At 39.2% G+C, this 57671-nt stretch carries 63 protein-coding genes and 2 pseudogenes (2 of these 65 running past the window's edge); 45 read left to right on the forward strand and 20 right to left on the reverse strand.

The genetic code is table 11. From position 1 onward, the window contains the following. The 12 genes in view from BTW01_RS03920 to BTW01_RS03975 are tightly spaced (at most 54 nt apart) and all read left to right on the forward strand, a layout consistent with a single transcriptional unit that may run on beyond the window. Positions 1–2684, forward strand: partial view of a phage tail tape measure protein gene (locus BTW01_RS03920; protein WP_162101732.1) — the 3' portion only. 1804 nt of this gene lie to the left of the window's left edge; the window shows 2684 of its 4488 coding nt (coding positions 1805–4488); its start codon lies off the left edge, out of view; its stop codon occupies positions 2682–2684. Beyond that, positions 2678–3517, forward strand: coding sequence for a phage tail family protein (locus BTW01_RS03925; RefSeq protein ID WP_072693023.1), 840 nt, complete (start codon positions 2678–2680; stop codon positions 3515–3517). Before BTW01_RS03920 ends, BTW01_RS03925 begins: the two co-directional genes overlap by 7 nt. Before the next feature lie 14 nt (positions 3518–3531). Next, positions 3532–5235: a phage tail spike protein gene (locus tag BTW01_RS03930; protein ID WP_162101733.1), complete on the forward strand. Its 1704-nt coding sequence runs from the start codon at positions 3532–3534 to the stop codon at positions 5233–5235. Positions 5236–5286: 51 nt separating this feature from the next. Further along, positions 5287–7185, forward strand: coding sequence for a teichoic acid biosynthesis protein (locus tag BTW01_RS03935; RefSeq protein ID WP_162101734.1), 1899 nt, complete (start codon positions 5287–5289; stop codon positions 7183–7185). 15 nt (positions 7186–7200) lie between these two features. After that, positions 7201–7509, forward strand: coding sequence for a hypothetical protein (locus tag BTW01_RS03940; RefSeq protein ID WP_162101735.1), 309 nt, complete (start codon positions 7201–7203; stop codon positions 7507–7509). Further along, positions 7506–7679 carry an XkdX family protein gene (locus BTW01_RS03945; RefSeq protein ID WP_116777210.1) on the forward strand — a complete coding sequence of 58 codons (174 nt, stop codon included), beginning with the start codon at positions 7506–7508 and terminating at the stop codon, positions 7677–7679. Before BTW01_RS03940 ends, BTW01_RS03945 begins: the two co-directional genes overlap by 4 nt. Positions 7680–7691: 12 nt before the next feature. After that, on the forward strand, positions 7692–9275 hold the full coding sequence (locus tag BTW01_RS03950; protein WP_162101736.1) for a BppU family phage baseplate upper protein: 1584 nt from the start codon (positions 7692–7694) through the stop codon (positions 9273–9275). Between the two features lie 13 nt (positions 9276–9288). Then, complete coding sequence (locus tag BTW01_RS03955) at positions 9289–9657, forward strand: hypothetical protein (RefSeq protein WP_162101737.1); 369 nt, start codon at positions 9289–9291, stop codon at positions 9655–9657. Further along, entirely contained in the window at positions 9657–9830 is a 174-nt protein-coding gene (locus tag BTW01_RS03960) for an XkdX family protein (RefSeq protein ID WP_072693029.1), read from the forward strand. The genes BTW01_RS03955 and BTW01_RS03960 overlap by 1 nt, the downstream gene beginning before the upstream one ends. A gap of 51 nt (positions 9831–9881) precedes the next feature. Then, positions 9882–10094 carry a BhlA/UviB family holin-like peptide gene (locus tag BTW01_RS03965; protein WP_031600555.1) on the forward strand — a complete coding sequence of 71 codons (213 nt, stop codon included), beginning with the start codon at positions 9882–9884 and terminating at the stop codon, positions 10092–10094. 14 nt (positions 10095–10108) lie between these two features. After that, positions 10109–10372 (forward strand): phage holin, encoded by a 264-nt coding sequence (locus BTW01_RS03970; RefSeq protein ID WP_162101738.1) that lies wholly within the window; start codon positions 10109–10111, stop codon positions 10370–10372. A gap of 54 nt (positions 10373–10426) precedes the next feature. Next, positions 10427–11401 (forward strand): N-acetylmuramoyl-L-alanine amidase, encoded by a 975-nt coding sequence (locus tag BTW01_RS03975; protein WP_162101739.1) that lies wholly within the window; start codon positions 10427–10429, stop codon positions 11399–11401. A gap of 40 nt (positions 11402–11441) precedes the next feature. On the opposite strand, the gene BTW01_RS03980 is transcribed toward BTW01_RS03975, so the two are convergent. From BTW01_RS03980 to BTW01_RS03995, 4 genes are all read right to left on the reverse strand, one after another. Then, a complete protein-coding gene (locus BTW01_RS03980) occupies positions 11442–11741 on the reverse strand; it encodes a contact-dependent growth inhibition system immunity protein (RefSeq protein ID WP_125121219.1) in 300 nt (99 codons plus the stop codon). Positions 11742–11747: 6 nt separating this feature from the next. Then, the gene (locus BTW01_RS03985) at positions 11748–13595 is read right to left on the reverse strand and encodes a ribonuclease YeeF family protein (protein WP_162101740.1); all 1848 of its coding nucleotides are present in this window, start codon (positions 13593–13595) and stop codon (positions 11748–11750) included. Positions 13596–13870: 275 nt separating this feature from the next. Continuing rightward, positions 13871–14854, reverse strand: a complete 984-nt coding sequence (locus BTW01_RS03990; RefSeq protein ID WP_238391390.1) for a hypothetical protein — start codon at positions 14852–14854, stop codon at positions 13871–13873. 26 nt (positions 14855–14880) lie between these two features. Next, positions 14881–15441 (reverse strand): hypothetical protein, encoded by a 561-nt coding sequence (locus tag BTW01_RS03995; RefSeq protein WP_162101741.1) that lies wholly within the window; start codon positions 15439–15441, stop codon positions 14881–14883. A 273-nt stretch (positions 15442–15714) separates the two neighbouring features. Here BTW01_RS03995 and BTW01_RS04000 point away from each other — a divergent pair, with 273 nt between their 5' ends. The 5 genes and pseudogenes from BTW01_RS04000 (at position 15715) to xynB (ending at position 22487) form a co-directional block, all read left to right on the forward strand. Further along, on the forward strand, positions 15715–16827 hold the full coding sequence (locus BTW01_RS04000) for a Rap family tetratricopeptide repeat protein (protein ID WP_162101742.1): 1113 nt from the start codon (positions 15715–15717) through the stop codon (positions 16825–16827). Continuing rightward, the gene (locus BTW01_RS04005; protein ID WP_162101743.1) at positions 16827–16964 is read left to right on the forward strand and encodes a hypothetical protein; all 138 of its coding nucleotides are present in this window, start codon (positions 16827–16829) and stop codon (positions 16962–16964) included. Before BTW01_RS04000 ends, BTW01_RS04005 begins: the two co-directional genes overlap by 1 nt. A 1370-nt stretch (positions 16965–18334) precedes the next feature. Next, positions 18335–18499, forward strand: a pseudogene (locus BTW01_RS18660) (hypothetical protein); the annotation flags it as partial. Between the two features lie 955 nt (positions 18500–19454). After that, positions 19455–20849 carry an MFS transporter gene (locus BTW01_RS04010; protein WP_162101744.1) on the forward strand — a complete coding sequence of 465 codons (1395 nt, stop codon included), beginning with the start codon at positions 19455–19457 and terminating at the stop codon, positions 20847–20849. A 36-nt stretch (positions 20850–20885) separates the two neighbouring features. Continuing rightward, entirely contained in the window at positions 20886–22487 is a 1602-nt protein-coding gene (gene xynB / locus BTW01_RS04015; RefSeq protein WP_162101745.1) for a xylan 1,4-beta-xylosidase, read from the forward strand. An 87-nt stretch (positions 22488–22574) separates the two neighbouring features. Here xynB and BTW01_RS04020 read toward each other — a convergent pair whose 3' ends face one another. Continuing rightward, positions 22575–23726 carry a xylose repressor gene (locus BTW01_RS04020; protein WP_162101746.1) on the reverse strand — a complete coding sequence of 384 codons (1152 nt, stop codon included), beginning with the start codon at positions 23724–23726 and terminating at the stop codon, positions 22575–22577. 252 nt (positions 23727–23978) lie between these two features. Here BTW01_RS04020 and xylA point away from each other — a divergent pair, with 252 nt between their 5' ends. The 4 genes from xylA to dutA all read left to right on the forward strand — a co-directional run bounded on the left by xylA (position 23979) and on the right by dutA (position 28772). Then, complete coding sequence (gene xylA, locus BTW01_RS04025; RefSeq protein ID WP_162101747.1) at positions 23979–25313, forward strand: xylose isomerase; 1335 nt, start codon at positions 23979–23981, stop codon at positions 25311–25313. A 149-nt stretch (positions 25314–25462) separates the two neighbouring features. After that, complete coding sequence (gene xylB, locus BTW01_RS04030) at positions 25463–26962, forward strand: xylulokinase (protein ID WP_162101748.1); 1500 nt, start codon at positions 25463–25465, stop codon at positions 26960–26962. A gap of 190 nt (positions 26963–27152) precedes the next feature. Beyond that, positions 27153–27851: a glycoside hydrolase family 11 protein gene (locus BTW01_RS04035; protein WP_162101749.1), complete on the forward strand. Its 699-nt coding sequence runs from the start codon at positions 27153–27155 to the stop codon at positions 27849–27851. A gap of 486 nt (positions 27852–28337) precedes the next feature. Continuing rightward, a complete protein-coding gene (dutA, locus tag BTW01_RS04040) occupies positions 28338–28772 on the forward strand; it encodes a dUTP diphosphatase DutA (protein WP_162101750.1) in 435 nt (144 codons plus the stop codon). Between the two features lie 90 nt (positions 28773–28862). On the opposite strand, the gene BTW01_RS04045 is transcribed toward dutA, so the two are convergent. Continuing rightward, positions 28863–29480 (reverse strand): VanZ family protein, encoded by a 618-nt coding sequence (locus BTW01_RS04045; RefSeq protein WP_162101751.1) that lies wholly within the window; start codon positions 29478–29480, stop codon positions 28863–28865. Positions 29481–29811: 331 nt separating this feature from the next. Between BTW01_RS04045 and BTW01_RS04050 the strand changes: the two genes are divergently transcribed. After that, entirely contained in the window at positions 29812–30651 is an 840-nt protein-coding gene (locus BTW01_RS04050; protein ID WP_162101752.1) for a thymidylate synthase, read from the forward strand. A gap of 591 nt (positions 30652–31242) precedes the next feature. On the opposite strand, the gene BTW01_RS04055 is transcribed toward BTW01_RS04050, so the two are convergent. The 3 genes from BTW01_RS04055 to BTW01_RS04065 form a co-directional block, all read right to left on the reverse strand. After that, a complete protein-coding gene (locus BTW01_RS04055) occupies positions 31243–31455 on the reverse strand; it encodes a hypothetical protein (RefSeq protein ID WP_162101753.1) in 213 nt (70 codons plus the stop codon). 433 nt (positions 31456–31888) lie between these two features. Next, a complete protein-coding gene (gene cotC, locus BTW01_RS04060) occupies positions 31889–32098 on the reverse strand; it encodes a spore coat protein CotC (protein ID WP_162101754.1) in 210 nt (69 codons plus the stop codon). Positions 32099–32378: 280 nt separating this feature from the next. Then, on the reverse strand, positions 32379–32813 hold the full coding sequence (locus BTW01_RS04065) for an SRPBCC family protein (protein ID WP_162101755.1): 435 nt from the start codon (positions 32811–32813) through the stop codon (positions 32379–32381). 231 nt (positions 32814–33044) lie between these two features. Between BTW01_RS04065 and BTW01_RS04070 the strand changes: the two genes are divergently transcribed. Together BTW01_RS04070 and BTW01_RS04075 are read left to right on the forward strand one after the other, a co-directional pair. Beyond that, complete coding sequence (locus tag BTW01_RS04070) at positions 33045–33233, forward strand: hypothetical protein (RefSeq protein WP_162101756.1); 189 nt, start codon at positions 33045–33047, stop codon at positions 33231–33233. 525 nt (positions 33234–33758) lie between these two features. Beyond that, positions 33759–34517, forward strand: coding sequence for a poly-gamma-glutamate hydrolase family protein (locus BTW01_RS04075; protein ID WP_162101757.1), 759 nt, complete (start codon positions 33759–33761; stop codon positions 34515–34517). Positions 34518–34539: 22 nt separating this feature from the next. On the opposite strand, the gene BTW01_RS04080 is transcribed toward BTW01_RS04075, so the two are convergent. After that, the gene (locus BTW01_RS04080; protein ID WP_162101758.1) at positions 34540–34992 is read right to left on the reverse strand and encodes a YndM family protein; all 453 of its coding nucleotides are present in this window, start codon (positions 34990–34992) and stop codon (positions 34540–34542) included. A 252-nt stretch (positions 34993–35244) separates the two neighbouring features. Between BTW01_RS04080 and BTW01_RS18365 the strand changes: the two are divergent. Next, a pseudogene (locus tag BTW01_RS18365) lies at positions 35245–35373 on the forward strand (metallothiol transferase FosB); the annotation flags it as partial. A gap of 759 nt (positions 35374–36132) precedes the next feature. Here the strand turns inward: BTW01_RS18365 and lexA are convergent. Continuing rightward, complete coding sequence (lexA, locus tag BTW01_RS04085; protein WP_162101759.1) at positions 36133–36750, reverse strand: transcriptional repressor LexA; 618 nt, start codon at positions 36748–36750, stop codon at positions 36133–36135. A gap of 147 nt (positions 36751–36897) precedes the next feature. On the opposite strand from lexA, the gene yneA reads away from it, so the two are divergent. From yneA to BTW01_RS04115, 6 genes are all read left to right on the forward strand, one after another. Further along, complete coding sequence (gene yneA / locus BTW01_RS04090; protein WP_162101796.1) at positions 36898–37215, forward strand: cell division suppressor protein YneA; 318 nt, start codon at positions 36898–36900, stop codon at positions 37213–37215. An 18-nt stretch (positions 37216–37233) separates the two neighbouring features. Then, a complete protein-coding gene (locus BTW01_RS04095; protein WP_162101760.1) occupies positions 37234–37887 on the forward strand; it encodes a YneB family resolvase-like protein in 654 nt (217 codons plus the stop codon). A 63-nt stretch (positions 37888–37950) separates the two neighbouring features. Further along, positions 37951–38184, forward strand: coding sequence for a DUF896 domain-containing protein (locus BTW01_RS04100; protein WP_162101761.1), 234 nt, complete (start codon positions 37951–37953; stop codon positions 38182–38184). 168 nt (positions 38185–38352) lie between these two features. Beyond that, positions 38353–40356: a transketolase gene (gene tkt / locus BTW01_RS04105; RefSeq protein WP_162101762.1), complete on the forward strand. Its 2004-nt coding sequence runs from the start codon at positions 38353–38355 to the stop codon at positions 40354–40356. A 154-nt stretch (positions 40357–40510) separates the two neighbouring features. Continuing rightward, the gene (gene sirA / locus BTW01_RS04110; protein WP_162101763.1) at positions 40511–40957 is read left to right on the forward strand and encodes a sporulation inhibitor of replication protein SirA; all 447 of its coding nucleotides are present in this window, start codon (positions 40511–40513) and stop codon (positions 40955–40957) included. An 85-nt stretch (positions 40958–41042) separates the two neighbouring features. Then, positions 41043–41261 carry a YneF family protein gene (locus tag BTW01_RS04115; protein WP_162101764.1) on the forward strand — a complete coding sequence of 73 codons (219 nt, stop codon included), beginning with the start codon at positions 41043–41045 and terminating at the stop codon, positions 41259–41261. Between the two features lie 73 nt (positions 41262–41334). Here BTW01_RS04115 and ynzD read toward each other — a convergent pair whose 3' ends face one another. Further along, positions 41335–41508 carry an aspartyl-phosphate phosphatase YnzD gene (ynzD, locus tag BTW01_RS04120; protein WP_162101765.1) on the reverse strand — a complete coding sequence of 58 codons (174 nt, stop codon included), beginning with the start codon at positions 41506–41508 and terminating at the stop codon, positions 41335–41337. 218 nt (positions 41509–41726) lie between these two features. Here ynzD and BTW01_RS04125 point away from each other — a divergent pair, with 218 nt between their 5' ends. From BTW01_RS04125 to BTW01_RS04135, 3 genes are all read left to right on the forward strand, one after another. Then, positions 41727–42434, forward strand: coding sequence for a cytochrome c biogenesis protein CcdA (locus BTW01_RS04125; RefSeq protein WP_162101766.1), 708 nt, complete (start codon positions 41727–41729; stop codon positions 42432–42434). Between the two features lie 90 nt (positions 42435–42524). Then, positions 42525–42902: a response regulator gene (locus tag BTW01_RS04130; protein ID WP_162101767.1), complete on the forward strand. Its 378-nt coding sequence runs from the start codon at positions 42525–42527 to the stop codon at positions 42900–42902. Between the two features lie 63 nt (positions 42903–42965). Then, positions 42966–43457: a CcdC family protein gene (locus BTW01_RS04135; RefSeq protein WP_162101768.1), complete on the forward strand. Its 492-nt coding sequence runs from the start codon at positions 42966–42968 to the stop codon at positions 43455–43457. 30 nt (positions 43458–43487) lie between these two features. Here the strand turns inward: BTW01_RS04135 and BTW01_RS04140 are convergent, their stop codons facing one another. The 4 genes from BTW01_RS04140 to sspO all read right to left on the reverse strand — a co-directional run bounded on the left by BTW01_RS04140 (position 43488) and on the right by sspO (position 44950). Next, entirely contained in the window at positions 43488–43916 is a 429-nt protein-coding gene (locus tag BTW01_RS04140) for a DUF2621 domain-containing protein (RefSeq protein WP_162101769.1), read from the reverse strand. Between the two features lie 230 nt (positions 43917–44146). Further along, complete coding sequence (gene cotM, locus BTW01_RS04145; RefSeq protein WP_162101770.1) at positions 44147–44545, reverse strand: outer spore coat protein CotM; 399 nt, start codon at positions 44543–44545, stop codon at positions 44147–44149. Between the two features lie 80 nt (positions 44546–44625). Beyond that, the gene (locus tag BTW01_RS04150; protein ID WP_003221237.1) at positions 44626–44772 is read right to left on the reverse strand and encodes a small acid-soluble spore protein P; all 147 of its coding nucleotides are present in this window, start codon (positions 44770–44772) and stop codon (positions 44626–44628) included. Between the two features lie 31 nt (positions 44773–44803). Then, complete coding sequence (gene sspO, locus BTW01_RS04155) at positions 44804–44950, reverse strand: acid-soluble spore protein SspO (RefSeq protein ID WP_003244839.1); 147 nt, start codon at positions 44948–44950, stop codon at positions 44804–44806. A gap of 226 nt (positions 44951–45176) precedes the next feature. On the opposite strand from sspO, the gene acnA reads away from it, so the two are divergent. The 7 genes from acnA to BTW01_RS04190 all read left to right on the forward strand — a co-directional run bounded on the left by acnA (position 45177) and on the right by BTW01_RS04190 (position 50009). Continuing rightward, a complete protein-coding gene (gene acnA / locus BTW01_RS04160) occupies positions 45177–47906 on the forward strand; it encodes an aconitate hydratase AcnA (RefSeq protein WP_162101771.1) in 2730 nt (909 codons plus the stop codon). A gap of 73 nt (positions 47907–47979) precedes the next feature. Then, a complete protein-coding gene (locus BTW01_RS04165; protein ID WP_162101772.1) occupies positions 47980–48492 on the forward strand; it encodes a redoxin domain-containing protein in 513 nt (170 codons plus the stop codon). A 78-nt stretch (positions 48493–48570) separates the two neighbouring features. Next, positions 48571–48696 carry an FbpB family small basic protein gene (locus tag BTW01_RS04170; protein ID WP_003328742.1) on the forward strand — a complete coding sequence of 42 codons (126 nt, stop codon included), beginning with the start codon at positions 48571–48573 and terminating at the stop codon, positions 48694–48696. Between the two features lie 64 nt (positions 48697–48760). After that, positions 48761–48907 (forward strand): acid-soluble spore protein SspN, encoded by a 147-nt coding sequence (gene sspN, locus BTW01_RS04175; protein WP_003231569.1) that lies wholly within the window; start codon positions 48761–48763, stop codon positions 48905–48907. A gap of 36 nt (positions 48908–48943) precedes the next feature. Further along, positions 48944–49195, forward strand: coding sequence for a small acid-soluble spore protein Tlp (gene tlp / locus BTW01_RS04180; protein WP_162101773.1), 252 nt, complete (start codon positions 48944–48946; stop codon positions 49193–49195). A gap of 82 nt (positions 49196–49277) precedes the next feature. Beyond that, a complete protein-coding gene (locus BTW01_RS04185; protein WP_162101774.1) occupies positions 49278–49694 on the forward strand; it encodes a YbgC/FadM family acyl-CoA thioesterase in 417 nt (138 codons plus the stop codon). Between the two features lie 15 nt (positions 49695–49709). After that, on the forward strand, positions 49710–50009 hold the full coding sequence (locus BTW01_RS04190) for a hypothetical protein (protein ID WP_162101775.1): 300 nt from the start codon (positions 49710–49712) through the stop codon (positions 50007–50009). 30 nt (positions 50010–50039) lie between these two features. Here the strand turns inward: BTW01_RS04190 and BTW01_RS04195 are convergent, their stop codons facing one another. After that, a complete protein-coding gene (locus tag BTW01_RS04195; protein ID WP_162101776.1) occupies positions 50040–50327 on the reverse strand; it encodes a HesB/YadR/YfhF family protein in 288 nt (95 codons plus the stop codon). 92 nt (positions 50328–50419) lie between these two features. Then, a complete protein-coding gene (gene plsY / locus BTW01_RS04200) occupies positions 50420–51001 on the reverse strand; it encodes a glycerol-3-phosphate 1-O-acyltransferase PlsY (RefSeq protein WP_162101777.1) in 582 nt (193 codons plus the stop codon). Positions 51002–51169: 168 nt separating this feature from the next. On the opposite strand from plsY, the gene BTW01_RS04205 reads away from it, so the two are divergent. The 3 genes from BTW01_RS04205 (at position 51170) to parC (ending at position 56361) form a co-directional block, all read left to right on the forward strand. Continuing rightward, positions 51170–51577 (forward strand): CoA-binding protein, encoded by a 408-nt coding sequence (locus tag BTW01_RS04205; protein ID WP_162101778.1) that lies wholly within the window; start codon positions 51170–51172, stop codon positions 51575–51577. Between the two features lie 393 nt (positions 51578–51970). Beyond that, on the forward strand, positions 51971–53938 hold the full coding sequence (parE, locus tag BTW01_RS04210) for a DNA topoisomerase IV subunit B (protein ID WP_162101779.1): 1968 nt from the start codon (positions 51971–51973) through the stop codon (positions 53936–53938). Positions 53939–53940: 2 nt separating this feature from the next. Then, positions 53941–56361 (forward strand): DNA topoisomerase IV subunit A, encoded by a 2421-nt coding sequence (gene parC, locus BTW01_RS04215; RefSeq protein WP_162101780.1) that lies wholly within the window; start codon positions 53941–53943, stop codon positions 56359–56361. A gap of 51 nt (positions 56362–56412) precedes the next feature. Here the strand turns inward: parC and BTW01_RS18615 are convergent, their stop codons facing one another. Together BTW01_RS18615 and BTW01_RS04220 are read right to left on the reverse strand one after the other, a co-directional pair. Further along, positions 56413–56538 (reverse strand): hypothetical protein, encoded by a 126-nt coding sequence (locus BTW01_RS18615; protein ID WP_010330653.1) that lies wholly within the window; start codon positions 56536–56538, stop codon positions 56413–56415. Between the two features lie 25 nt (positions 56539–56563). Continuing rightward, positions 56564–56917, reverse strand: a complete 354-nt coding sequence (locus tag BTW01_RS04220; RefSeq protein WP_162101781.1) for a hypothetical protein — start codon at positions 56915–56917, stop codon at positions 56564–56566. A gap of 467 nt (positions 56918–57384) precedes the next feature. Here BTW01_RS04220 and BTW01_RS04225 point away from each other — a divergent pair, with 467 nt between their 5' ends. Continuing rightward, positions 57385–57671: the 5' portion of an alanine/glycine:cation symporter family protein gene (locus tag BTW01_RS04225; protein ID WP_162101782.1), read on the forward strand. It continues 1111 nt past the right edge of the window; only the first 287 of its 1398 coding nucleotides appear in the window; the start codon lies at positions 57385–57387; the stop codon falls past the right edge of the window.

Here is a 57671-nt window from a genome sequence, read left to right on the forward strand (position 1 = left end):
GGCTTGAACAAACGACAACCAGAAGCGCAAGAGCGATGAGTGGCCTTAGTGGCGCTTCCCGTGTAGCAGGTCTTGGCTTGAGCTTGTTTGGCGGACCAGTTGGAACGATCGCCGGATTAATCCTTTCTTTTGCTCCTGAACTGCTCAAGTTCGGTTCAGGGATCATCAAAGCTGGAGTAAATGCAGTAAAAGGCGCTGGCGGGTTTATGCAGCTTGCGAAAAGTGGATTTGGTCTTTTTAACATTCTAAAAAAAGGTGCCGGGATTGTTGGTCTTTTGCGTGGTGGACTTAGTTTACTTGGGGGACCGATCGGAATAGCTGTTACTGGTGTCACCCTTCTAGCTGATGCGGGATTTAAGTATTATGACAACTTGAAAAAAAGAGTGCTGCCGGCAACAATCGACTTTGGCGATAAGGTGTCTGAATCTACTTCAAAAGCGATTAATGCTTATGAAGATATGAACACCAAAGTCAGTGCCAAGCTGAATTATTACTATTTAACCAACAAAAAGATCACGAAAAAAATTGCTGATAACATGTCCAGTGAGTATGAAAAGATGGGCCAAACCATTCTTGATGGCTATCAAAAGAGCACTGATAAATCTTTGAAAGTGTTAAGTGATTTTTATGTATCTAATAAAGAAATGTCAGAGAAAGAGAAGACAGAAACATTACAGAATATCAAAGACAACAATAAGGACAAGCATAAAGAAATATCCGGGTATACCAAGCGCATCAAAAAGATTTGGGAAAATGCTGCTAAAGATCACCGAGATATTACAGATGGCGAACGTAAGGAAATAGAACAGATTATAAAGAAAATGAATAGCCATGTTGAATCTGCTCTTACTAAAAGTAAAGAAGAGCAGACAATTATCGCTGGAAAACTGAAAGATAACAAAACTCAACTTTCTGCAAAAGAAGCAGCTGCCACAGTTGAAAACAGCAAAAAAGCTAAAGACAATGTGGTCAAGAATGCTGAAAAGCAATATAAAGAAGTGGTGAAAAACGCTGATCTTGAGTATTACGTCAAGGGTTCAATCACTAAAAAACAGCATGATGATACAGTTAGCTCTGCGAAGAGCCAAAAAGATCAGGTTGTGAAACAGGCTGAAAAAACTCATAAAGGCGTGGTAAGTGAAGCGAAACTGCAGGCTGCTGGGCATTTAGAAGAAGTAGATTGGGAGACAGGGGAAGTGCTCGGGAAATGGGATACTTTCCTCGTTGATCTAGCAGGTGTTGTCAATAAAATTACCGGCGGGATCAATACTGTTCTTGAGTTCATGCACATTCCTACCATTCCTGAATGGAAGCCTAAAGGATACAGCGGAAACTCTGAAATGCAAGTAGCGCCAGGCAGGGCATATGCAAAAGGGACAGACTTTCACCCAGGCGGAAGGGCGTTAGTCGGTGAAGAAGGATTTGAGCTTGCTCATACACCAGGCATCGGAACGTATGTGGTTGGAATGGGCGGTCCGCAGGTTTGGGATTTACCGCGTGGTACATCGGTTCTCCCACATAGTCAGTCAAAAGAAGTCATGGCAACCGGTCTTCCTGGTTATGCAGGCGGTGTCGGGAGCTTCTTCAAAGACGCCCTTAATGGCTCCAAGAAGCTTGTGAAAGGAGCCATTTCAGCAGGGAAGGGTGTTGTCAATAAAGCGAAAGATGTTGCATCGGGTGCTATGGAAATGATCTTGAATGGCCCTGAGAAAATGATTAAGAACTTGTTTAAGGGTTTTATTCCTTTTAAGTCAGGAAAAGGTGTGGACTCATTAGGAACTGGAATCCTCCAAACATTAAAAAATGGAGCTGGTCAGTTTTTAAAAAGCATTCTTCCGGATGCCGGGCTTTTCACAGCTGATGCTTATAAGGGAGCGACAGGTTCTGCCCAGGTTCAAAAATGGGTAGCGGAAGCTGTTGGCATTGCTGGTGTACCATTCTCATGGGTTCCTGGCCTGATCACCATTGCAATGAAAGAGTCTGGAGGGAATCCCAATGCAATAAACCTTACTGACTCAAATGCAAGAGCCGGTCATCCTTCTCGTGGGCTGATGCAGACTATCCCGAGTACATTTTCATCTAATGCGTTTCCTGGGCACAATAACATTTTGAATCCGGTTGATAATATACTGGCTGCAATCAATTACATCAAAGGTCGCTATGGGGATATATCTAATCACCCTGGATTGAAGTCAATGGCTCGCGGCGGCCCGTATGTGGGATATGCAAAAGGAGGGACTTCTCCGGGGCGCGGTGGCTCTAAATGGGCAATTCTAAACGAACGGGGCTTTGATGAAACTACAATCACAACAGACCCGACGTATCGAGAACGCAACATCGGTTTATGGGCACGTGTAGGACGTGAGCTCGGTGTTCTTCCGTCACTTCAACAAGGGATGATTTCAAAGGCCCTTGTACTGCTTCAAAAAGCTTCAATGGCTAAAGTCGAGGCAGAGCCGCAAACCAATGTGAATGTTGACATGAGCCGCGTGGTTGAGAATCAAGAGAAGCAAATCAGCATGATGAGCCAGCAAATAGATGCTCTCCAGCAAAACATTCAGCTTTTGCAACAGCTTGTTTTGAAAGACAATCACACGTATATAGACGGGACAAGACTGGATCAAACCAGTGCGGACCGATATAACAAAAAACGTTACAGAAACGGGGGTAAGCCTGCATGGTAAAACTGTTTATTGATTTCAATAACGGATTAGGGGAGCAAAGCCTTGACAGCTTACTCCCTCAATTTGAAGTATTAAGCTTTTTGCCGGAAGCTCCGAATATTAATCGGGAAACAATTACGATCCCTCGGCGGCACGGTTTGATTTTACCGCAGCATCCACGCGATGTGACTTACGGGGAAAGAAAAATAAATGTTGAGTTTTATTTGAATGCGCTCAAGCATGAGAATTTTTATATGTACCGGCATCAGCTATATGCCCTATTGGTTAAGCCGTTTCCTTATTACATTTCTTCTGATCTTTGGCCGAATCGTCGTTTCCTTGTCACTTGTGACGGGAATTTCAGCATCCAAAAAGAGAAGGAGAAAACCTATAACGATTTCTCTGTTGAGTTCACTAATATTACAGGGATGGCGGAATCAACTTTTACAACAAAAGATAAGCAGTATTTCACTAGAGCAAAGCGGACTTTTGGTATGAACATCCCGCCTAATGATCAATTGAACTATTCTTTTAAGAATCAGAAACGTTTTTCTGTGTTTAATCCCGGCGATGTGCAGATAAATCCACTGGATCATGATTACAATGTCTTGTTAAATGCTGCAGGTAAAAATGTAACATTGATCAATCATACTAATGATGAAAAGCTTACGATTGAACAGGAACTAAAGAAAAGTCAGCAGGTTTCTTTTCTCAAACAATATACAATCATTAATAACACGCCGATTAAAACATCTGGCCGGCTGCCGAGTCTTGAAATAGGATGGAATGAGTTTGAAGTTCAGAACACAAGTGACTTCACCATCCAATTCGATACTCGGCTTTATTATTTGTAAGAGGTGGTGGTTTTTTGGCTAAAGAAGATTTCATTAAACAAATAGCCGCCGACGCTCAAAGAGTTTATAAAAACCATCAAATTCTTGCTTCGTTAATCATTGCCCAGGGCTGTCTTGAGAGTGCATGGGGAACAAGTGAACTTGCAACAAGAGGACACAACCTATTCGGCATGAAAGGCGAGTATAAGGGACAATATGTCACAATGATGACATGGGAAGTCATTAACGGTGAAAATGTTCAGGTTCCGGCAAAGTTTCGAAAATATCCCTCTTGGAAAGAGTCGATTGACGACTTAGCTAACCTGTATCTCAATGGTGTAAGCTGGGATAAAAATCATTACAGGGCGGTTGTCGGAGAGACAGATTATCAAAAAGCTACAGCTGCGCTCGTAAAAGCTGGATATGCAACTGATCCAAATTATGCAACAAAGCTCAATAGCATTATTTTCACGTATAAATTAACCAAATACGATACAACTGAGGGGCTGCCCGACAATCCGGATGAACCAAGTAATCCTGATCCGATCGTAGACCTGCCGAGCAAAGAGTATGACGGAAAAGATATTACGCTAAATCAGAGTCTCCCTAAAGATGTATATTTACCAAAGCTGCATGTGGCGAGTCAGGACGATTCACAAGCTATTGAAGTCATCGGCGCTGACCCGGATTTATTAGACGATACGACAGGGAAAAAGGACATTGAATTTACGATCACACGGACAGCTGATAATGGCACAGAATACGACTTGCTTGTGAATGACAATATTCTTTATCTTGATGAGAAAAAATTCAATCATCAAAAGTATTTCATCACAGATATTGCAATTAACCAGGAAGGAACACTTTCTAAAAAAGTAACAGCAAGCCACGTCTATGTTGTGACACTAAACAATCACTATGTAGAAGATACGATCAGTGGGACGTTTAACGTCAGGAAGATGCTTGATTTTGTTTTTAAAGGCACAAAATTAAGGTACATCTTTATGGACAAAGAAAGTGAGTTCTCTAGCGTTGAACAAGAGAATTTCGGTGACAGATTCGGAAATGATCTGATGGATGAAATTGTGGAAGACTATGGCTTAGAATTAGATGTCGATAATTATAAAGTCTACGTGTATAAGAAAATGGGCAAACGAATAAATCATACACTTGATACTCGATATAATATGCCTGGTATCACAATCAAAACCTCTACTCAAGGGTGTTCCACAAGAGCGAGGGGTTTTGGTGCAATTAAAGAAAACAGCAGCACAGACAGCAAAAAAACGGAGTATGTTTTTGAACCGGTATTGTACAAGCATCCTGACGAAGATAAATTTTTGATTGATGGTATGCCAAGATGGGCGGAACCATTGCGGGATGAAAAATATAAAAAAGAGTCCAGTATGTTAGCCGCGTTGAAAAAGTACGTCAATCCATATCCACAGACGGAAATAGAAGTAGATTATGAATACATCTACGAGCCGAAGCTTTTAAAGATACAAGAGGATTTCTGGAAGGGTGACACACTGCATATTTTGGCTGACACATCATATGGCGTGACGTACGAAGATGATGTCCGTCTTTTGGCCATTCAATATAAACCATTGAATCCTTATGCAAAGCCGACACTGACATTTGCTAATTTCCGAAAAGATATTCAAGACATTCGGATGGAGCAAGAGAAGAGATTGAAAGATCAAAAGCGATATATGCAAAAACTAAGAATGATGATATGAGCACTCTTACCAGGGTGCTTTTTGTTTTGTTCTTGAAAGGAGAGTGATCTCATGGTGATCAGATTAATAAAAGATTATGATTCTACAAAAGACTCACTGTATCTTGCGCAGCAGCGGGATGACTTGGAAAGCATTGAAAATGAATTAAATGGACTATCCAATTCCATTGCTAATCATAAATCGGCTGTGACTGCTCATACGTCTTCCCAGGTGGCTCATGGCAGTGGACTGACAGTTTACGAGGAAATTGAAATAGCGAAAGCGCGGCTCCGCAACATTGTGTTAGAAGCGGATGGGACCAATATAAAAGAAACCATAGATGCTCGTGTAGATAAAAGAGGGAAAGTCTATCCTTCTTTACGTGATCACCTTGTCGCAAACGAAACTGATCTCGAAAACTTGGATTCAATGATTCAGAAGGAATTGTCTTTTGACTTTACAACCGTTCCGCCGGTTTATCATACAAACTTGAATTTAGCAGATAAAACGGTGCTGCAGTGTTTTGTCATTGATGAATTGACTGGCGATATCTACGCCACACAAGTTGCCAGCGGCAACCAAGATAAAAGTGAAAGTTTCACCATTACCCGGATGAATCAAAACGGGGTGATGCTGGACAGCATGACACTCATTCACGGCGGTCACGGTACCACAATTGGATTGGAACGGGAAAACGGGAAAGTGTATATCTGGTCCAACTATAATGTTGTCGATTCAAACGGAAACACTGTTGGCAACGATCTTGTGCGATTTCCTTATACAGCAGGGGCCACACTGAATGGCGGCAGCGGAGGCATTAAACGCTATAACAAATTCAACGATTATTATACGATCCCTGTCATTGATAGAGAAAATGGCTTTATTGCGTTCCGAATCAGATTAAAAGACGATAATAGTTTGGTAGAACTTCGAAAATTAAGTGATGTAAAAAACGGCGTAAATAAAGTGCTGGGAAAGGTAATCATTCCGAGTGACTTGTTTTATCTCCAAGGTTTCACAATAGATGGCTATGATTTGTACTGGTACACCGGAGATACAAACAACAAAACATATCCATGTGAAATCACACAATTTAGTTTTAAGGATGGAAGCTTGAAAAAGCGTATCTCCTGTAATTTTGGTTATGGGCCAGACGGCAAATACGAAGATGGTTTCCGAGAGCCTGAGTCAATCTTTTTATACAAGGACCCGAAGACAGGAAAGAAATCGCTATTCGCAGGTGTGGCGACGGGAGCCGTCGGAAAAAGACTTGCCAAGGTTTACGCCTACCATTCGAAAGAGAATGCAGCCAAATTTGGTATTGATTTAGCCAAAGGATATCAAGGGTATAAACTTACTCAAAATAATGGATATTCAAAGCGGCTCCCGGACGGCTTAAAGTCTTTAAAAGAATTCAGGCAGCCCGGTTTTTACTATATGCTGACGACAGAAACAAAGACCCTTTCGGATCATCCGGACAGCGGTAACGCCGGATGGTGGTTAAACATTGCGCCGGCCGATCGTGCTGGATCAGTCATTCAAACGTTAACCAGAAACGCAACAGCGCGGCCAATTAAGATTTTGACAAGAGTTGTAACAAATGACGGGAAAGTTGGCGATTGGTCAGAGGTTTCAGCCAGTGGAAAGCTGCCCTGGGCAGACCTGCCTTTAAAGAATGGCGCAAAGAACCCTGACAGCAACTATCGTCTACAATTTGCAGTACAGGGAGGTTTTCTTTTTGTAAGGGGCCGAGTTACCATTCCGCAAAAAGACGGCGTTGATTTTGCGACATTGCCTGTCAGTGCCCGCCCTAAAAAGAATACTTATAAAAGCTGCCCTGTAGCCGGAACAACAGGAGATAGAAAGATTGTTTTTCGATCAAATGGAAATATCTCTGCTCTCGGGCTATTTGCAAAAAGCGCGTCGAATGCAACATACACCTATATTGATGAAATCATCAAGCTGGATTAAAAAGGGGTGTCTCATATGGAATATGAACAAATGTGGGCTTATCAATATGATGAAAACTATATTTATGATTGCCCGGTTGAAATTCAATACATCGAAGATGATGACGGAAACGTAAAGCGTGTTGTTCCGGAAAATGCAACTGAGATCAGTCCAGGCGACTTGGTGCTGGCTAAATGGACGGGAACAGAATGGGTAGAAAGCGCATCGGCTGAATACATTGAGTCGCTTGTGACAGCTGATTCAGCTGAAGAAAGCGATGGGACAAAGGCGCTGAAAGCTGTTGCCGATATACTTGAAACGATGGTAAGGGGTGATGCGGGATGAGCAGCCCTTTTTATAATGCCATCAAGACGTGTTATCTATCAGGGTATTGGGACAGCAAGGAGGAGCTTCTTTCTATGGCTGTGGATCAAGGCAAGATAACAGAAGAGGAAATGAATGAGATCAAAGGGCTCCGACAGGCTGACAAAGGATCTCCTTCTATAGAAGAGTAAAGGAGAGACACTATGCCATACAAAGATGAATCACTTACTTTTACGATCAATGGCCGGCGCAAAAGCCCGGTACAAACAAACATCCAATATACAACTCAAGACAAAGGAACAGCAAAACTGTCATTCCAGCTTATGAAAGACGGGGTTCCCCTTCCGTTATCCGCGGCAGTGGTGAAGCTCGTCCTTTTAATGTCTGACGGCAGCCGATTTGTTCGAAATATTGAAATCACTGATAAATTGAACGGCAGGCTGTCGTATGTTCTATCTGATGAAGAAATCAGACACGTTGGGACCGTTCAAGCTGAGCTTGATGTCTCCTACACAAATCAGCAGGCCATGTCGATCCATGAGTTTTCATTTGAGATTAAGAAAGCACTTATTGACACTGATATTCTGCCGAGCGTGGAGTACTATATAGATGATTTTGAGTCCTTAAAAAATAAGATCAACGAGCTTTATAACGAGACCATCCAGACGGTTGAAGAGCTGCGAAAAAAATTTGAGGATTTAGAGAACATTGAAACGAAAGACGGTGCACAGAAAAAGGCTGATGCTGTTCAGGCTAATTTAGATACCCATAAAAATGACAAGTCCAATCCTCATGGGGTGACAAAAACTCAGGTAGGGTTGGGGAACGTAGACAACGTGCAGCAAGCAACAAAAGCAGAATTCAATACGCACAATACGGATTCTACGCGTCATATCACGTCCACAGAGCGTTCAAACTGGAATGCGAAAGAAACGACAACGGGAGCACAAAACAAGGCAGATACTGCCGAAAAAAACGCAAAAACGTATACTGATCAACACATTAATAATAAGAGCAATCCCCACGGGGTGACAAAAGGTCAAGTCGGGCTTGGGAATGTTACCAATGACAAACAGGCAACCAAAACAGAATTTGATACGCATGTAAAAGATGGGACTGTCCATATATCTGCAGCAGAACGCACAAAGTGGAACGGTGCTCAGCTTTTCAAAATCACAAATGATGTTGGAGGGGTCTTGATTTCAATCGCTGATACAGACGATTTTCTGGACAGAATTGTGAAAGCAGGCAAGACGTTCGGAACGTTTTATTCCACTGGGAAGCCTTTAAATGCTCCCTCCACTTTATCAACAAGGGGTTTTTTTCACTTCACATCACTTGATAGTAATGGTAACGGTACTTTTGGCTATGTCGTGGCTATAGATTATAAGAATAATATGTATTCAAACTATGTTGACGGTAATTTAGGCTGGTCAGGTTGGCAGCGACTTCTCACTGAAAATGATACTGACAGTGTTCCCTGGTTAAATGCGACCTACAAAAACGGAGCAAAGACAGGAGAAAGGCAACTTCAATATAAAAAACAGGCTGGTGCCCTTCATCTTACTGGTCACATCGTAACAGATCGTGAAGTGGTTTGCGCATCTATTCCAAGTAGTTTTGCACCGTCAAAGGGTGCAGTGAAAATGGTGGGAGTTAGCGGGACAACAGGAATGGCCAAACTGATTGTTTTCTCATCAGGAGACATTAAGCTCACAGGACTTATATCAAATGAAACAAACAGCGTGACTGGATACTACATTGATGAAGTTATCCCATTAAACTAAAGGAGGGAGTATATTGATTCAAATATACCCATACGACTCAGAAGGTTTTTTCCTTGGTCAGCCGGAGACTCTGTATCCTGATCCTGGAACGGGACAGTATAAAATCCCCGAAAACTCAACAAGCATCCCTCCTGTGAAAGATGGACAAGGTATGTGGCGCCCTTGGTTTGACAGTGAAAAACAGGAGTGGATTGAAAAAGCAGATCAAAAATATAAAGATAGTTTGAAGGGGCCGGATGATCCTCCATCTGCTGTTGATCAATTAAAGGCGCAAAGTGCAGCAACAATGGTGCAGCTGGCCGAAGCTCAAAATTTAATAGAGTCTCAAGCTAAAATGATTGCGGACTTGTTTTTGATGCTGGCTAAAGGAGGGGAAACGTAATGGATTGGTTTACAAATATCAAGACCATTTATGGATGGGGGAGGCAGTATTACACAAACGCTGACGTTGCTCGTTTTGTTGTCTTGAAGAGAATCACAGAAGAACAATATAAAGAAATCACCGGCCTGACCTATCCAGCTACAGAGCCGGTTGTCATAGATTTAGGAAGTTAACAAACACCCATTGAGGTGTTTTTATTTTGCCATGAGGGAGGTGAGGGCTTTATGGAAATGGATATTACACAGTATTTAATCACTCAGGGGCCCTTTGCTGTGTTGTTTTGCTGGCTCCTATTCTATGTCATGAAAACGAGTAAAGAAAGGGAAGCAAAACTCTATAATCAAATTGATTCCCAAAATGAAGTCTTGGGGAAGTTCAGTGAAAAGTATGATGTTGTAATTGAAAAGCTCGACAAAATTGAAAGCAAAGTACAATAGGAGGAATAAACATTATGAAAAAATATGACAAAGGCACGGTCATTCGGACGGTGCTTCTTTTGATTGCACTTATTAACCAAACAATGCTGATGTTCGGTAAATCACCTTTGGAGATTACGGAAGACCAAGTTAATCAGCTTGCGGATGCTCTTTACACTGCTGGTTCTCTAATCTTTACTATCGGGACTACAGCTGCAGCATGGTTCAAAAATAACTATGTGACTACAAGAGGTCACCAGCAAAAAGCAGTTCTCAAACAAAATAATCTAACAAAATGAAGCTGCTGGTAACCCGGTGGCTTTTTCATATTAAAAATAAAGGAGAGAACACTCATGACAATCTCAGTGAAAAAGAATCTTGTATCAGAAGCAAAATACGCTTTGAAATGCCCAAACGCTATGACAGCGGAATACATTACTATCCACAATACAGCAAACGACGCGTCAGCTGCTAACGAGATCAGCTATATGATCGGGAATACAAGCTCGACAAGCTTTCACTTTGCAGTCGATGACAAAGAGGTGCGGCAGGGCATCCCTACAAATCGTAACGCATGGCACACAGGAGACGGCACCAACGGCACCGGGAACCGTAAGTCGATTGGTGTCGAAATTTGTTATAGCAAATCGGGAGGCTCTAAATACTACGCCGCTGAAAAAATGGCTATTAAATTTGTGGCGCAGCTGCTCAAAGAGCGCGGCTGGGGTATTGATCGTGTGCGCAAGCATCAAGATTGGAACGGCAAGTATTGCCCGCACCGTATTTTAGCAGAGGGACGCTGGAATGAAGTCAAAGCGGCGATTGATGCTGAATTACAGTCATTAGACGGCGGGAAGTCTCCTTCATCAAAAACAAAATCATCCGGCAGAGAACCAATTTATACAGTAAAAAAAGGAGATACTCTTTCCCGAATTGCAAAGGCTGAAGGGGTAAGCGTGGCAAAACTTCAGAGTTGGAACGGTATTAAGGACCCGAATAAAATCAAAGTTGGACAAAAGTTGAAACTTAAAGGCTCAAGTTCTTCCAGCCCTAAACCAAGCAGTAATAAGTCATCTTTAAAACTGCCTTCAGGCATTTTTAAAGTGAAAAGCCCATTGATGCACAGCGATGCTGTTGAGCAGATTCAAACAGCCCTGGCGGCACTGCATTTTTATCCGGATAAGAAAGCCAAAAACTTTGGAATCGATAGCTATTATGGTCCGAAAACAGCAAACGCGGTCAAACGGTTCCAATCAGTAAATGGTCTGACTGCTGACGGCATTTATGGGCCTGAGACTAAAGCGAAACTTGAAGAGGTCTTGAAATAATAAAAGAAGCCCTTCTTAACAGAGGGGCTCCTTTTCTAAACTATATTGTTTTAAGGTGTTCTTTAATTTGTTCAGTGACTTGCTTAAGCCATTCTAATGGAGTTAAATCATCTTCAGGAAAGTATATACCATCAGCTGCTTCTTCTATAAATTCATTCTTATCTGTTTCAGAATAATTACTATTTACAAACTCAGTTAGTGCTATTAAATCTCTTTCTTTTAGCTTTTGTGATGCTTCATTTAGATATTCATTAAGAGCATCTTCAGGAGATTCTATATCTTGGTGGAAATGTCCGCCGAGAAATCTAAATACAGGATCAGAAACTTTAATTTCAATCATTATATATCACCTCGTTGGGTAGCCTGTTAATATAAAGCTACCATCTTCATTTTTCTTTAATACTATTCTAGCATTAGTCATATCTTTAACTTCGTTTGAACCTTTACGAACTCCTCTACCTATAACTTCAGTTCCTCTATAAGGTAACGGTAATGGATCGCCTATATCACTATTTAACCACTCTTCAATTTCCTTTTTATGTTTAGTCAATGTTTCATTAGCGACTCTTTCTGCAGTTGGCCTATCTGTGAAGCTAGAAGAGGCACGTATTTTCTTGTTTATCTGCAGCCTCTTTAATAACTCTTCATCAGTCTTCCCAACGTGTCTTTCAATAAGGTGCCCGCCTTTTGCTTCATGAGCAGCTAACCCTCCACCAGGTGCGAGAGGGGTACTATCACCTTGTTTGACATTACCTATACCTATGTTGTTAGAAGTTTCAGATCTTCTGAGAACACTCTCTTTTTTATCTTCCGCAATACTTTTTAGCAACGGAGTATTTTTCACGTTAATGGTATTCTCAGCATCTTGAAGGATCCCTTCTAATGCAGGAGTATACCGATTTACAGGAGATTTGACAAACTGTTTTACAGATTTTCCGCCTTTTTTAATTGTGCCGCTAGTTGCTTTCCCAACTTTAGCAAGATCCTTCGATCCTGTTGAGACAGAGGACTTTCCACCTTTCAATAACAGAAGACTTCCGCCCAAATAAGTAACATAGTGCAGCCGTGTGTATGCATCCCCGTGAATCATTTTTGTATCCCAATTATCCTTCAATGTGTCAACCATACTTTGAAAGGCAGCTTGATAGTCGTATTCCAAAACGGTATCCAGCACTTTTTGAGGATCTTTGTTAATATTATCAATTGTCCAACCGATATTCCATCCGAATTGAATGGCTCCTTCACCGGTATCTTTGGCAAGATCGTATATACCAACAATCGCACCCTTGGCGCCATCACCTATGATTTGCAACACTTCTTTTCCGTTATCCATGAAAGCTTTACGTTGTTCAAGAAATGAAACAAATTCAAGCTGTTCAGGGGTAAGGTTCTCATATCCGACCTTCTTGGCAATGTCTAAGTATTCATCCGGATCCGTCACTCCGTCAGCTAGCTTCTTCTTTAAATCTTTGATTTCTCGTTCTTTCGCTTCATCTTTCTTGATCTTCAAATAAGCTTCAGTCTGTTTCTCAATATCGCCTTTTTTCTTATGTATGTCACTTTCGCGATACGCCTTGGCGTTGTAGTGAATGGGCGTAGCGTTTTTGCCTTTGCCTGTTGCTTCTTGGAGCTTTTGGAAATCTGACTTGATGAATTGTTCATTTGGTTCTGACATAGCATATTCTGTCAGTAAATCTTCGTCAAGGTCACCTAGTTTTTCAATTGTTTTTTTGCGTTTATCATTGGCATCTGCAAGCTCATCCTTGAAGGTTTCTGTTGAAAACAAGTCGAGCGGGAGGATGTCGTCAATATCGCTTAGGATATCTTTCATGGCTTTTTTCTGTTCAGACATGATGGACTTTGATTTTTTATGGGCGTTAGCCAGTTCATGTTCTAAAAAGGATTCTTCCACGTATGCGTCAGAGAGTCCTTTGTCCTCGACAGCTCCGGCAATGCTGTTGAAGAATGCGATTTTCATGTCAATGTAGTCGATCCATTGATCAGTGACACCAACATGATCGTGATAGAATGCTTTAATGTTATTAGCGCCTTTGCCTGAGAATTCGCTGTCGTCCAGTTCAGCGACGCTTTGTAAAGCTTTTCTCAAGTTGACCATTTGCGTCCTTAGTTCTTTATATTCTTTGGCGCGGTCTGTAGCTTCAGACATAAGTGTTTTAGCTTCAAAGACTTTCATCATCATACCCTCTCATTTAATCATATAACAAAATATTACCATGGAAGAATGATGAAAATAACTGTTATGTGGATCAAATGGTGGAAATGAATCATTCGATCCGTGTCATTTTGCCTATTTTGAGCGTTTGTTTGAAAACTGGCGATGTTGCAGACGGTTTCGGCAGATGAATGGACTAACTAACGATGTTGCGGTCTTGAAACCAAAGCAAGGCTTTTGCTTTATTGAGTAAATAAAAGAACCTATTCTAGAAAATACTAGAATAGATTCTTTTATTATTTGAATACATATAAACCAGAATATAATACTTTTCTAGGAGTAAAAGGGGAGTCATTATAAGCTTCTTTAGGATATGAAGCAGTAGAAATAAACCTTGCATAACTATGTGTAAAATCTTCTAGCTCTACTTTGAAGGTTTGAACAGTTTGGGGCTCTATCTCATAAAAAAAAGAACCTTTGTAATGATTATTGATTTTGAAATGTTTATAATGATCATCTTGAAAATTATATAAAAAACCCTTTAATTTAAATTCTTCGGTATTGGCGATAGAGAGATACATATTTTTTCGATCAATTTTTTCAATGCGATTTCCTTCTTTATCAGAGAGATATATTAACCTTCCTTCTTGATCTTCTTCACCAGTTTTTTTAGTGTGTATCGGTTTGCTTAAATCATTACTATCTTTATTTTTAATTGCAGCATTTTTGGCATTTGATTTTATTTCAAAATAATAGGGTGCTACGTAATCAGCATTCCTATTCCATTTTAAATCCCTTTCGGCATTTAAATTAAATTTTGAGGTTTGAGTAAGGATATATATTAATTGATTGCCAGAAGGAACATTCTTTAAGTCTATATCAACTTTTTTTGATGAATGGCCAGGTACTTTGATTTGATATGTTTTTATTGGTTTCAATTCACCCTCATATATTACTGAGATGTTTATATTGTCTATATCTTCTGTTTCGTTATGGTATATGTATTCACCCTTAAAATTGCCTAGATCATCCGTTTTGTACTTTAGTCTGTTTCGATCAACTACATAAGGTTTTTCTACTTCGAAATTTGTTGATCTGATAATGTTTTCCTCCTTATCCTGTGGTGTTTCCTGAGTCTGATTATTCTCTTTCTGTGTATTATTAGCTTTATGAGTATTAGTACCAGAGCAAGCAGATAATAAAAGTACAAGAACAGCAGCGAGAATAGTTATGCTATATTTCATTTTAATATCCTTTCTATGATTAAGCGACCATTTCATTGTAAATGGCCGCTTAATTGATTTATTTAATTTATAGTGAATATAGGTCTTAATTTATCAGCAGATTCGGCAGAGTATGTACCAAATCCAGTTGTTACTGTATGCATCGCTTGGCAAATGATTGTATCGGAAGTTATGCCGCCAAGCTTTTTATTTTCCCCCAAATGAACAGCTGCAGCTGACCGAGTTAAAGTTTTACCTTTAAATTTATCATCTGTCCAAGTAGCCTTTTTAGAGCCTTTTTTGATCTTACCTAAATAACCATGTACTGAAACTGCAGCCACAAAAGATGAAGGAATAGTTGTGGCATCACCATAAAATCTTAGCCCCTCTTGATCAACATATGTTCTTCCAGTAGCCGCAGCGAATTTTTTTGAACCTTGAGTGCTAACGTCACCAGATTGATTTTCGTCAGTTTTGCCAAAATCAATCTCAGAAGTCAGTTCGTCAGCAGATGTTGTTGGAACATAAGACTTTGAAGCTTGGAATAGTTCATTTTGATTTTCTGTTGCTAGAACAGAAGTTGAGGCACCAATTAACAGTGAGACGCCAACAATTGAAGAAATAATACTCTTTTTCATTCTCATTCCTAAAAACTCCCTTTATGTTAATTTAATACAACCCAAATTATACCGTTCTTGGTTTTATTTATGAATAGGAATTGAGGATCGTAGATTCGACAATCGGTTGAATTATCCTCGTTAATACAGTTCAAAAAAACAGAAAAAAAATCCTTGCGGGACAACGAAACATGATTTTGCGGTAGAACGAAAAAAACTTCTATATATTACATTTTATGTTAAGTGTGTGTTAACATTTGTTTGAGTATTTAGAATTTTTGTTGGAAAGAGGGGTTTATTATGAGTAAACTTGCTTCTGAGTATGTTGCTAATATCTTAAATGATTGGTATATGGCTATAAAACAGCAAAACGTGGGGGCTGCCGAAAAATACTTCAAAGAGAGCAGAGCTCTATTTGATGAAATGGAAGAAGATCAGGAAGTATTGATGTACTATTCTTTACTTGAAGAGAGACATAAAATGATGCTCCACCAGGATAAAGGAAAAGAATTTCCAAAGCACTCTTATTTCAGTAAAAAACATAAGAAAGAAATAAGAAAAACAGACAATATGATCGAATATTATTTCTTTTTATTTGAGGCATTATACGAATCGCACAATCGTAATTACGGCAATGCAATTAGTCTTTTTAAAATTGCTGAGAAAAAGCTTGCGAATATTCCAGATGAAATTGAAGCGGCTGAATTTTATTCAAAAGTAGCCTCTCTTTATATGATGCTTGGCCAAAACATCGTGTCTTTAAACTATATTAAGGATGCAATGCACATTTACAAAAGGAATGAGGATTACAAAAAAAAGCTTGCGACGTCAATGATGGTTGTAGGTCATAACTATACAGAGCTGGGCCAATATGATAAAGCTGAGGATATTTATTTTGAAGCAATACGAATTTCTAAACAACTCGAAGACACTTTTTTTGAGGCTATGATTCATCACAATTTAAGTATCACTTATTCAGCTGCTAAAAAATCACAAGATTGCATAAATGCTCTGAAAAAAGCATTGAGAAATGATGAATGGAAAGAGTCGGTTTATTACATAAACTCCCTGTATATGATCATAAAAGAGTTCTTCATAATGGGACTATCCGATCAAGCTGTTTATTATTACAAAAAAGCACAGGAAAACTTAAATCAAAAAGAGAATAAAGTGTATGAGGCTAAAATAAACATTATTTATGAGTTATTCCAGAAAACCCCTGAAGATAGCGTTAATCAGTGTAGGAGCTACATTCATTTCTTATTTGAACAGAATGACGCGGATAGTGTGCACGATCTCGCTTTAATCATTTCGCAATATTATGAGGCGAAAGGATATATTCAAGAAGCTCTGGAATTTTCTAATCATGCTATTTTGGCCGAGAGGAAAATGAAGCAGTTGGAGGGAGTCTAATGAAAAAGTTAATTCTTTGTTTAGCTGCTGTAGGCGTGTTAGCAACGGCTAGTTATGCAGGATCAATTGATACTCATGTAACAGAGAAACCAGTGGGAACTTATATGTTATTGGCTGAAAAACCAGTTGGTACCTAAATAAAAAAGGCTCTCTCATACGAGAAGAGCCTTTTTATTCATGCGCCTACTATTATTTCACGACCTAAGCCCATTCCTACAGGTGGATCGATTTGATGGGTTCCTACCGGTAACTCACGTGTGATCTTCATTTTATCAACTCCTCTCTATAGATACATTACTTCATTTTTTTCTAAATCCCTTTTATTTGAACAAATTTTTCAATAATTTATTTGTTGCTTTTCCGGCTGCACGTCAAGCCACTCTTTTTCCTAATGTGCCGTTTTACTGCATTTACATTTCCAAGAAGCTTGGCCAACTTGTATAGTGCTGATCTTACTTTATTTATATTCAGTGTCATCATTACCTTTATATGTATATCTTTAGATTACAATAAAAATCTAAAAATGAATAGATGTGGGCACCCACAAAGACACCCACAAAACACCCACAAATATAATATACTTGATGATTTCTTATTCGAAGAGAAATAACAAAACCTTTTTAATTCAACGTTTATCATGCACTATGACATTGAAATATTGCCTAGGTTATAATCCGGACACAAGTTCACCCTTGGGAGCGCGAACAATATATGTCTCAATATTAATCTTTCAATCCCTTGGCACTATTGGTGTCAGGGGATTTTTAAATTTTGGTCAAAAGATTAAGAGAACAATACTTTTGGTCTTTGACCAAAATATGACCAAATTTGAAATGGAGACCTAATTCTACGATTGACGGAACATAATTCTTTAGCGGGCTTTGGTCAAGTTTTGTTTTTGGTGACCTAAAAGCTCTGAGAAATAAGAGTAAAGATAAAATCCACAACGGGGAGGCTTATGATTACATATTAACTAAAGAGTAAGTAAATGAAACAATGAACAAAAAATACGATGTATAAGAAAGTGCTTTTGACGAACGTGTTTTATGTTTTTGGAATGTATAGATAAGTGCAAAACCTAGAAAGAAAGCTGTTACAAACCAAGGCGTGTATTGAGGAAAGATGGCGGCCAGCAATATCACGATGGTTGAAAAAAGAAATGAAGCGTAATGAGTATCTTTACGATCATGAATCAAAGAAATCACCTCTGCAAAGTTTTACCCAATTTAGTGTGTATGAAAACGTGAGGCAAAAGGGGATTAGAAAAATGTCAAACATTATTTTCTGCAGAACAAGATAAAGCAATTAAATACTAAAAATTATTAAGGCCTTAGAAACTCCAATGACCATTTTGCGTGACTTGAGACAAGCATGAACTGACTATCTATATATATAATGAGGTAGGATAAAATGGATTTTATAATGAATTTATAGAAATAGCCAAAAATCTAAGGAGTTAGACATTGTTCCGTTATTATCCGGCTCTTTGACTTGAAAAGGTAACTGCTATAATAACCTTGAGGTTTTTGAAGTTGACGGGGCGGCATATCATTTGCTAACTGTTGATGATTACCTTAAGGTTTATAACAAGTCCTTATTAGATAACTATAGGAATTCAGAATTAATGTTTATTATTCATTTTGGTATTAATTTTATATATTATAGCTGGTAGATTAGTTAATAGACTAGAGAGTTCCTTCTATACTTTCTGGCTTTTTATATTTCACAAAACAGAAAAATCATCACTCTAGTTAGCCATTCAAGGCAGGGTTCAAGTAGGTACAGCTAGCTATGCTTGTGTGAATACTGCAGGTATGATTGACATTAATATATTCTTTGATGGTGGGGAAATGTAAATGATCAATATTCTAAGTAAAATACTATTTGTTTTGTCAGGTTTCGCATTATTGTTTTTTGGGATGATCTTAAAAAATGGGTCAATGGCTTTTGGATTGTTCGTATTATTGTTCGTTGTGGCAATCATCGTTCGTGTATTTCATAAACGGACTGAAGAACATTAGAAGCGGGCGTGTGGTAGGAGAGGAACCTTTCCTACTGATATAAAATAAGTGAACAAGCGAGAAAATCACATAAATCATTCGCAGTGTGGATTTATAAATGTTGAAACGCGACCGTCAGTTTAATGGAGTTTGAAATCGCATTTAGCCAAGTCATGTTTTCAAATTCTTCAATGTAGCATCTCATCTGATACTACATTGATACGCGATCTTTCTTAAGTTTGAGAAACGAAATATAAAATGAAGGCATCAATCAATATCTGTCTTAGGAGTTTTTATTTTTCAGAAAAAAACGTTGAAAAACCGGAAAGGATTTAATAATATGAAGTCAAGTTAGTTTGTTTAGTCGACAAACTAATATGTCCCAAGATAAGGTTCTTGCTAAATAAGGATGGAAGGGGGGGATGAGGCTCGTTGTAACGGGAAGGAAACCAGTACTGTTGTCTTTTTCTAAGTATATAAGGTGCGCTTCTGCTTGCTGATAACCGCTTATATGGAGAAAATGCGCCGAGAAAGTAAGCGGTATTATTTTTTGCTGTTTTGAAAGCGCTTTTACGACCGTTCATTCGCCATACTGTTTCGTATTCATCCAAAAAGGGAGGGAAAATCATGCCCAGTGAAAAAACTGTGAAGAAGATCAGAATGGCTGAAAAAGTTGGATATGCATCTGGAGATTTTGCATGTAATTTAATTTATGCAACGGTGTCCACTTATCTTTTGTTTTTCTATACAGATGTGTTTGGTTTATCGGCAGCAACAGCTGGAACTATGTTCTTAGTGGTTAGAATCATCGACGCTCTCGCTGATCCTTTCATTGGCACAATAGTCGACAGAACGAATAGCAGATTTGGACGCTTTAGGCCGTATCTTTTATTCGGAGCTTTTCCATTTGTCGTACTGGCAATACTCTGTTTTACAACCCCTGATTTTTCGGATATGGGAAAATTAATATATGCCTATATCACCTATGTTGGCTTGTCGCTTACATACACAACGATAAACGTTCCATACGGCGCGTTAACTTCTGCCATGACTAGAAATAATCAAGAAGTGGTTAGTATAACATCAGTTCGTATGTTGTTTGCGAATCTTGGGGGACTTGTCGTTGCATTTTTTGTTCCCTTACTTGCTGCTTATTTAAGTGATACCTCCGGCAACGAATCTCTTGGCTGGCAGCTAACCATGGCAATTATGGGATTCATAGGCGGATGCCTTTTAATCTTTTGTTTTAAAAGCACAAAAGAGCGCGTCACTCTTCAAAAATCTGAAGAGAAAATTAAATTTTTGGATATATTTGAGCAGTTCCGTATTAATCGTCCGCTTGTTGTATTAAGTATTTTCTTTATTATTATTTTTGGAGTGAATTCAATCAGTAATTCGGTTGGCATCTATTATGTAACGTATAACTTAGACAGGCCGGATTTAGTGAAATGGTATGGGCTGTTAGGAAGTTTGCCTGCTTTGGTCATTCTACCTTTTATTCCGAAGCTTCATCAATTATTGGGGAAGAAAAAATTACTAAACTATGCATTATTACTGAATATAATCGGTCTCTTAGCTTTACTGTTTGTTCCCCCAAGTAATGTATTCCTTATCCTCTCTTTTCGGTTAATTGCTGCTGCTGGAAGTCTGACTGCCGGAGGATATATGTGGGCGCTCATTCCTGAAACAATAGAATATGGAGAATATAAGACCGGAAAAAGAATGGGAGGGCTTATATATGCTATTATCGGATTTTTCTTTAAATTCGGCATGGCCTTAGGAGGGGTCGTACCAGGACTGGTCCTAGATAAGTTTGGATATGTGGCAAATCAGGTGCAAACGCCAGAGGCATTAACGGGAATTTTAATTACAACAACTATTATTCCTGTGTTCTTACTGATTCTAGCGATGGTGGATATTCATTTCTATAATTTAGATGAGAAACAATATAAAAACATGGTAAGAGAATTAGAGAATAGAGATAAAGTTTATTTGGATAATATCGATGAATTCAAGGCTTAAAAATTGATACGTGACATAAGCTGAGGAGGAGTTTTTATGAAGATTAAAAATCCGGTATTAAAAGGGTTCAACCCTGATCCAAGCATTTGCAGGGTAGGAGAGGATTATTATATCGCTGTATCTACATTTGAGTGGTTTCCAGGCGTTCAAATCCACCATTCAAAAGATTTAGTGAACTGGCAATTAGTTGCACATCCATTACAGAGAGTTTCACAATTAGATATGAAAGGAAACCCTAATTCAGGCGGAGTTTGGGCACCATGTTTAAGTTATAGTGATGGGAAGTTTTGGCTTGTTTATACGGATGTTAAAGTAGTAGACGGTGCTTGGAAAGATTGTCACAATTATGTAGTAACTTGTGAAACGGTTACTGGTGATTGGGGTGAGCCAATTACATTAAACAGCTCGGGATTTGATGCTTCATTGTTCCATGATACGGATGGGAAAAAATATTTATTAAATATGTTGTGGGATCAGCGTATTGATCGGCACTCATTCGGAGGCATTGTCATACAGGAATATTCTGATGAGGAGCAAAAACTAATCGGTAAACCGAAAGTGATCTTTAAAGGAACGGATAGAAAGCTGACAGAAGCTCCTCACCTTTATCATATCGGGAACTATTATTATTTATTAACCGCAGAAGGAGGAACACGGTTCGAGCATGCTGCGACAATTGCCCGTTCTGCAACTATTGAAGGGCCTTATGAAGTTCATCCTGATAACCCGCTCTTAACGTCATGGCATGATCCAGGAAATCCACTGCAAAAATGCGGACATGCATCCATTGTGCAAACACATACTGATGAGTGGTATTTAGCTCATTTAACGGGACGTCCTATTCATCCAGACGATGATTCAATTTTTCAGCAGAGAGGATACTGTCCTTTGGGCAGAGAAACAGCGATTCAAAAACTTTATTGGAAAGATGAATGGCCTTACGTAGCAGGCGGAAAAGAAGGAAGCTTAGAGGTGGAAGCACCTGCTATATCTGAAAAAATATTTCCTGCAACCTATCCGGAAGTTGATGAATTCAATGATTCAACCTTAAATATTCATTTTCAAACATTAAGGATTCCGTTTACAAAAGAATTAGGTTCATTGACTCAAGTGCCAAATCATTTACGACTATACGGTCATGAATCATTAACCTCAACATTTACTCAGGCATTTGTAGCTAGACGTTGGAAAAGTTTCCATTTTGAAGCGGAAACAGCTGTTAAGTTTTATCCGGAGAATTTTCAGCAAGCCGCTGGATTGGTGAACTACTACAATACTGAGAACTGGACGGCTCTTCAAGTCACATATGATGAAGAACTTGGACGCATTCTTGAATTAACAATATGTGATAACTTTTCTTTTTCACAGCCAGTAAAAAATAAAATTGTAATCCCTAGTGAAGTAAAGTATGTATATATAAGAGTAAAGATTGAAAAAGAAACATATTTTTATCGCTATTCTTTTAATAAAGAAGATTGGCACGATATTGATATAGCATTAGAATCAAAAAAATTATCAGATGATTACATCCGAGGAGGCGGTTTCTTTACAGGAGCCTTTGTAGGGATGCAATGCCAAGATACCAGCGGTCATCATATTCCGGCCGACTTTAAATATTTTCGCTATACAGAAAAATAATGAGCACGAGAAAGAGAAATAGGAGAAGCTTTGAATAAAATGTCAAACACTCATCTTTGAAGATGAGTGTTGATCATAACAATTTAATCATACAGCGATATCCAGAAAATGTCCGATAACAATGGATGACATCCCTAATGCAGGTGCTTTTTTCCCTAAGGAAGATGGCAATAATTCATAGCTATTGCCTAATTGGGAATAAACCCTTGATGAAACTTCACTTCTAATTGAATGTAAAACCATTGGATGCGATTCAATTATGGTGTTTCTTAAAATAACAGCTTGTGGATTAAACGTATTTAGAATATTGGTAAGGCCTATTCCTAAGTAGAATCCAAAGTTCTGTAAAGCATGTAAGGTGCCAATATCATTCAGGTGGGCGAGATCTATGATATCTTGATTGGACACTGTTTTATCTTTCGTTTGAAGAGAATTTATTAAAGCTTTCTCTGAAGCATACAATTCCCAGCAGCCGCGGTTTCCGCAACTGCATGCAGGGCCGTTAAAGTCTATTGTCATATGTCCCATTTCTCCAGAGAATCCGCTTACGCCTCTATATAAGTGGTGATTGATGATAACGCCGATGCCTATTCCAGTGCCGATGCTTGCATAAATAATGTTCTCGTACTTTTGGGCAGCACCATATACTTTTTCTCCATATGCGCCAGCATTTGCTTCGTTTTCAATATAAACAGGCACATTAAACTTCTGGTGTATGAAAGATTTTAAGTCAATATCTCTCCAGTTGGAGTTAGGAGCGAAAACAACCTTTTGATGTTTATCAATAAGTCCGGGAACACATATGCCAATACCAATAAGCCCATACGGAGATGGAGGCATATGCGTAATAAAATGATGAATCATATCAATTAACATGTCTTTGGTTGTTTCTGGAGAATTGCTTTCTAAATGGTGGTGTTGGTCAAGAATAATCGTGCCTTCAAGATCTGTTAAAATGCCATTCATATAATCCACACCGACATCTATTCCTACAGAATACCCAGCCTTTTTATTAAAAACAAGCATGACGGGTCTTCTCCCGCCATTGGATTGTCCCTGGCCAATTTCAAATACAAGATTTTCTTTCATTAACGTGTTGACCTGTGAGGACACAGTTGATTTATTTAATCCAGTCATTTCTGATAATTTTGCCCTTGAAATAGGTGAATTCTTCAGAATTTCTTTTAATAATAACTTTTGATTTACTTTTTTGACAAAGGTTTGATCAGCGATAGTCACTTCATCCACTCCATTTGTATAGTCTTTCATGTTAGTTTGAGTTTTTAGTATGAGACACCGTTCATAGCTCATCTTGCCATTATTATATCTAATATGTTCATAAAAAACTAAAAAATATTGAAAATACTGAAGAGGTTATATAAGATGAAAATAAGTTAGTTTGTTTAGACGACAAACTAACTTGTAACCGTTTGCAGTCCAGCGGAATTCGAATCAACATGTTTTCAATTTATTTTTTAAGGGGGAAATCACATGGTTCAATCTCATTCTGGTTCAGTTAGTTTTGGAAGCGCAAACAAAGTGGTTTACGAAGGGAAAGGCTCCACTAATCCTTTAGCATTTAAATATTATAATGCTAAAGAGGTAATCGGCGAAAAAACGATGAAAGAGCATTTGCGATTTTCGATTGCCTATTGGCATACATTCACCGCTGACGGCACAGACATGTTTGGGGCTGCTACGATGCAAAGACCATGGGATCACTATAAAGGCATGGATCTAGCGAAGGCAAGGGTAGAAGCAGCGTTTGAGATGTTTGAAAAAGTAGATGCGCCATTTTTTGCTTTCCATGACCGAGATATTGCACCAGAAGGAAGTACGTTAAAAGAGACAAATCAAAACCTGGATATGATTGTGGGCATGATGAAAGACTACATGAAAAATAGTAACGTAAAGTTATTATGGAATACCGCAAACATGTTTACAAATCCCCGTTTCGTTCATGGTGCCGCGACTTCTTGCAATGCAGATGTGTTTGCATATGCTGCAGCACAAGTGAAAAAAGGGTTAGAAACAGCAAAAGAGCTTTGTGCCGAGAATTACGTATTTTGGGGCGGCCGTGAAGGATACGATACATTGTTAAATACCGATTTGAAATTGGAGCTTGATAATTTGGCGAGATTCATGCATATGGCAGTGGATTATGCGAAGGAAATCGGATATACAGGGCAATTTTTGATTGAACCAAAACCAAAAGAGCCAACGACTCATCAATATGATACAGATGCAGCAACAACGATTGCCTTTTTAAAGCAATACGGCTTAGACCATCATTTTAAGTTAAATCTTGAAGCGAATCATGCTACCTTAGCCGGACATACATTCGAGCATGAATTACGCATGGCAAGGGTACATGGCCTGCTTGGCTCTGTTGACGCGAATCAGGGTGATCCTCTTTTGGGCTGGGACACGGATGAATTTCCGACAGATTTATATTCTGCGACATTAGCAATGTATGAAATTCTGCAAAATGGCGGTCTTGGAAGCGGCGGATTAAACTTTGATGCGAAGGTCAGAAGATCTTCTTTTGAGCCTGTTGACTTAATATATGCCCACGTTGCAGGGATGGATGCATTTGCAAAAGGATTGAAAGTCGCCCACAAATTGATTGAAGATCGTGTGTTTGAAGATGTGATTCAACATCGTTACCGCAGCTATACGGAAGGAATTGGTCTCGAAATTACTGAAGGGCGAGCTAACTTCAAAACACTTGAGCAATATGCGCTCAATAATCAATCAATTAAAAACGAATCTGGAAGGCAGGAACGATTAAAAGCGATATTGAACCAATATATTTTAGAAGTATAACAAATGAAAAAGAAGCGCCAGATCCTGACGCAAATAGCGGCGTAGCCAAGTGATCGCTGAATACCCGTCATGATTTCTTTTCTTTTTCTTAGTGTTATGACGGGTCATTTGCATAATTGGGGATTTATTTAGAAAGGAGGAGTGAAAACGTGAAGTATGTCATTGGAATTGATCTTGGAACAAGTGCTGTTAAAACCATTTTAGTGAATCAAAACGGAAAGGTCTGTGCAGAAACGTCCAAACGTTATCCGCTTATCCAAGAGAAGGCGGGATATAGTGAACAAAACCCTGAAGATTGGGTGCAGCAAACCATACGTGCATTGGCTGAATTGGTTTCTATCTCAAACGTTCAACCTAAGGATATTGACGGGATAAGCTTTTCAGGGCAAATGCATGGGTTAGTACTGCTTGGCCAGGATCTGCAGGTGTTGCGTCATGCCATTCTTTGGAATGATACGAGAACGACGCCTCAATGTATCAGGATAACCGAAACATTTGGCGATCATCTGCTTGCCATCACGAAAAATCGTGTGCTGGAAGGGTTTACATTACCGAAAATATTATGGTTGAAGGAACATGAACCTGAACTTTTTAAAAAATCCGCAGTTTTTTTGCTTCCGAAAGACTATGTGAGATTCCGGATGACTGGTGCTCTTCACACCGAATACTCTGATGCAGCAGGCACTTCACTTTTACATATGACCCGCAAGGAGTGGAGCGCTGAGATTTGCGAGCAGTTTGGTATTTCTACAAGTATTTGTCCCCCGCTTGTTGAATCTCATGATTGTGTAGGCTCACTGCTTCCAAACGTTGCGAAGAAGACCGGGCTATTGGAAAAAACAAAAGTGTACGCTGGTGGAGCAGATAATGCTTGCGGTGCGATAGGAGCCGGTATTCTTTCATCAGGAAAAACATTATGCAGTATTGGAACATCAGGAGTTATACTTTCCTGTGAAGAAAATAAAGAAAGAGACTTTAAAGGGAAAGTACACTTTTTTAATCATGGAAAAAAAGACTCTTTTTATGCGATGGGTGTCACGCTTGCTGCAGGATACAGCTTGGACTGGTTTAAAAGAACGTTCGCACCAAACGAATCGTTTGAGCAATTATTACAGGGAGTTGAGACTATTCCGATAGGAGCATATGGACTGCTTTACACTCCTTATTTAGTTGGTGAAAGAACGCCGCATGTTGACTCTTCTATTCGAGGAAGTTTGATCGGAATAGATGCGGCTCACACAAGAGAGCATTTTTTACGGGCGGTAATGGAAGGCGTCACATTCTCTTTACATGAATCCATTGAGTTATTACGTGAAGCGGGAAAGTCAGTTCATACTGTTGTGTCTATTGGCGGAGGAGCGAGAAATGAAACGTGGCTTCAGATGCAGGCTGATATTTTCAATACGAAGGTGATCAAGTTAGAAAATGAACAAGGTCCAGCCTTGGGTGCTGCTATGCTGGCTGCCTTTGGAAGCGGCTGGTTTGAATCTCTTGATGAATGTGCAGAGCAGTTTATTCGTGAGGCTGCTGTATTTTATCCAAAGGAACAAAATGTTCAAAAGTATAAAACACTATTCGATTTGTACAAGAACATTTACACTCAGACAAAGGATCTCAATGCAGATTTGAAACGCTTTCGAAAAAGCTAATAATAAATGGCGAAAAGAAAATGAACTGCTACTTATATCAATGGCCTTTAAAGGCTTAGGGATTACAGGAACAATCAAATAACAAGGATGTAATCTGCTGCCTTCTGTCATTTTGAAAGGTGGTGAGAATAAACGTTACGGTAAGTCCTTAAGACAAAGACACAATCTAATCAAAGAGGAGGAATGCCAAATGAAACAAAAAAGAATGAAATGTTTGTTATCTGTTTTATTTAGTTTCGCGCTGATATTACCTGCATGGTCCGCACAGGCGGCAACTACAATCACCTCCAATCAAACCGGCTCCCAAGATGGCTATGACTATGAGTTGTGGAAGGATTATGGAAACACAAGTATGACGCTCAATAGCGGCGGCGCATTTAGTGCCCAGTGGAATAACATTGGAAATGCGTTATTCCGAAAAGGAAAGAAATTTGATTCAACCAAAACTCATTCACAGCTAGGAAACATATCATTTCATTACAACGCATCCTTCAATCCTGGCGGAAATTCCTATCTCTGTGTGTATGGATGGACGAAGGACCCGCTCGTTGAATACTACATTGTCGATAACTGGGGCACCTATAGACCGACCGGAACACCTAAGGGGACAATTACTGTTGATGGGGGCACATATGACATTTATGAGACCGAGCGAATCAATCAACCTTCCATTATAGGTATCACAACCTTTAAACAATACTGGAGTGTCCGGCAGAATAAGCGAACGAGCGGAACTGTATCTGTCAGCGAACACTTCAAGAAGTGGGAAAGCTTAGGAATGCCAATGGGTAAGATGTATGAGACAGCGCTTACTGTAGAGGGATATCAAAGTAATGGAAGCGCTGATGTAACGTCTAACATCCTGACTATTAGCGGGACAAGCAGATAATCTGTTTCAGTGTTGATTTAAATCCTGATTTGGTATCAGTCAAAACACTTGTAACCCGAAATGTTGTGTGCACAGAAAACACCCCTCACATTAAGGTGCAGGGGTATTTGGCTATAACGATATGGACATGATTTGTGAGCGGAATTGTTTATGGAACTAATCTTCAAAAATTAAAAAAGGGAATCGTCTCAATGCGGTCGATTCCTTGTTACATAAATCAGGAAGACGTTTAAGCAGGGAGATATAAAAAGAGGAATTCGTTTTCAAAATTTGAAGAGCTTGTTGACGTAATTGCGAACTTGTCCTCTTGATAGCATCTCATAACTGTGTCTTGATCTACTGTAAAAAAACAAAAATGCCATTGAAACGTTCCCCTTCAATGCGTTAAAGTATGATTATGAAGACGTTCAATTTATAACCGATGCACACAGTACAAGAGCGGGTCTTGCTGAATGATCATTCAAAAATATTAAAGGAGCAATACAAATGACAATGCAAATTAAAATCAAATATCTAGATGAAACACAAACAAGGATCAGCAAAATTGAGCAAGGAGATTGGATTGATCTTCGAGCAGCTAAAGATGTAACAATTAAAAAAGATGAATTCAAACTTGTCCCATTAGGTGTAGCAATGGAGCTTCCTGAAGGTTACGAAGCGCATGTCGTTCCGCGTTCAAGTACATATAAGAACTTTGGTGTGATTCAAACAAATTCAATGGGTGTTATCGATGAGTCATATAAGGGTGACAACGATTTCTGGTTCTTTCCTGCTTATGCATTACGTGATACAGAAATTAAAAAGGGAGATCGTATTTGTCAGTTTAGGATTATGAAGAAAATGCCAGTAGTAGAATTGGTTGAAGTTGAGCATTTGGACAATGAAAACAGGGGCGGGCTCGGTTCAACAGGAACGAAATAAACTATTATAAAACCTTGGCTGTTTGATGTATGATCTGAACAATGGAGATTACAGCCAAGGTATATATAATCAAATGAAACAATATCAAAATTATTCAATGTTTATTGATGAAGAGTTATTCTTAATATGATAACTCAATTTTTTATGAAATCTCCTTAAGATGTAAAAGAACCAATACCCTATTAAAGTACCTAGGGTATTAAGCATTAAATCATCTACATCAAAGCTTCTGTAAACTGAACCTAAATACACTGAAAACGAAAGCTGTGTTAATTCAATAAACAAAGATATGAAAAAACCTATTAGCAAAATTCTTTTTGCATTATTTAATTTCTTAAATAAAAGAGGAAACAACAAGCCAACAGGCAGTAATAATATTAAATTTCCTCCAATAGATCTAATTACATAAAATTGTAAACCTTCATGATAAACGTCTGCAAAAAAGTGAAATGGGATAAAATTATTTCCTGAAACAAATGGGATATAAGTGTCGTACTTCATATCCCTAATTAAATCAGCATCAATTGGCATAGGGAATAATGTAACACTTATCAAGTTGAAAAAGTAAACAAATAAACAAAAGATAACGAGATGTTTATGGATGGGCAGCCGGCTTTTTTTGTAAAGGACTCGTCTAATGAGTCTATAAAATATAAAGCAAAAATAAAGAGCTATTAAGTACGGCAAGAGAGAAGTTGAGTCTAGCATAAATACACCATAATTTCCTTTTTAATTCATTTTAACATAAATAGGGAAAAGAAGTTGACTCAGGTTTCAATAAAAGAATACTTTTAAAAATTAATGAATAAGGAGGAAAGAGAGAGCATTACCAACAAATAAAGAGCTTTATAAGCCCTATTTTAATGAACAAAAGGCTTAATCAGTTTCAATTAATACAACGACAAAATCTTCAAAGTGCTCGAATTTTCTTATAAGGTTGCTGCAAATTTAATGTATCATAGTAAGCAAGATTGGAGATAAGAATGTTAAAATAAGCACAGAAAGATTTCAGATTAAAGATTGGATAAAGGAAGGTTTTATGACTCAATTCGATAAACAATACAACTCAATTATAAAGGACATTATGACGAATGGAATCTCAGACGAAGAATTTCATGTAAGAACGAAGTGGGACTCAGATGGAACACCGGCTCACACACTAAGTGTCATCAGTAAGCAAATGAGATTCGACAACTCGGAAGTTCCGATTTTAACGACAAAAAAGGTTGCTTGGAAAACAGCCATTAAAGAATTGCTTTGGATTTGGCAGCTAAAATCGAACGATGTTAATGAATTAAACAAGATGGGCGTACATATTTGGGATCAGTGGAAACAAGAAGATGGCACCATTGGACATGCATATGGATTTCAGCTGGGGAAGAAAAACAGAAATCTTAATGGAGAAAAAATGGATCAGGTTGATTATCTTCTACATCAATTGAAGAACAATCCATCTTCACGGAGACACATTACGATGCTGTGGAATCCAGATGAATTAGACTCAATGGCCTTAACGCCATGTGTGTACGAAACTCAATGGTATGTTAAGCAAGGTAAGATCCACCTCGAGGTAAGAGCGCGAAGCAATGACATGGCCTTGGGGAATCCATTCAATGTATTCCAGTATAATGTGTTGCAGCGCATGGTAGCTCAGGTTACTGGTTATGAGCTTGGTGAATATATTTTTAACATTGGGGATTGCCATGTATACACACGTCATATAGACAACTTGAAAATTCAAATGGAAAGAGAACAGTTCGAAGCACCTGAATTATGGATCAATCCTGAAGTCAAAGATTTTTATGACTTTACCATAGATGATTTCAAGTTAATCAGCTATAAACACGGGGACAAGCTTTCATTTGAGGTAGCGGTTTAATGCTGCCTCTTTTTTATTAAACGGTGATATGATCGAAAGATGGTGTTATATCAGATTGAAGAAGGTAAAGAATTGCGGTGGGCTGCTGAGAGAATGACACGAACAATTCCTCTTAAGAGATGAAAACTACGCCGCAGGCCATTTAGGATGAGGGTGAAGAAGACCCTCTTCACTCTGCGGCGATTGATTTATTCAGTAGTTTTTCAAATGAAAATAATGACAATAAAAAATGATATCAAGAACAAGGCCAACAATTAAACAGAATAGGATGATATTTAAGTAACGTTTCTTTTTTTTTGTTGTTATTTTTACACAAATCAGTTACACCTCTGGATAAAATTTAAATAGAAAATCATACCATGAAAAATTGTGGTAGTACAAGGTTGAAGTGATCAGGTGTTGAGAAGGCGAGAGAAGCTGTTAGGGGTTGGGAGAGAAGGGTCACTTCTTTTAGTCGGTTGTAGCATAAATAAAGAATCGACTTAAGGGGCGAGACTTTTGTGGGGGCAGGTTAAAGAATGTGGAGAAAAGCTAAATCAAGATGACTGGCGCGGGGAATATGTTCTTAATAAAAAAGATCAGCTTAAATAGCTAATCTTTTTTATTAAGAAGAAAATATCCTAATTTTGAAACTAGATACAAAGTAAAAGCGATCATAATTGTTCGAGATATCACAACTCCATGAATGGCTAAATCATAACCAGCAGGTATCAAGGCGTTTGTATTAAACATAAAATACATTGATACTAGAAGAGCAATAACTACTAATATTATTCCGATAAGATTTGTTTTTGCGTATTTCATACAAATTCCACCCTACATGACATGATAGCTTTTTATAAAAAGAATATTCTGATAATTATATTTATAAAAAGAAGCCAAGGATAAGCTTTCATATATTTATATTGAAGTAAAAGAATAAGTAATTAAAATCATACTAAAGATATTGTGAAATTTCAACCGCGAGTGCGATACAAATACTTAGGCTCATTGCCGATGACCATGAATATGTTTTTAATCCCTCTTTAACACTCACCGAAAGAAAACAAACCTGCTAACATTGGAAATTATGTTGAAAAGCTAATCACATTAATATAAACTAACTAAACTATGTACTAAATTTTCAATGCACAGCAAGATTTAGTTAGTAAGGCAATTTTCATTTTACATCAACATACCTTAAAAAAACCCGGCATCTGCCGGGGGAAAACTGTAAACGAGGAGCTGGAAATAGAGTTTAGTGATGTTTCTTTTCCTTTTTATACTCTACAACATAATCATAGTCTTTTTTGTCGTGGTCATAATATTTTTTATCATAGTCGTCATGTTTTTTGTCATAATCATCATGTTTTTTATCATAGTCTTTTTTCTCGTATTCGTAATACTTCTTATAATACGTTTTTTTGACCGTATAAAACTCTTCTTTATATTTTTTGTAATAACCCATATTTACTCCTCCTTTTATTGTTAATACGCTTTATTATATGGCGAATAGATTATACGGCTTGGACAGTTAATATCGTTAAAGGAAAAAAGGGCTGTCCAAATCATAGAAAAAAGAAAGATGATACAAAAATAAGTCAAAACAAAGAGCCGATTATTCATCAGCTCAAATCAACTATCTTATATCTGTTTGTCTGCTGTATGTCTGATTACGCAGGTAAATCAAAAACCACAAGCATAAATAAGGCGGTCAGCAGAGGTGAATATGCAAAAGAGAGAGCACCCTATCCTTTAATAACCTTTGGCAGGCGTTCATTGACAATGACTGTCCAGCCTCCATCCATCTTTTCATGAATGACTGAGCTTTTCTCATTTGCTTTACCGATAATGTCATTTGGCTCCTTCCAGCCGCCGTGAATAAGGGTAAACCTGGTCTTTTCTCCCAAGTCTTCTAATTGAAAGGTAACGACCCATCCAGCTGTATCCCATGCAAAAGAAAGTTCATCGGGCGCTTGAACAGTCAAAACTTTACATGCAGACGGTCCAAACGGTGATTGTAAGTGGAATTCTTGTCTTTCCTTCAACTGAAAGTCATTGGGCATAAACCACTTGGCAATGCCTTCTGAAGTGGAGACTGTCTCCCAGACTTTTTGAATAGGTGCCTCAAGAGTAATGCTTTTCGTAATATCCGGTAATGAATTTTCATTGTTATGGTCCATTTTGTTTCCCTCTTGACATAAGATTATTTTTCATTTGAATCATATAATACATTATGTAATCATGTCCATAGCACGCCTTATTTATAATCTGTTGATGAATATTGGCTAAAGTGTGGCCTGTGAAAGAGGCTTGCAGAAAAAACATACAATGAGAGAGTATAAAGTGTCTATTTCGTTTTTGTTTCAGGAGGTTATATTTTTAGTTTAAAATCTAAAAGAGGAGGTAGTTTTATGCTAGGAAAAATCAAAGCAGCCATTGATAACAGTCCAGGAAAGCCGGCTAAAATTGTCGTCAGTGAAAAAGCGTTTCAGCAATTGAAGGAAGAAATGCGCTTTGTTTATGTTTCCAAACCAAAAACGATAATGGGAATACCTGTGGAGATGTCAGATCAGACAGAAAGCTTTAAGCTGGAATTTTAGCAGGATATGCGTGCGTTATTTATGTTATCTTCCTGCGTTTTTGCGGATTTTAAGTGCCTTTCCCCATTGGAATGTCTCTTTAACCTAAAGGGGATCGTGCTTTTCAACATTTTATTTTCAGGTTTGGACAGGTGCGATCTTGAATAGCCTTTTAGAATCTATCTCCTTGGATGATTGTAATCACCGGTCTGATTGGCGGTTTTGCGGTGAAGTTTCTGGACATTGACTTCTATAAAGTGAAAACAATTCCGCAAAGGAGAAAATAAGAAAAAGTTAAAAATCATGAAACCGAATAAAAATGCGCGAGCCAAAAAAGGCAAGTGCGTTTTTTTTCGGTTTTATATGGGAAATGGGAAAAAGGGGTGCATTTACTTTTTATAAATTCAAAAATGTGAAGAACAGCGCCCGGGCTAATGGTATATAATATTTTGAATGTAACAAAAATTTAACAAGGAGGACGAGAAATTCGTGCTAAAGCCTCAAAGAATTCGACAGCCCGTTGATTTGGACTTAGGGGCGGAGTAGATGAAACCGACCAAAGTATCCCTGCTCCGCCGTTTGCTCCATTCCTTGAAGCAAGTTGATTGTAACATAGTCAAACGTTTTCCATCAACTTGTAAAATTGTGAAATTATTGTTAATTTTCATGGTATTCGTTCCGATTTCTCCAATATATGCTAAAGATATATATCAGAATTTTGAGACATTAAAAAACAATGAAGATCCTGCGAATTACAGCATTGTGACGAAAGAAACAAGAAGCGCTGTTCTAGTTTTAGCGATTCATGGAGGAGGTATCGAAGGCGGGACAAGTGAAGTAGCGAAAGAATTAAGCAATCAGTACTCGATGTATTTATTCGAAGGATTAAAATCGTCAGGAAATTCAATTTTGCATATTACGAGCACACAATTTGATGAGCCTCGGGCTCTGAAAATGACGGAAAGTCATGAATATGTCATTTCATTGCACGGATATGCAGAAGAAGATCAACAAATCGAAGTTGGCGGTACAGATCGCGTGAGAGCGGCAGATTTAATTGAGAAACTGCAAAACGCAGGTTTTCCTGCTGTGTTGCTTAATAAAGATCATCCGCGTGCAGGTGTCAGTCCGAATAACATTGCAAATCAATCAAAAACAGGTTTGAGCATCCAGTTAGAAATGAGCACAGGTTTTAGACAATCTTTGTTCGGAGTGTTTTCTTTAAAGGATAGATCTATTACCCAAAATGAGAGGTTTTATATTTTTACAAAAGTGTTATCCCATTTTATCAAAAATAGCTATTGAAAAATAGGAGGTACTAAGCCTCCTATTTTTCCTGCTTCTCATTCGTAACCTCAGGAAACAGCTCGTCTGCAGCTTCTGTTTGATACTGTAGTGTATGATCTTTGGCTGATAGTTCATTTCGAAAGGTTTCATCCAGCACATTTTTTAGCAAATATCGATGAAAAAAGTATTCAAACACAGTTAGACAAGCAGCGGAAAGCAGAGCAGCTGCAAATGGCGGGAAGTCGTTTCTTGTTTGGGTTAAAACAAAGACCCAAAGAATAACAAATGAAAGCCCAAAGTCCGCCAATGAAGCTGAAATATTGTTTGTTCTTGGAAGAACGAGCATATCACCGGATAGATAGGAAACAAAACCTAAGAAAAGTGCAATAAACATTACACTCAAAAAGGGCGCGTGGTAGACTCTGTCCAAAATCAAATATAAAAGGGCGAGAGTGAAAGCAATCTTTGAAGCAAGTGCAATGATATGTTTCATTTGACCACCTAAATTGTGTTATTTGTGAAAAAAGCATTAACAGTAAACAAATGATAAAAAACACAAGTCATAGAATTCAAACCGATAAAAGTTCATCGCTGTTACATTCTATATTTTAAACAATCTGTTTTTGTTTACACTGGTATTTTTTGCTGGCTGCATGAAATTTTCTTAAAAAACGATATACAAGGATATGTTTCAAAGGGGGGAAGGGATTAATCACTTGTTATTTTCAATTTCTCATTTGGATACATCCCGAGAAATGACATGAAGGCATCTTATCCCCATATTGTATTTACTATTGAAGATCATGTGCTTGCAGAATTATAAGTATAATATCATGTGAATATTTTGCCTAGCAGAGAACGAGATGAACGCGATTGAAAATCGATTGATTTTACTGGTCCTGGACCCACAGATGTGAATCCTTCAAGGCAAGCTCCGTTATTAATAAAGAGGAAAAAGCGCTATTGAAACAGCATCTGTAGAACATATTTATAAATATTCTGTATGATAAAGAAGTTTTGCTGTATTTTTTGGGCTGTGGTTTATGATCTTGGGAGCCGCTATTTGTTCAGAAAAGATTACACTTTAGCGATTTACCTGACACTAAGTACGAAGTAATTTAGCAGGAGCAGGTTTAATTTTAGCGCTCAGGATTAGGTTTCTGTGTTTGCAGAAAAGTATTCAAAAACTGCACAATTGTGCGGATAAAAGGGCAGTTATGGTATACAGTATGTTTATTTTGTCTTGAGCTCACACTGATAAAGAGAAGAGAGCTGTTTTTTCAGGGGATTTGAACAAAAATTACTGTGTACTAAATCTTCATTGTAATATCATTTCCGCGCCCCTCACATAAACATAAAACAACGTTATTCCACGATCTAAGAGTATGAAACATTTTTAAGGAAATCACGTCTAATGTTTTAAACAGACCGTATTCTAATGAAAGTTTCCTTAAGGAAAAAAATTTTCTTGACTTCAACAATTATTTGGAGGATAATTGTGGTGTAAACATGATGTTCTTTTTCCTCCTTTTCAGGCTCGCACCCAAAAATCAGGGCGAGCCTGCTTTTTTGCATAAAAACCCCCTCTCCGTAAAGGAAGAGGGGGTTTTCGCGTACATAATAGATCAATAGATTAATGGACAGTTCTGAATACGCCAATTACTTTTCCTAAAATGCTGACATTCTGCAAGATGATAGGTTCCATCGTTGGGTTTTCAGGCTGTAAACGAATGTGAGTATCCTCTTTATAGAAACGTTTTACTGTAGCTTCATCATCTTCTGTCATCGCAACTACAATTTCCCCGTTGAATGCTGTATTTTGCTGTTTAACGATGACATAATCTTTATCGAGAATACCAGCATCAACCATACTGTCCCCCATAATCTCCAGCATAAACACATGCTCGTCCGGAGGGACCATACGGTCAGGAAGCGGAAAATATTCTTCGATATTTTCTACTGCTGTAATAGGAGATCCCGCCGTGACTTTCCCGATGACAGGCACATTAACGACCTGACTTTGGGGAATGTCCACTTCTTCATCAAGTATTTCTATTGCTCTTGGTTTTGTCGGATCTCGTCTGATCAGCCCTTTTGTTTCTAAACGGGCCAAATGGCCGTGGACAGTTGAACTGGACGCAAGCCCAACAGCCTCTCCGATCTCTCTCACGGAAGGCGGATATCCTTTTGATTTAACCTCTGCTTTAATAAAACGGAGGATATCAAGTTGCCTTTTTGATAGCTTCGTCATTTTTCGCACCTCAAAACGTCGATTTTAAGAAGATTATAGCATGATTTTCCTTACAGTACAAACATAGGTTCGAAAAAACAATTGACAGAAACATTTGTTCGTATATACTGGAATTATAAAAGCGAACAAACATTCCTATTGGGGGTTATCATAATGAATAAAGAATCTATTATTTTTGTCGGTCTGTTCACACTGATTTTGAGCGCGGTTATCCTATTGCTGTCATATACGAGTGGCGGTCAGGAGCTTAATCAGTATGTTAAAATAGAAGTCCAGCAAGGCGATACACTTTGGTCAATTGCTGATCAGGTATCAGATTCAAAAAAGATAAATAAAAATGATTTTATTGAATGGGTAGCTGATAAAAATCATCTTCAGACATCTGATATCCAGCCGGGAGATGAGTTGGTTATTCCATTGAAAAAGAAGCACCAAGATGCATATGAATTGGCAATTGTAAGATAGAAAGGAAAGATAGAAAAAATGAAAGCACTCATTTATGCCCGTGTGAGCACAAATAAAGAACAGCAGGAGACTTCATTAAAACGGCAGGTGGAGGAGCTTACAGCCATTGCAGCCGAAAACGGCATGGAAGTCGTCAAAGTGATTTCTGAAAAAGCCAGCGGATATGAAATGGATCGGGACGGTGTATTTGAGCTGCTTGATGAGATCAAGAATATTGAAATTGATGTCATTTTAATTCAGGATGAGACAAGGCTTGGGCGAGGCAATGCGAAAATTGCATTGCTTCATTGTATTTACAGAGAAGGTGTGAAAGTCTATACAACGGCTCATAGAGGGGAATTGGAGCTTTCGGAGGCTGACTCGATGGTACTGGAGATCGTAAGCATTGTGGAAGAATATCAGCGGAAAATTCACAATATGAAAATTAAGCGGGGAATGAAGCGTGCAGTTAAAAACGGTTTTAAACCGCAAAAAAACCTAAAAAACCAACATGAAAACAGTGGGAAAGAAAGAATAGAGGTTCCCATATCAGAGATCGTCCGCTTAAGGGCGAATAAACTGACGTTCGCAGAAATTGCGGCGACGCTAAGAGGGTTTGGCTATGATGTATCTAAAGCGACCGTCCACAGGCGTTTTCAGGAATACACAGAGAATGCCGAGACAGCCGAATGAATCAGTTGTAAAACTCTTTTTGATCTAGTACTATATAGACAAAATGCAATAAAGGAGTTTAACATGATTTCAAACGCGAAAATTGCCAGAATTAATGAACTTGCTGCCAAAGCCAAAGCTGGCGTGATAACAGAAGAAGAAAAAGCTGAACAGCAAAAACTCCGTCAAGAGTATCTGAAGGGTTTTCGTTCTTCTATGAAAAACACGTTAAAAAGTGTAAAAATCATTGACCCAGAAGGCAATGATGTAACACCTGAAAAGCTAAAAAAAGAACAAAAAAATAACAAACTTCATTAATATAAGAGGAATACGGAAATATCGTATTCCTCTTTTGCCTATACTATAGCTAAAACTCTCTTATGACAAAATTCAACAAGTTTCTCTCAAATTTAAGCTGAAACAGTTGAGAAAAAGTCGTCAGACATTTATGATGAAAGGGTACAACATATAAGGAAGGGGATTTTTATGGATACAATTGAAAAGAAATCAGTTGCTACCATTCGTACACTGTCAATAGACGCAATTGAAAAAGCGAATTCTGGTCACCCAGGGATGCCAATGGGAGCCGCTCCTATGGCATACACGCTGTGGACAAAATTTATGAATGTAAGCCCGGCAAACCCTAGCTGGTTTAACCGAGACCGTTTTGTTTTATCTGCTGGACATGGATCAGCACTTTTATATAGCATGCTTCATTTAAGCGGGTTTGATCTTAGCATTGAAGATCTTAAGGGATTCCGCCAGTGGGGCAGCAAAACACCTGGACATCCGGAATTCGGACATACTGCCGGTGTTGATGCAACAACAGGTCCGCTTGGACAAGGGATTGCCATGGCAGTCGGAATGGCTATCGCTGAACGCCATTTAGCGGAAACTTACAACCGTGACTCATTTAACGTAGTCGATCATTATACATACAGTATTTGCGGTGATGGTGACTTAATGGAAGGTATTTCTTCCGAAGCCGCTTCACTCGCAGGACATCTTCAGCTTGGCCGTCTGGTCGTATTATACGATTCTAACGACATCTCACTCGATGGAGATCTCGACCGCTCCTTCTCTGAGAACGTGAAACAGCGTTTTGAAGCAATGAATTGGGAAGTCCTTTATGTTGAGGATGGAAACAACATTGCAGAATTAACAGCAGCTATCGAAAAAGCACGTCAAAATGAAAAAAAACCTACATTAATTGAAGTGAAAACGACAATTGGTTTTGGTTCACCTAACCGTGCCGGCACTTCTGGTGTTCACGGGGCACCGCTTGGTAAAGAAGAAAGCAAGTTAACAAAAGAAGCTTATGCGTGGACATATGAAGAAGATTTCTATGTTCCGTCAGAGGTATATGAGCATTTTGCTGCAGCAGTTAAAGAATCAGGAGAGAAAAAGGAACAGGAATGGAACACCCAATTCTCTAAATATAAAGAAATTTATCCTGAACTTGCAGAACAGCTTGAACTGGCAATTAAAGGAGAGCTTCCGAAGGACTGGGATCAAGAGGTTCCTGTTTATGAAAAAGGAAGCAGCTTGGCATCTCGTGCATCTTCCGGAGAAGTTCTCAACGGGCTTGCGCAAAAAATACCTTTTTTTGTCGGAGGATCTGCTGACCTAGCCGGATCAAACAAAACAACAATTAAAAATACAGGTGACTTTACACCGGTTGATTACTCAGGTAAAAACTTCTGGTTCGGTGTTCGTGAATTTGCAATGGGTGCAGCCTTAAATGGTATGGCGCTTCATGGCGGACTTCGTGTATTTGGCGGAACTTTCTTTGTCTTCTCTGACTACCTGCGTCCGGCGATTCGCCTTGCAGCATTAATGGGTCTTCCTGTCACTTATGTGTTTACACATGACAGTATTGCAGTAGGTGAAGATGGCCCGACCCATGAGCCTGTCGAACAGCTTGCTTCACTTCGGGCGATGCCTAACCTTTCCTTAATCCGCCCTGCAGACGGCAATGAAACAGCGGCGGCATGGAAGATGGCAGTGCAAAGCACTGATCAGCCAACAGCGCTGGTATTAACACGCCAAAATCTTCCTACGATCGACCAAACAGCGGAAGAAGCATTGACGGGAGTAGAAAAAGGTGCATATGTCGTTTCTGCATCTAAAAACGAAACACCTGACGCTCTTCTCATCGCTTCAGGCTCTGAGGTAGGTCTTGCGGTGGAAGCGCAGGCTGAATTAGCAAAAGAAAATATCGATGTTTCTGTTGTCAGCATGCCTTCAATGGATCGTTTCGATAAACAATCTGACGAATATAAAAACACTGTCCTCCCTGCGGATGTGAGAAAACGTCTTGCGATTGAGATGGGCGCATCATTTGGATGGGGCAAATACACAGGCCTTGAAGGAGATGTGCTCGGTATCGACCGATTCGGCGCATCTGCTTCTGGCGACACCGTCATCAAGGAATATGGCTTCACAGTACCAAATGTAGTGAGCCGAGTGAAAGCATTACTCAATAACTAAAGATTTTTTAAAGAGGATGAGTCAAATCATCCTCTTTTTCTTGTTTATCCGACAAAAATAGTATTGGCTGTTTAACAGTAATAGACAATTCTTTCTTTTCTTCTTTTGTATAATAGAGAGCATATGAAATGCTGCTGGAAAAGGGGATGAAAAGATGGAACGTCACTACTACACGTACCTGATAAAAGAGGAGTTTGCTAATCACTATTTCGGACGGGAATCGGTTATGTTTGAGCTGTTTCAAGACTATCATTGGACAAGCCTGACAAAACAGCAGTATGAAATGACAGAAAAACAGATTCAATATGTTACACAACCAATCCCAATTTTACATATGCATCAGAGGCTAAAAATGAATTTAAACAAAACGGATTACAGGCAGCTGGATTATATTTATAGATTAGCCCTGCCTAAGGCAAAAGGCCACGCGACGTTTATAATGAAGGAAAACATGATAGAAATTGTGGCTTCGGGTGATTACGCGGCAGAAACCATTTTCTTTGAAGTATTGAGAAAAGTAAGCCCTTGCTTTCTGGCTATGGATTTCAGTTCGAAGCGTTATGGATGGCTAAATCCAGTGAAGGTAAGAAATTTTGTCTAAAACCGAAGAAAAAGAGATGTAAATGTTGTATAATAGCTTTTGGTTTAGTACACTTTAAACTAGACAACATGAAGGAGGAAATAAAATGACTTTATGGGTTGGCATCCTAGTGGGCGTTGTTGCATTGCTCGTAGGTGTTGCACTCGGGTTTTTTATTGCTCGTAAATATATGATGAGCTATCTCAAAAAGAATCCGCCTATTAATGAACAAATGTTACGCATGATGATGATGCAAATGGGAATGAAACCTTCTCAAAAGAAAATCAATCAAATGATGAAAGCCATGAATAATCAAGCGAAATAATACGTAAAGATTATGATATAGAGAAACATGGTTATAAAATAAAAAACCCTTATACGGGTTTTTTATTTTGTCATCATTCATCACCCGCTACTGCTCGAAGGCGCTGCTTTTGATATTGTATGAGAAGATGGTCAAGCTCCTGACTGAGCTCTATCGTAATATGTGATGTCGTTCCGTTCGCCATGACAATTTGCAGCAGCTCTGCTCTTTTTTTTTCAATTTCATTTAATAGATGCTCTCTAATCACAGGGATGTATCCTTTCATACATAGATCTTAAAAGTGAATATTTATATTATATCCATAATTATACTAATTTTCAAATGAGAAGGAGTACAATATCTCAATGTCAAATTAAATTATATAAGTTTTTTTGAAAAATAGAAATCCTTCAAGGGAAAGTGTTAAAAAAATGAAATGATTTTGTCATAACTTGAAGGATTTTCAAATTTTGAAGGGATGATGATATGGGCGACATCAATTATTTTTTGACATTCGGAGCTGGATTTTTATCCTTTATTTCGCCTTGCTGCCTGCCGCTTTACCCTGCTTTCTTGTCATATATTACAGGGGTTAGCTTGGATGATGTGAAAACAGAAAAGCTGCTGCTGCAAAAAAGAAGCTTGCTTCATACTTTGTGTTTTTTGCTCGGCTTTTCCATCATTTTTATCGCTTTAGGCTATGGAACATCTTTTATTGGCAGCCTGTTTAGGGATTATCATGATGCGATTCGGCAAATTGGTGCGTTGTTTATTATTTTATTCGGTTTCATTACACTTGGCGTGTTTCGGCCTGAGATGATGATGAAAGAGCGGAGAATCCATTTTAAGCATAAACCAAGCGGGTTTTTAGGCTCCATCTTAATCGGGATGGCATTTGCGGCAGGTTGGACACCGTGTACCGGTCCGATATTAGGTGCTGTTATCACACTTGCAGCTACTAATTCTGGATCAGCAATACCGTACATGATATTATATGTACTCGGTTTTGCTCTTCCGTTTCTATTATTGTCTTTCTTCATGACAAAGCTGAAATGGATAAGAAAGAACCAGCTTTTGATCATGAAAGCAGGCGGCGTTTTGATGATCATGATTGGTGTGCTGTTATTTTTTGATTGGATGAGCCTGATCATTATTTTGTTGTCAGATCTTTTTGGAGGGTTTACTGGTTTTTGACGGTGAATTCTTTTTCGTATTGCTAATAGTCCTTTTGTTTTTCGGCACAACAAGCCTATTATCTATGGAAATCGACTGCTGGAGGGGAATATGACAAGAGTTTTAGTTGTGGATGACGCCAAGTTCATGAGGGTGAAAATCAGAGAGATCTTAGAAAAGGCAAAATACATAATCGCAGGTGAAGCTGAGGATGGTGAACAAGCCGCAGACCTGTATAAAAAATTGCGGCCTGACATTGTAATACTGGATATTACAATGCCGGTGAAAAATGGCATTAAGGCACTGCACGATATTTTAGCTTTTGATCCTAAAGCGAAGGTGATCATGTGCACCGCCATGCGCCAGCAAAGAATTGTAACAGAAGCGATTGAGCTGGGAGCAAAGGATTTCATTGTGAAGCCATTTGAGGAAACAAAAGTGTTAGAAGCTGTGAGCCGCGTTATGGGGAATGAAAGTCATTTCTTTTGAAAATGGTTTTTTTTATTGTTTTGGAGTATAGTATATAGTGTCAACACTCCGAGAAACAAAGGAATGATATGTATGATGATAATAGTTTCATCGATTATTGCTGTGTTAATGGCTGTATCTGTGATGGTGGTCAGAATAAAGTCCTCTGACAAGCCTGTTTCGCCGAAAAAAATCATTCTTCCGCCGATTTTTATGAGTACGGGAGCGTTAATGTTTGTATTTCCGGTCTTTTGGGTCACTGGTGCAGAGTTTTTAGAATCAATCACTTTAGGCGTGGTTTTCTCTATTTTTCTCATTAAAACCTCTAAGTTTGAAATTAAAAATAATGAAATTTACATGAAGCGCTCTAAAGCATTTGTTTTTATATTAGTCGGTCTTTTGGTGATCCGCATTGTGATGAAATCGATCTTAAGTACATCAATCGATTACGGTGCACTGAGCGGAATGTTTTGGATCTTGGCTTTCGGTATGATTGTGCCGTGGAGAATCGCTATGTATTTATCATATCGAAAACTTAATAACGAGCTGCAGTCATCTAATATTCAAATGAATTAAAAAACCTTTCCCCTTATCAGGAAAGGTTTTTTATTTAAGAAGGGTCTGATAAGGCTCTAGATCGATTTTTTTGTCGCGCAGATGCCTTTTTAAAAAGGTATGGTCTCTTTTAGGAGTTGCGAGAATATAGCCTCTGATTATCAGTTGCTGATCAATCTTTGACACCTTTTCTTTTAATGCCAGTTCACCGATTTTACCTGCGATTTTTGCTTTAGCTGCATCTCTGAAAAGCTCTGGAACCGGGGAAACCAATTCATTTAGAAATTGTTTGTTTTCAATACTCCACAAATGCTTGCTGCTTTCAATATAGTAATCCTGCCAATCAAGCTCTGACCTGCCGTCTTCTTTCGGTAAACGCTTTAAAAATTTTCGAAACATAAAAAAACCGCCGATTGATAATAAGACAACCATCGTGATCACCCAAAATAGAATAAACCACAAAAACCATCCTTCCAGCATCAATCATTCCCCCTTATTCTAACCATATTGTAAACGAAGAAAGAATAGAAGAACACAGTAAAAAAGAATAGAAAAAAATGATAGATGTCTAGTCAAAAGAGATAATAGATCATATTCTATTGTATAGTGAATCTGCTATTTGGCCATGGGAGAGTCACTAGAGGGTATTTGACGATAAATGGACGGAAAAAAGTCACTTTCATAATAGGGGATGAAAGTGACTTTTTATGTTAGTTGAGTGGAAATTGAAGAGAAAAAGAAGAACCATCTTCTGTTTCTTTATTAACGGCAACTGTGAGTATTTGATTTTCACATTCAGTTTGAATGTTTTTATCATTAAAATAAAAAGGAAGCATCATTTGTTTTTCAAAAGTCTGCCCTGACGATTTAACTGTTAAGATGAACTTGCATCCAGACAGGGTAACCGTAACTTGTGTCGGCTGCAAAAAAACCAGATCTGCTTCAATAATATACTGCTGACTTGTTTCATATAAATCAATAGGCAATGTTTCATCGTACCAGGCGAAAGGGTCTTCAAAAAATTGCCGAAGCCATTCATCCATACTATCGAAATCATTATCATTGGCATCATTACGTTTTGAATGGGTCATGGAAGCATTCCTCCGCATATCAGCCTTGCTTTACATCATATGCGGAATATCAGAAATGGGTGAGCGCATAAAAAAACAGACACTAAGGCCTGCTTTTCTTACATATCATGGCTTGAATTATGTTTTTGTCTGGTGTGGTTTCGATTTTTCACTTTTTTGCTGCCGCTGAGAGGCTCCGGCTGACCCGGATTGTGTCCTTTAGGTGCATTTTTATGCATATCTTTACTTGTATTTTTATTGGTCATAATATGAGAACCTCCTTAAATGGCTCGGGAATTATTGATTGGTTTTTCTTTTTTTATTATTTTGGCGTTCGGCTTCAGTCAGTACAAGCTGGTCGTTTTCGATATAGCCGGCGCCTTTGCCTTGGCTTTTCGCGTCATTCATTCCGTTAATGACATGATTTGCTTTTCTTTTGACCATCATTATCACCTCAATCATAATATGGCTCCTTTTGCGACGTAATATGAGAGAGTATAAACAGTAATAATTACCGTTATATTTTTCTGATAAGACAAACTTATTGTATTTAATAAAAACATTGATATTTACTTATGTATGATTTTGCTTTAATATGAAATTGTGAGAAAATTGTGATGGAATTTATGTTCATCTGAGAATGATCTGATCTGAAGGGGGATTTTGGAGAATGACCAACGAGCAAAAAACGATAGCGAAAGACGTTTTCCAAGCGAGAAAAACGTTTACTACAAATGGAAAAACCTATCATTACTACTCTTTAAAGACATTAGAAGATGCAGGTGTCGGAAAGGTATCGAAACTTCCTTATTCCATTAAAGTTCTTTTAGAATCTGTATTGCGTCAAGTTGACGGATTCGTCATCAAAAAAGAACACGTGGAAAACTTGGCAAAATGGGGAACTGCCGAATTAAAGGAAATCGATGTTCCGTTTAAACCGTCTCGTGTTATTTTACAAGACTTCACAGGAGTTCCAGCAGTAGTAGACCTTGCCTCACTGCGTAAAGCGATGGCAGCTGTCGGCGGAGATCCTGATAAAATTAACCCTGAAATTCCTGTTGATCTCGTTATCGACCACTCTGTTCAGGTTGATAAAGCGGGTACAGAAGATGCATTAGCGATTAATATGGACTTGGAATTCGAAAGAAATGCAGAGCGCTACAAGTTTTTAAGCTGGGCAAAGAAAGCGTTTAACAATTATCAGGCAGTGCCGCCTGCAACAGGTATCGTACACCAGGTAAATCTGGAGTTTCTGGCAAGTGTCGTCCATGCCATTGAAGAAGATGGCGAGCTTGTAACGTATCCTGATACGCTTGTCGGAACGGACTCCCATACAACAATGATTAACGGCATCGGCGTTCTTGGCTGGGGTGTCGGCGGAATTGAAGCTGAAGCAGGGATGCTTGGACAGCCTTCTTACTTCCCAGTTCCTGAAGTAATTGGCGCCAGACTTGTCGGCAAGCTTCCGAATGGAACAACAGCTACGGACTTGGCGTTAAAAGTGACACAGGTATTGCGTGAAAAAGGCGTTGTCGGCAAGTTTGTTGAATTCTTTGGGCCAGGAGTGGCTGAACTGCCGCTTGCAGATCGTGCAACTATTGCGAACATGGCTCCGGAATACGGCGCTACATGCGGATTTTTCCCAGTAGATGAAGAGGCGCTTAATTACTTGCGTCTGACAGGCCGTGATCCAGAACATATTGATGTGGTAGAAGCATACTGCAGAAGCAATGGATTATTCTACACGCCAGATGCGGAAGACCCTCAATTTACTGATGTGGTTGAAATTGATTTGTCTCAAATTGAAGCAAACTTATCAGGGCCAAAACGCCCTCAGGATTTGATACCTCTTTCCGCTATGCAAGAAACATTTAAAAAACATTTGGTCAGCCCTGCTGGTAACCAAGGATTCGGTTTACAGCCAGAAGAAGAAGAAAAAGAAATTAAATTTAAACTTCTTAATGGCGAAGAAACCGTGATGAAAACAGGGGCGATTGCCATTGCTGCGATTACAAGCTGTACGAATACCTCTAATCCGCACGTGCTGATCGGAGCCGGGCTCGTAGCGAAAAAAGCAGTAGAGCTAGGGCTTAAAGTGCCTAATTACGTGAAAACGTCACTTGCACCGGGTTCTAAAGTCGTTACAGGATATCTTGTGAATTCAGGTCTGCTTCCATACATGAAAGAGCTTGGTTTTAACCTTGTTGGGTACGGATGTACAACATGTATCGGAAACTCAGGTCCGCTTTCACCAGAAATTGAAGAAGCAGTTGCAAAAAATGACCTTTTGATTACATCAGTCCTTTCTGGAAACCGTAACTTTGAAGGTCGTATTCACCCGCTTGTTAAAGGAAACTATCTTGCTTCTCCGCCGCTTGTTGTGGCATATGCACTGGCTGGAACGGTGAATATTAACTTAAAAACCGATCCGATTGGTGTGGGCAAGGATGGTCAGAATATTTACTTTAACGATATTTGGCCGTCAATGGATGAAATCAATTCACTTGTTAAGCAAACTGTTACACCTGAGCTCTTCCGCAAAGAGTATGAAACGGTATTTGATGATAACGAGCGCTGGAATAAGATTGAAACAACGGATGAAGCACTGTATAAATGGGATAACGAATCAACTTACATTCAAAATCCGCCATTCTTCGAAGAAATGTCTGTTGAACCAGGAAAAGTTGAGCCATTAAAAGGTCTGCGTGTTGTCGGTAAGTTTGGCGATTCAGTCACTACTGACCATATCTCTCCAGCTGGGGCGATCGGAAAAGACACGCCTGCCGGAAAGTACCTGCAAGAAAAAGGCGTTTCCCCTCGCAACTTTAACTCTTACGGTTCCCGCCGCGGAAACCATGAAGTGATGATGAGAGGAACGTTTGCAAATATCCGTATCAAAAACCAAATCGCACCCGGAACAGAAGGTGGGTATACTACATACTGGCCGACGGGTGAAGTAACATCCATCTATGATGCGTGCATGAGATACAAAGAAGATAAAACAGGTCTTGCTGTATTAGCAGGAAAAGACTACGGTATGGGATCTTCACGTGACTGGGCTGCAAAAGGAACAAACCTTCTCGGCATCAGAACGGTAATTGCTGAAAGCTTTGAAAGAATTCACAGAAGCAACCTTGTATTCATGGGTGTGCTGCCGCTTCAATTTAAACAAGGTGAAAATGCAGAAACACTTGGTTTAACTGGTAAAGAAACGATCGAGGTTGATGTGGATGAAACGGTTCGCCCTCGTGACCTTGTGACAGTAAGAGCTATCAATGAAGACGGTAATGTAACAACATTTGAGACAGTTGTCCGCTTTGATAGTGAAGTGGAAATTGATTATTATCGCCATGGCGGCATCCTGCAAATGGTGTTGCGTGATAAAATGAAACAGTCCTGATGACTCAATAGGAAGAGAAGGCATTTCGCTTTCTCTTCTTTTGATGACAAAAAGTGTGCTGCGGAGGTGGCATATGCTGAAAAAATGGCTTGCAGGGATCGTGCTTATCATGCTTTCAGGTTATATGGGATGGAATCTGTACCAAACATACAGCAAAAAAGAAGTCGGAATTGAAGTTGGGCAGCAAGCGCCTGATTTTTATTTGAAAACGCTATCAGGAGAGAACTATTCTTTACAGAACTCAAAAGGAAAAAAAATCTTGCTCAATTTTTGGGCGACTTGGTGTAAACCGTGCCGCCAAGAAATGCCGGCGATGGAACAGCTGCAAAAAGAGCACCAAGACAAACTTGCGGTTGTAGCGGTTAATTTCACTTCAGCTGAGAAAAGTGAGAAACAGGTACGGGCTTTTGCTGATACGTATGAGATAACGTTTCCCATTTTGATTGATAAAAAAGGGATCAATGCTGACTATAATGTGTTGTCATATCCAACGACGTATATCTTAGATGAAAAAGGCGTTATTCAAGACATACATATCGGCACTATGACAAAAAAAGAAATGGAACAAAAGCTGAATCTTGATTAGATTCGGTTTTTTTATGCTCACATATGCTTACAATTTTCAGAATTGGAAAAAATAAAAGATAATGCGGAGGTGAGAAGAGTGAAGAAGATGAGAAAACGTTCTTTTCATGAGCTTGTCATGGAAAACAAAAAAGAGCTGATGACCAACACAGAGTATTTACATCAGCTTGAGGAGAAGCTTGAACAACGATTTAAACAAAAATAACCTTTAATTTGTATTCATGTTTACCCCTCCTTTTGAGAATCCTATCTGTTGAGGAGGGATACACATGGGAAACAACAAAAAAAACGGCCAGCCTCAATATGCGCCGAGCCACTTGGGTACAAAACCTGTAAAATATAAAGCCAATAAAGGGGAAAAAATGCACGATACGTCCGGACAGCGGCCGATCATCATGCAAACAAAAGGCGAATAGCGCCGAATTGAGTTTATTTTTAGGAGGTACAACCCAATGACAAAGAACCAAAACCAATATCAGCAGCCTAATCCTGATGATCGTTCTGATAATGTAGAAAAATTGCAGGATATGGTTCAAAATACTATTGAAAACATAGAGGAATCAGAGGCATCAATGGAGTTTGCTTCAGGAGAAGAGAAGCAGCGAATTAAACAAAAAAATGCGAGGCGCGAACAGAGCATCGAAGCTTTTCGCAATGAAATTCAAGATGAAGCCGCAGCGAGAGAAAACGGATACCGTTCTTAAAAACCAGGGAAACCTGGTTTTTTTCTTTCTGATTTGATTATGGTAAAATGGGGCTAAATTGACGTTAAGGGAGCAGAATAATTTGCATGTATCAAAAAAAGAAATAGAAGTTCGTTATGCAGAAACAGATCAAATGGGAATTGTCTATCACGCAAATTATCTTGTGTGGATGGAGCTCGGCAGAACAGAGCTGATTAAGGACTTAGGCTTTTTATACAGTGATATGGAAAAGCGGGGCGTTCTGTCACCAGTCGTTGATATCAATATTTCCTATAAAAAGCCGCTTCATTATGGGGAAACAGCTGTTGTGAATACATGGATAGAGGAATACAACGGCTTTAAAACCGTTTATGGTTATCATATTTATAATCCGGCCGGTGAGCTTTCTATAGAAGCCACCTCATCTCATATTTGCGTGGATAAAGAGAGCTTTAAGCCTATTCAGTTTCGCAAAGCTTTCCCTGATTGGCATGCGGCATATGAAAAGGCCAGAAAATAGGGAAGTGAACGAGATATGGCGTTTGGTGTGAAACGTGAGGAGCTCAACCGGTGGAAACGAGCGGTGAAAAGAGGAGAAATTGCATTTTTAACACATTACTGGCTGGATGATCGGTTTCCGGAAGCAAAGACTGTGACAAAAGCAGGCTGTGCAGATATTGATAAACTGATTCAGTGGGGAGCGGCGTACGGTTTACAAAAAGAATGGATACATAAAAAAAGTGATTTTCCTCACTTTGATCTGTTGGGTGAGACACAAAAATACATTTTGGAGCAAGAAAACCTGACAGACCATCTTATAAGATTTCATTTATAAAAAAAGAACGCACGCCATGTGCGCTCTTTTTTATTGGTATTCAAAAACCGGTTCATCAGCGTCCGCTGAATAGCTGACGAGAAGGTCGTGATTATCGAAGTACCATAGATCACTTTCTTCAATAAAGAAAATGATGCCTCCCGCTTCTGCAGTAGCTCCCGCTTCTTGCGGAGAATCTTTTGACACTCCGAGGGAAAATCCTTTTTGAACGTTGCTGCAGCCTCCGTAGCGAACGAAAAAGCGAACCTGATCTCCGCTTTCTAAATCGAGCTCTTCTTTATACCAATTCAGCGCGTCTTCGTTAATTGTCAGATTCATAACAGAACACCCCTTTGTTCTTTCATCATGTGAATTTCGTGAATTTCCTCTATTATAAACGTATTAGACTGTTCTGTGTCAAAAGAGAAGGTTTATAACCATGTCACTTTAGGTTCTGTTTTGTTAATAATTCGTTTGATATTCGTCCGGTGTCTGTATATCACAAAGATAGTGAGCAGGATGACCACAACCAATAAATACGTATCATGGACAAAGAGACTATATATCACAGTATAGATCCCTGTTAACATCGATGACAGAGAAACAAATTTAGTCAAGTATAAAAAGATGAAAAATACCGCGATCATCGTGACGAATAACAAAGGTGCGTAAAATAGCAAAACGCCTCCGGATGTGGCCACGGCTTTACCGCCTTTAAATTTAGCGAAAATGGGAAATACATGGCCTAAAACCGCAAAAACTCCTGCTAGAAGCGGGTGAATATCAACAAGCATGAGAAAAGGCAATGCAGTTGCCAGCGTCCCTTTCAAAATATCTCCGGCGATCACAATTGAACCAGCTTTTACGCCCAACGTACGGAATGCATTGGTCGCACCTAAGTTACCGCTGCCGTGCTCCCGAATATCAATTCCTTTAGCAAGCTTGCCCACAATTAAGCCAGATGGAATACTGCCTATCAAGTAGGCCAAAATAATCAATAAAGCAATTAACATCTACATTTCTCCTTTTTCAAAATCCCTTCTCTTTATTTTAACATGAGATATCATGATCTGATGATACGTTTTTTGTAAAGTTTAATAATCCATCCAATCAAACGTGTATCATATTTTGATTTCTTTCGTTTTGATCGTGTAAAATAGATGAAAAAGGAGTGGTCTATGATGCAAAACCCTTCCAAAGCGGAAATAAAAGAGATTCTTGATCAAAGCAAGCGAATCGCGGTAGTCGGGCTTTCAGACCGGCCAGATAGAACGTCATATATGGTTTCTAAAGCGATGCAGGATGCAGGCTATGACATCATTCCCGTCAATCCTACAATTGATGAGGCACTTGGTGTCAAAGCCGTTTCATCTTTAAAAGAGGTTGACGGTCCGATTGATATCGTCAATGTATTCCGGCGCTCAGAACAGCTGCCGAGCGTGGCAGAAGAGTTTTTGGAGACAGATGCTCCGGTATTTTGGGCACAGCAAGGGCTTGTAAACGAAGAAGCTTACGAGATGCTAAAGGAAAAAGGCAGAACAGTTATTATGGATCTGTGCATAAAAGTTGCGCATGCTGTAACAAAATAGATGCAGAACTGCAAAAATCCTTGTGAATTCAAGGATTTTTGCTTTTTAATTTTAAGATATTGTTTGCGTATTACGATGAAACAGATACAATAAAGCTTGAACAGCTTTTTTGAACACCTTGTCTAGCTGGTTTCGGCCGTTCGATTTGCGAAGGTCTGCTGCTTTATATATAATAAACAAACATACGTTCTTATGGTGTGAAAACAGCACTAGGCGATATGTTGCGAACTGATTCGTTAGCTCTATGTTGTGATTGCATACATATTGGTTATAATGAGGAGTCCAAGACAGTACCGGCACCGAGACGAGGTTTATAAAAAATACTTTATACAATTGATGTGTAACACTGAAAAAGAGAAAGACAATGTTAGTTTTTGAAAGGGGTTTGTACGTTTGGCTAGAAAACAGCAATTTGATTACAATGAAGATGCCATACAGGTGCTCGAAGGCCTTGAGGCCGTTAGAAAAAGGCCGGGGATGTATATTGGCTCTACCGACGCACGGGGCTTGCACCATTTGGTTTATGAAATTGTAGATAACTCTGTCGACGAGGTGCTTGCCGGCCACGGAGATCACATTATCGTCAAAATACATAAAGACAACAGTATTTCTGTTCAGGATAGAGGCCGCGGCATGCCAACCGGAATGCATAAACTCGGCAAACCAACCCCTGAAGTGATTTTAACAGTGCTTCATGCCGGCGGAAAGTTCGGCCAAGGCGGCTATAAGACAAGCGGAGGGCTTCACGGTGTCGGTGCATCAGTCGTGAATGCTTTATCTGAATGGCTGACGGTCACTATTGAACGGGACGGTTTCGTTTATCAGCAGCGCTTTGAAAACGGAGGAAAACCGGCCACATCTCTCGAAAAAATCGGCAAAACAAAAAAGACGGGAACGCTCACGCATTTTAAGCCAGACCGCACGATGTTCAGCGCAACAACTTATAATTTTGAAACGCTTTCTGAGCGCTTAAGAGAATCTGCGTTTTTATTAAAAGGATTAAAAATTGAGCTGATTGACGAGCGTAATGGCCAGCATGAGGTCTTTTATTATGAAAACGGCATAGAAGCGTTTGTCGCTTACTTAAATGAGGAAAAGGACGCCTTGTCTGAAGTGGTCTCATTTGAGGGAGAGCACCATTCAATCGAAGTGGATTTTGCGTTCCAGTTTAACGACGGCTATTCTGAAAACATTTTATCGTTTGTTAACAACGTCAGAACAAAAGATGGCGGAACTCATGAGTCGGGTGCAAAAACAGCGATGACACGTGCTTTTAATGAATATGCGCGAAAAGTGGCTTTGCTGAAAGAAAAGGATAAAAACCTGGAAGGCACTGATATAAGAGAAGGGCTTTCAGCCATTATTTCTGTTCGGATTCCTGAGGAGCTTCTTCAATTTGAAGGACAAACGAAAGGAAAGCTCGGTACGAGTGAAGCGAGATCAGCAGTCGATGCGATTGTTTCTGAGCAGCTTGCTTACTTCTTAGAGGAAAATCGGGATACTGCAACGCTTCTTGTTAAAAAAGCAATCAAAGCGAGCCAGGCGCGTGAAGCGGCACGTAAAGCCCGTGAAGAAGCAAGGAGCGGCAAAAAACGAAAAAAATCAGAAGCGACATTAAGCGGTAAGCTGACGCCTGCCGGTTCGAGAAACCCGGCAAAAAATGAATTGTATCTCGTTGAGGGAGATTCTGCAGGCGGGTCAGCCAAGCAGGGAAGAGACCGCAGATTCCAAGCGGTACTGCCTTTACGCGGTAAAGTTATTAATACAGAGAAAGCTAAGCTTGCCGATATTTTTAAAAATGAAGAGATCAATACGATCATTCACGCGATCGGCGGGGGAGTCGGAGCGGATTTCTCAGTCGATGATATCAACTATGACAAAATCATCATTATGACTGATGCAGATACGGATGGCGCTCATATTCAAGTGCTGCTTCTTACCTTTTTCTATCGCTATATGAAGCCGCTCATTGAGCATGGCAAAGTGTTTATAGCATTGCCGCCTTTATATAAGGTCAGTAAAGGAAGCGGGAAAAAGGAGATCATTGAATATGCATGGTCTGATGAAGAGATGGATGATGTCCTGAAAAAAGTCGGTAAAGGCTACACCATTCAGCGGTATAAGGGTCTTGGGGAGATGAACGCAGACCAGTTATGGGAAACGACGATGAATCCGGAGTCCCGTACGCTTGTTAGGGTTAAAATCGATGATGCGGCACGTGTTGAGAGACGTGTCACGACGCTAATGGGAGACAAAGTCGAGCCGCGCAGAAAGTGGATTGAGAAAAACGTCGCTTTCGGCTTAGATGAAGAAAGCAATATTTTGGAAAATGAAAACTTATCGGTCGCTGAGGAGGTTTAATGTTGTCACAGCCAGAATTATTTCATGATTTACCATTAGAAGAGGTGATCGGCGACCGTTTTGGACGCTACAGTAAATATATTATTCAAGACAGGGCGCTTCCTGATGCGAGAGACGGCTTAAAGCCGGTACAGCGCAGAATTTTGTACGCGATGCATACAGATGGAAACACGTTTGATAAAAACTTCAGGAAAGCTGCCAAAACGGTCGGTAACGTCATCGGTAACTATCATCCGCACGGTGACAGCTCGGTTTATGAAGCAATGGTGCGGATGAGCCAGGATTGGAAAGTGCGAAATGTGTTAATTGAAATGCATGGGAACAACGGAAGCATCGACGGAGACCCTCCGGCAGCCATGCGTTATACAGAAGCGCGGTTATCTCCAATCGCTTCTGAGCTCCTGCGGGATATTGACAAAAACACGGTTGAGTTTGTACCGAACTTTGATGATACAAGCAAGGAGCCTGTCGTGCTCCCGGCAATGTTTCCAAACCTTTTGGTGAACGGGTCGACAGGGATATCAGCAGGATATGCGACAGACATTCCGCCGCATCATTTGGGAGAAGTCATTGATGCCGTCATTAAACGCATTCAACTGCCATCTTGCTCTGTTGATGAACTGATGGAAGTCATTAAAGGGCCAGATTTTCCGACAGGCGGTATTATCCAAGGTGTTGACGGCATAAAGAAAGCTTACGAGACCGGAAAAGGAAAAATCATTATCCGCGGAAAAGCTGAAATTGAAGGAATCAGAGGCGGACGTGAACAAATCGTCATTACAGAAATCCCATTTGAAGTCAACAAAGCCAACCTCGTGAAAAAAATGGACGAGTACCGCATTGATAAAAAAGTTGAGGGCATCTCTGAAGTTCGCGATGAAACAGATCGAACTGGGCTGAGAGTAGTCATTGAACTAAAAAAAGAAGCGGATGCCAAAGGCATTTTGAATTTCTTATATAAAAATACCGATTTGCAGATTACTTATAACTTTAATATGGTGGCTATTCACAATCGCCGTCCAATGCTCATGAGTCTGCCGTCTATATTAGATGCGTATATCGGCCACCAAAAGGAAGTCGTGACAAACCGGTCCGTATATGAGCTTCAAAAAGCAAAAGACAGACATCACATCGTAGAAGGGCTTATGAAAGCTTTGTCCATTTTGGATGAAGTCATTGCAACAATTCGTTCTTCAAGCGATAAACGTGACGCTAAAAACAACTTGATCGCGAAATATGACTTTACAGAGCCTCAGGCTGAAGCTATCGTGTCTTTGCAGTTATATCGTTTAACCAATACTGATATCACAGCATTGAAAGAGGAAGCAGAAGAGCTCGGCAAAAAAATTGAAGAGCTCGAGTCGATTTTAAGCAATGATAAAAAGCTGTTAAAAGTGATCACAAACAGCTTAAAGGCATTGAAAAAGAAATATGCAGACACGAGACGATCTGTGATTGAAGAAAAAATTGAGGAAATTAAGATTAACCTTGAAGTCATGGTTGCGTCTGAGGATGTATATGTAACCGTTACAAAAGACGGCTACTTAAAACGGACGAGCCAGCGCTCATTTGCCGCTTCCAATGGCCAGGATTTCGGAATGAAAGATACGGACAGGATGCTGCACCAATTTGAAATGAATACGACGGATGTGCTGCTGCTCTTTACGAACAAAGGAAGTTATATCTATTGTCCGGTTCACCAGCTGCCAGATATCAGATGGAAGGACATGGGCCAGCATTTTTCTAATATTATCACCATTGACGGTGATGAAACGATTGTAAAGGCTATCCCGATAAAAGAATTTGATCCATCGGCGTATCTGTTGTTCTTTACGAAAAACGGTATGGTGAAAAAGACAGAGCTCACCCATTATAAAGCACAGCGTTATTCTAAGGCGCTTGTGGCCTTAAATCTAAAGGGTGAAGATGAACTAATTGATGTCCATGTAACAAATGGAGAAAGCCAGATCTTTATGGCAACTCACCTAGGGTACGGCTTATGGTTTGGAGAAGACGAAGTAAATGTAGTTGGCGCGCGTGCCGCAGGTGTCAAAGGGATTAACTTAAAGGAAGATGACTTTGTTGTTTCCGGAGAAATACTTCAAGAATCTGATTCGGTTGTTCTGTTTACACAGCGGGGAGCAGTGAAACGCATGGGTCTTTCTGAGTTTGAAAGAACATCCCGTGCAAAACGCGGTGTCGTTATGCTGAGAGAACTGAAGAAAAATCCTCACCGTGTCGTAGCATTGTTTACTTGTGGTCTCAAACAGCGATTTATAGCGGAAACCGAAAAAGGTGACAGGAAAGAACTGCAGGCAAAAGAACTACGGACAAATGACAGATACAGCAATGGCTCTTTCTTTATTGATGAAGAAGAGTCAGGAATAGTCACAGCTGTCTGGAGCCTTCATACTGAACAGTAATAAAAAACCCGCTCACGATTCACGATGCATGAGCGGGTTTCGTTTATGCAATTAGCTTTCATGACTGGTGAATAGATCTGTAAAGGCATGAATAAATTCGATTCCTTGCCATACAAATAAATTCAGCGCTGTAAAAGAAAATAAGCCTAAAATCACCATTCTCAAGATAAACAACATGTTTAACAGCCTCCTCATATGGTTGTTATATTATGGGTTGATGTTGAACATGAAGTTTGTCGAAATAAGACGATTGATAAAATTTGGCTAGTATAAAGCTTTTTTTTCGCTGGCGTCTGCGGGAATATCCTGTGCTTTTGCTTTCAGCAGTCAGAAGCCGAACAGCCATTGCCCATAAAGCAGTTAGCGCAAATGCCCCTGTGATGGATTTTTTCTCATCATCAGCGTGTTGACCGGCTTTTACTTCATGCATTTCCTGCTGGTCGGATACAGCTTTGTAATGATGACCGATATCAAAGGCGTGGGGAATCGAGAACAAATGAAAACTGGCAATCGCCAAGAATAAGATGGATGTTTTCAGTATCGTTACTTTTTTCATATGATCTCTCCCTCCTTTAATATTACTGAATATTTTTATAAAAATACCCTCATCCATGCTGGAAGTAAACCTGATTTATTAAATTTAAAAATAAACTTCACTTTGTTAAGTATATATCTTTCTGTTTGTTTTTGATAGAGGAATTTTTTTATTAGTGTATGTATGAGCGGTTGTCGCTGTGAACAAAAACACATTTTAAAAGATATGATTGTTGTGTAAGGTTTATGAATTTATTTATTAGAAAGACATCTTACATTGTGAAAGAGGAGGGGAAGCTTACAAGAAATATCTTTATTCATAGGAAAATAACAGAGCGGGGAACAAAGGAGTAAGCTTCAGGCTAGAACAATAATCTTCATAAAAAAACTTCCTAATTCGACATATTGTGATATAATAAGACTCGTTATGTTAAAAAATCTAACATCGAATATGAATTCACTATGAATTGATGAAAACGGGAGGTCAATATGGAGTCTTTTTTCAATAGCTTGATCAATATTCCAAGTCATTTTATCTGGAAATATTTATTTTATATTTTAATAGGACTTGGCTTATTTTTTACACTTCGTTTTGGTTTTATCCAATTCCGTTATTTTATTGAAATGTTCAGAATAGTAGGTGAGAAACCGGAAGGAAATAAAGGTGTTTCATCTATGCAGGCGTTTTTTATTTCTGCCGCATCACGAGTCGGTACAGGGAATTTAACAGGTGTTGCCTTAGCGATTGCAACGGGCGGACCCGGAGCTGTATTTTG

Source organism: Bacillus sp. SKDU12 (assembly GCF_010093085.1).
Lineage (GTDB): Bacteria > Bacillota > Bacilli > Bacillales > Bacillaceae > Bacillus > Bacillus mexicanus.

What these genes read in the sequence shown, in the direction of transcription:
- BTW01_RS03925 (WP_072693023.1), top strand. Translation starts at nt 2,678, where the DNA reads ATGGTAAAACTGTTTATTGATTTCAATAACGGATTAGGGGAGCAAAGC.
- BTW01_RS03935 (WP_162101734.1), top strand. Translation starts at nt 5,287, where the DNA reads ATGGTGATCAGATTAATAAAAGATTATGATTCTACAAAAGACTCACTG.
- BTW01_RS03940 (WP_162101735.1), top strand. Translation starts at nt 7,201, where the DNA reads ATGGAATATGAACAAATGTGGGCTTATCAATATGATGAAAACTATATT.
- BTW01_RS03945 (WP_116777210.1), top strand. Translation starts at nt 7,506, where the DNA reads ATGAGCAGCCCTTTTTATAATGCCATCAAGACGTGTTATCTATCAGGG.
- BTW01_RS03950 (WP_162101736.1), top strand. Translation starts at nt 7,692, where the DNA reads ATGCCATACAAAGATGAATCACTTACTTTTACGATCAATGGCCGGCGC.
- BTW01_RS03960 (WP_072693029.1), top strand. Translation starts at nt 9,657, where the DNA reads ATGGATTGGTTTACAAATATCAAGACCATTTATGGATGGGGGAGGCAG.
- BTW01_RS03965 (WP_031600555.1), top strand. Translation starts at nt 9,882, where the DNA reads ATGGAAATGGATATTACACAGTATTTAATCACTCAGGGGCCCTTTGCT.
- BTW01_RS03970 (WP_162101738.1), top strand. Translation starts at nt 10,109, where the DNA reads ATGAAAAAATATGACAAAGGCACGGTCATTCGGACGGTGCTTCTTTTG.
- BTW01_RS03975 (WP_162101739.1), top strand. Translation starts at nt 10,427, where the DNA reads ATGACAATCTCAGTGAAAAAGAATCTTGTATCAGAAGCAAAATACGCT.
- BTW01_RS03980 (WP_125121219.1), bottom strand. Translation starts at nt 11,741, where the DNA reads ATGATTGAAATTAAAGTTTCTGATCCTGTATTTAGATTTCTCGGCGGA.
- BTW01_RS03985 (WP_162101740.1), bottom strand. Translation starts at nt 13,595, where the DNA reads ATGAAAGTCTTTGAAGCTAAAACACTTATGTCTGAAGCTACAGACCGC.
- BTW01_RS03990 (WP_238391390.1), bottom strand. Translation starts at nt 14,854, where the DNA reads ATGAAATGGTCGCTTAATCATAGAAAGGATATTAAAATGAAATATAGC.
- BTW01_RS03995 (WP_162101741.1), bottom strand. Translation starts at nt 15,441, where the DNA reads ATGAGAATGAAAAAGAGTATTATTTCTTCAATTGTTGGCGTCTCACTG.
- BTW01_RS04000 (WP_162101742.1), top strand. Translation starts at nt 15,715, where the DNA reads ATGAGTAAACTTGCTTCTGAGTATGTTGCTAATATCTTAAATGATTGG.
- BTW01_RS04005 (WP_162101743.1), top strand. Translation starts at nt 16,827, where the DNA reads ATGAAAAAGTTAATTCTTTGTTTAGCTGCTGTAGGCGTGTTAGCAACG.
- BTW01_RS04010 (WP_162101744.1), top strand. Translation starts at nt 19,455, where the DNA reads ATGCCCAGTGAAAAAACTGTGAAGAAGATCAGAATGGCTGAAAAAGTT.
- xynB (WP_162101745.1), top strand. Translation starts at nt 20,886, where the DNA reads ATGAAGATTAAAAATCCGGTATTAAAAGGGTTCAACCCTGATCCAAGC.
- xylA (WP_162101747.1), top strand. Translation starts at nt 23,979, where the DNA reads ATGGTTCAATCTCATTCTGGTTCAGTTAGTTTTGGAAGCGCAAACAAA.
- BTW01_RS04035 (WP_162101749.1), top strand. Translation starts at nt 27,153, where the DNA reads ATGAAACAAAAAAGAATGAAATGTTTGTTATCTGTTTTATTTAGTTTC.
- dutA (WP_162101750.1), top strand. Translation starts at nt 28,338, where the DNA reads ATGACAATGCAAATTAAAATCAAATATCTAGATGAAACACAAACAAGG.
- BTW01_RS04045 (WP_162101751.1), bottom strand. Translation starts at nt 29,480, where the DNA reads ATGCTAGACTCAACTTCTCTCTTGCCGTACTTAATAGCTCTTTATTTT.
- BTW01_RS04050 (WP_162101752.1), top strand. Translation starts at nt 29,812, where the DNA reads ATGACTCAATTCGATAAACAATACAACTCAATTATAAAGGACATTATG.
- BTW01_RS04055 (WP_162101753.1), bottom strand. Translation starts at nt 31,455, where the DNA reads ATGAAATACGCAAAAACAAATCTTATCGGAATAATATTAGTAGTTATT.
- cotC (WP_162101754.1), bottom strand. Translation starts at nt 32,098, where the DNA reads ATGGGTTATTACAAAAAATATAAAGAAGAGTTTTATACGGTCAAAAAA.
- BTW01_RS04065 (WP_162101755.1), bottom strand. Translation starts at nt 32,813, where the DNA reads ATGGACCATAACAATGAAAATTCATTACCGGATATTACGAAAAGCATT.
- BTW01_RS04070 (WP_162101756.1), top strand. Translation starts at nt 33,045, where the DNA reads ATGCTAGGAAAAATCAAAGCAGCCATTGATAACAGTCCAGGAAAGCCG.
- BTW01_RS04075 (WP_162101757.1), top strand. Translation starts at nt 33,759, where the DNA reads ATGAAACCGACCAAAGTATCCCTGCTCCGCCGTTTGCTCCATTCCTTG.
- BTW01_RS04080 (WP_162101758.1), bottom strand. Translation starts at nt 34,992, where the DNA reads ATGAAACATATCATTGCACTTGCTTCAAAGATTGCTTTCACTCTCGCC.
- lexA (WP_162101759.1), bottom strand. Translation starts at nt 36,750, where the DNA reads ATGACGAAGCTATCAAAAAGGCAACTTGATATCCTCCGTTTTATTAAA.
- BTW01_RS04095 (WP_162101760.1), top strand. Translation starts at nt 37,234, where the DNA reads ATGAAAGCACTCATTTATGCCCGTGTGAGCACAAATAAAGAACAGCAG.
- BTW01_RS04100 (WP_162101761.1), top strand. Translation starts at nt 37,951, where the DNA reads ATGATTTCAAACGCGAAAATTGCCAGAATTAATGAACTTGCTGCCAAA.
- tkt (WP_162101762.1), top strand. Translation starts at nt 38,353, where the DNA reads ATGGATACAATTGAAAAGAAATCAGTTGCTACCATTCGTACACTGTCA.
- sirA (WP_162101763.1), top strand. Translation starts at nt 40,511, where the DNA reads ATGGAACGTCACTACTACACGTACCTGATAAAAGAGGAGTTTGCTAAT.
- BTW01_RS04115 (WP_162101764.1), top strand. Translation starts at nt 41,043, where the DNA reads ATGACTTTATGGGTTGGCATCCTAGTGGGCGTTGTTGCATTGCTCGTA.
- BTW01_RS04125 (WP_162101766.1), top strand. Translation starts at nt 41,727, where the DNA reads ATGGGCGACATCAATTATTTTTTGACATTCGGAGCTGGATTTTTATCC.
- BTW01_RS04130 (WP_162101767.1), top strand. Translation starts at nt 42,525, where the DNA reads ATGACAAGAGTTTTAGTTGTGGATGACGCCAAGTTCATGAGGGTGAAA.
- BTW01_RS04135 (WP_162101768.1), top strand. Translation starts at nt 42,966, where the DNA reads ATGATATGTATGATGATAATAGTTTCATCGATTATTGCTGTGTTAATG.
- BTW01_RS04140 (WP_162101769.1), bottom strand. Translation starts at nt 43,916, where the DNA reads ATGCTGGAAGGATGGTTTTTGTGGTTTATTCTATTTTGGGTGATCACG.
- cotM (WP_162101770.1), bottom strand. Translation starts at nt 44,545, where the DNA reads ATGCGGAGGAATGCTTCCATGACCCATTCAAAACGTAATGATGCCAAT.
- BTW01_RS04150 (WP_003221237.1), bottom strand. Translation starts at nt 44,772, where the DNA reads ATGACCAATAAAAATACAAGTAAAGATATGCATAAAAATGCACCTAAA.
- sspO (WP_003244839.1), bottom strand. Translation starts at nt 44,950, where the DNA reads ATGGTCAAAAGAAAAGCAAATCATGTCATTAACGGAATGAATGACGCG.
- acnA (WP_162101771.1), top strand. Translation starts at nt 45,177, where the DNA reads ATGACCAACGAGCAAAAAACGATAGCGAAAGACGTTTTCCAAGCGAGA.
- BTW01_RS04165 (WP_162101772.1), top strand. Translation starts at nt 47,980, where the DNA reads ATGCTGAAAAAATGGCTTGCAGGGATCGTGCTTATCATGCTTTCAGGT.
- sspN (WP_003231569.1), top strand. Translation starts at nt 48,761, where the DNA reads ATGGGAAACAACAAAAAAAACGGCCAGCCTCAATATGCGCCGAGCCAC.
- tlp (WP_162101773.1), top strand. Translation starts at nt 48,944, where the DNA reads ATGACAAAGAACCAAAACCAATATCAGCAGCCTAATCCTGATGATCGT.
- BTW01_RS04190 (WP_162101775.1), top strand. Translation starts at nt 49,710, where the DNA reads ATGGCGTTTGGTGTGAAACGTGAGGAGCTCAACCGGTGGAAACGAGCG.
- BTW01_RS04195 (WP_162101776.1), bottom strand. Translation starts at nt 50,327, where the DNA reads ATGAATCTGACAATTAACGAAGACGCGCTGAATTGGTATAAAGAAGAG.
- plsY (WP_162101777.1), bottom strand. Translation starts at nt 51,001, where the DNA reads ATGTTAATTGCTTTATTGATTATTTTGGCCTACTTGATAGGCAGTATT.
- BTW01_RS04205 (WP_162101778.1), top strand. Translation starts at nt 51,170, where the DNA reads ATGCAAAACCCTTCCAAAGCGGAAATAAAAGAGATTCTTGATCAAAGC.
- BTW01_RS18615 (WP_010330653.1), bottom strand. Translation starts at nt 56,538, where the DNA reads ATGTTGTTTATCTTGAGAATGGTGATTTTAGGCTTATTTTCTTTTACA.
- BTW01_RS04220 (WP_162101781.1), bottom strand. Translation starts at nt 56,917, where the DNA reads ATGAAAAAAGTAACGATACTGAAAACATCCATCTTATTCTTGGCGATT.